General features: G+C 71.0%; 50 protein-coding genes (1 of these 50 only partly in view). 14 read left to right on the top strand and 36 right to left on the bottom strand.

The features are described 5' to 3' along the window. Positions 1–31: 31 nt before the first annotated feature. Both ACIP8Z_RS32770 and ACIP8Z_RS32775 read right to left on the bottom strand, forming a co-directional pair. Positions 32–580: a TetR/AcrR family transcriptional regulator gene (locus tag ACIP8Z_RS32770; protein ID WP_402089909.1), complete on the bottom strand. Its 549-nt coding sequence runs from the start codon at positions 578–580 to the stop codon at positions 32–34. Beyond that, positions 580–900, bottom strand: a complete 321-nt coding sequence (locus ACIP8Z_RS32775) for a DMT family transporter (RefSeq protein ID WP_402089911.1) — start codon at positions 898–900, stop codon at positions 580–582. Before ACIP8Z_RS32775 ends, ACIP8Z_RS32770 begins: the two co-directional genes overlap by 1 nt. Positions 901–963: 63 nt before the next feature. Between ACIP8Z_RS32775 and ACIP8Z_RS32780 the strand changes: the two genes are divergently transcribed. Beyond that, positions 964–2,049, top strand: a complete 1,086-nt coding sequence (locus tag ACIP8Z_RS32780) for an oxidoreductase (protein WP_402089913.1) — start codon at positions 964–966, stop codon at positions 2,047–2,049. Positions 2,050–2,118: 69 nt separating this feature from the next. Here ACIP8Z_RS32780 and ACIP8Z_RS32785 read toward each other — a convergent pair whose 3' ends face one another. The 8 genes from ACIP8Z_RS32785 to ACIP8Z_RS32820 all read right to left on the bottom strand — a co-directional run bounded on the left by ACIP8Z_RS32785 (position 2,119) and on the right by ACIP8Z_RS32820 (position 8,674). After that, positions 2,119–2,457: a metal-sulfur cluster assembly factor gene (locus ACIP8Z_RS32785; protein WP_266890539.1), complete on the bottom strand. Its 339-nt coding sequence runs from the start codon at positions 2,455–2,457 to the stop codon at positions 2,119–2,121. Next, complete coding sequence (sufU, locus tag ACIP8Z_RS32790; protein ID WP_402089915.1) at positions 2,454–2,918, bottom strand: Fe-S cluster assembly sulfur transfer protein SufU; 465 nt, start codon at positions 2,916–2,918, stop codon at positions 2,454–2,456. Before sufU ends, ACIP8Z_RS32785 begins: the two co-directional genes overlap by 4 nt. A 10-nt stretch (positions 2,919–2,928) precedes the next feature. Further along, positions 2,929–4,197, bottom strand: a complete 1,269-nt coding sequence (locus tag ACIP8Z_RS32795; protein ID WP_209494174.1) for a cysteine desulfurase — start codon at positions 4,195–4,197, stop codon at positions 2,929–2,931. Continuing rightward, entirely contained in the window at positions 4,194–4,961 is a 768-nt protein-coding gene (gene sufC, locus ACIP8Z_RS32800; RefSeq protein WP_024757174.1) for a Fe-S cluster assembly ATPase SufC, read from the bottom strand. The genes ACIP8Z_RS32795 and sufC overlap by 4 nt, the downstream gene beginning before the upstream one ends. Before the next feature lie 7 nt (positions 4,962–4,968). Next, positions 4,969–5,286 carry a bifunctional 3-phenylpropionate/cinnamic acid dioxygenase ferredoxin subunit gene (locus tag ACIP8Z_RS32805; RefSeq protein WP_030322524.1) on the bottom strand — a complete coding sequence of 106 codons (318 nt, stop codon included), beginning with the start codon at positions 5,284–5,286 and terminating at the stop codon, positions 4,969–4,971. Beyond that, complete coding sequence (sufD, locus tag ACIP8Z_RS32810; RefSeq protein WP_319308395.1) at positions 5,286–6,467, bottom strand: Fe-S cluster assembly protein SufD; 1,182 nt, start codon at positions 6,465–6,467, stop codon at positions 5,286–5,288. The genes ACIP8Z_RS32805 and sufD overlap by 1 nt, the downstream gene beginning before the upstream one ends. Before the next feature lie 69 nt (positions 6,468–6,536). After that, positions 6,537–7,952: a Fe-S cluster assembly protein SufB gene (gene sufB / locus ACIP8Z_RS32815; protein ID WP_030322521.1), complete on the bottom strand. Its 1,416-nt coding sequence runs from the start codon at positions 7,950–7,952 to the stop codon at positions 6,537–6,539. After that, positions 7,949–8,674, bottom strand: coding sequence for a helix-turn-helix transcriptional regulator (locus tag ACIP8Z_RS32820; RefSeq protein ID WP_402089918.1), 726 nt, complete (start codon positions 8,672–8,674; stop codon positions 7,949–7,951). Before ACIP8Z_RS32820 ends, sufB begins: the two co-directional genes overlap by 4 nt. A 264-nt stretch (positions 8,675–8,938) precedes the next feature. Between ACIP8Z_RS32820 and ACIP8Z_RS32825 the strand changes: the two genes are divergently transcribed. From ACIP8Z_RS32825 to ACIP8Z_RS32835, 3 genes are all read left to right on the top strand, one after another. After that, on the top strand, positions 8,939–9,874 hold the full coding sequence (locus ACIP8Z_RS32825) for an ABC transporter ATP-binding protein (protein WP_402089920.1): 936 nt from the start codon (positions 8,939–8,941) through the stop codon (positions 9,872–9,874). Beyond that, a complete protein-coding gene (locus tag ACIP8Z_RS32830) occupies positions 9,871–10,647 on the top strand; it encodes an ABC transporter permease (RefSeq protein ID WP_402089921.1) in 777 nt (258 codons plus the stop codon). Before ACIP8Z_RS32825 ends, ACIP8Z_RS32830 begins: the two co-directional genes overlap by 4 nt. A gap of 73 nt (positions 10,648–10,720) precedes the next feature. After that, positions 10,721–11,689: a heme A synthase gene (locus tag ACIP8Z_RS32835; RefSeq protein WP_402090058.1), complete on the top strand. Its 969-nt coding sequence runs from the start codon at positions 10,721–10,723 to the stop codon at positions 11,687–11,689. Positions 11,690–11,718: 29 nt separating this feature from the next. Here ACIP8Z_RS32835 and ACIP8Z_RS32840 read toward each other — a convergent pair whose 3' ends face one another. From ACIP8Z_RS32840 to ACIP8Z_RS32850, 3 genes are all read right to left on the bottom strand, one after another. Beyond that, positions 11,719–12,819 carry an amidohydrolase family protein gene (locus ACIP8Z_RS32840; RefSeq protein WP_402089923.1) on the bottom strand — a complete coding sequence of 367 codons (1,101 nt, stop codon included), beginning with the start codon at positions 12,817–12,819 and terminating at the stop codon, positions 11,719–11,721. A gap of 75 nt (positions 12,820–12,894) precedes the next feature. Continuing rightward, positions 12,895–13,215: a hypothetical protein gene (locus ACIP8Z_RS32845; protein ID WP_402089925.1), complete on the bottom strand. Its 321-nt coding sequence runs from the start codon at positions 13,213–13,215 to the stop codon at positions 12,895–12,897. A gap of 155 nt (positions 13,216–13,370) precedes the next feature. Continuing rightward, positions 13,371–14,318, bottom strand: a complete 948-nt coding sequence (locus tag ACIP8Z_RS32850; RefSeq protein WP_030322505.1) for a heme o synthase — start codon at positions 14,316–14,318, stop codon at positions 13,371–13,373. A 314-nt stretch (positions 14,319–14,632) separates the two neighbouring features. Between ACIP8Z_RS32850 and tkt the strand changes: the two genes are divergently transcribed. The 5 genes from tkt to pgl are packed head-to-tail and all read left to right on the top strand — an operon-like array spanning position 14,633 to position 21,247. After that, positions 14,633–16,720, top strand: a complete 2,088-nt coding sequence (gene tkt / locus ACIP8Z_RS32855; protein ID WP_402089927.1) for a transketolase — start codon at positions 14,633–14,635, stop codon at positions 16,718–16,720. Positions 16,721–16,756: 36 nt separating this feature from the next. Further along, on the top strand, positions 16,757–17,875 hold the full coding sequence (gene tal, locus ACIP8Z_RS32860) for a transaldolase (RefSeq protein ID WP_402089929.1): 1,119 nt from the start codon (positions 16,757–16,759) through the stop codon (positions 17,873–17,875). A 5-nt stretch (positions 17,876–17,880) separates the two neighbouring features. Beyond that, positions 17,881–19,413, top strand: coding sequence for a glucose-6-phosphate dehydrogenase (zwf, locus tag ACIP8Z_RS32865; protein WP_319308414.1), 1,533 nt, complete (start codon positions 17,881–17,883; stop codon positions 19,411–19,413). Further along, positions 19,410–20,468 (top strand): glucose-6-phosphate dehydrogenase assembly protein OpcA, encoded by a 1,059-nt coding sequence (gene opcA, locus ACIP8Z_RS32870; protein ID WP_402089931.1) that lies wholly within the window; start codon positions 19,410–19,412, stop codon positions 20,466–20,468. The genes zwf and opcA overlap by 4 nt, the downstream gene beginning before the upstream one ends. After that, entirely contained in the window at positions 20,465–21,247 is a 783-nt protein-coding gene (gene pgl / locus ACIP8Z_RS32875; RefSeq protein ID WP_402089933.1) for a 6-phosphogluconolactonase, read from the top strand. The genes opcA and pgl overlap by 4 nt, the downstream gene beginning before the upstream one ends. A gap of 22 nt (positions 21,248–21,269) precedes the next feature. Here the strand turns inward: pgl and ACIP8Z_RS32880 are convergent, their stop codons facing one another. The 14 genes from ACIP8Z_RS32880 to uvrC form a co-directional block, all read right to left on the bottom strand. Next, a complete protein-coding gene (locus ACIP8Z_RS32880; RefSeq protein WP_402089935.1) occupies positions 21,270–22,850 on the bottom strand; it encodes a PH domain-containing protein in 1,581 nt (526 codons plus the stop codon). Beyond that, entirely contained in the window at positions 22,847–23,347 is a 501-nt protein-coding gene (locus tag ACIP8Z_RS32885; protein ID WP_402089937.1) for a PH domain-containing protein, read from the bottom strand. The genes ACIP8Z_RS32880 and ACIP8Z_RS32885 overlap by 4 nt, the downstream gene beginning before the upstream one ends. A 4-nt stretch (positions 23,348–23,351) precedes the next feature. Continuing rightward, entirely contained in the window at positions 23,352–25,013 is a 1,662-nt protein-coding gene (gene pgi / locus ACIP8Z_RS32890) for a glucose-6-phosphate isomerase (protein ID WP_402089939.1), read from the bottom strand. Between the two features lie 47 nt (positions 25,014–25,060). Beyond that, the gene (locus ACIP8Z_RS32895; RefSeq protein ID WP_402089941.1) at positions 25,061–26,275 is read right to left on the bottom strand and encodes an MFS transporter; all 1,215 of its coding nucleotides are present in this window, start codon (positions 26,273–26,275) and stop codon (positions 25,061–25,063) included. 163 nt (positions 26,276–26,438) lie between these two features. Then, positions 26,439–26,774, bottom strand: a complete 336-nt coding sequence (locus ACIP8Z_RS32900; RefSeq protein ID WP_071891222.1) for an RNA polymerase-binding protein RbpA — start codon at positions 26,772–26,774, stop codon at positions 26,439–26,441. Between the two features lie 77 nt (positions 26,775–26,851). Then, complete coding sequence (gene secG / locus ACIP8Z_RS32905; RefSeq protein ID WP_017238647.1) at positions 26,852–27,082, bottom strand: preprotein translocase subunit SecG; 231 nt, start codon at positions 27,080–27,082, stop codon at positions 26,852–26,854. Positions 27,083–27,179: 97 nt separating this feature from the next. Next, entirely contained in the window at positions 27,180–27,959 is a 780-nt protein-coding gene (gene tpiA, locus ACIP8Z_RS32910) for a triose-phosphate isomerase (protein WP_402089943.1), read from the bottom strand. 7 nt (positions 27,960–27,966) lie between these two features. Further along, positions 27,967–29,178, bottom strand: a complete 1,212-nt coding sequence (locus tag ACIP8Z_RS32915) for a phosphoglycerate kinase (RefSeq protein WP_402089945.1) — start codon at positions 29,176–29,178, stop codon at positions 27,967–27,969. 104 nt (positions 29,179–29,282) lie between these two features. After that, positions 29,283–30,293, bottom strand: coding sequence for a type I glyceraldehyde-3-phosphate dehydrogenase (gap, locus tag ACIP8Z_RS32920; RefSeq protein ID WP_389027406.1), 1,011 nt, complete (start codon positions 30,291–30,293; stop codon positions 29,283–29,285). Positions 30,294–30,511: 218 nt separating this feature from the next. Continuing rightward, positions 30,512–33,463, bottom strand: a complete 2,952-nt coding sequence (locus ACIP8Z_RS32925) for a M14 family zinc carboxypeptidase (protein WP_402089947.1) — start codon at positions 33,461–33,463, stop codon at positions 30,512–30,514. A gap of 163 nt (positions 33,464–33,626) precedes the next feature. Then, entirely contained in the window at positions 33,627–34,616 is a 990-nt protein-coding gene (gene whiA / locus ACIP8Z_RS32930; RefSeq protein WP_148004599.1) for a DNA-binding protein WhiA, read from the bottom strand. After that, on the bottom strand, positions 34,607–35,632 hold the full coding sequence (yvcK, locus tag ACIP8Z_RS32935; RefSeq protein WP_318207181.1) for a uridine diphosphate-N-acetylglucosamine-binding protein YvcK: 1,026 nt from the start codon (positions 35,630–35,632) through the stop codon (positions 34,607–34,609). The genes whiA and yvcK overlap by 10 nt, the downstream gene beginning before the upstream one ends. Then, positions 35,629–36,624, bottom strand: a complete 996-nt coding sequence (rapZ, locus tag ACIP8Z_RS32940) for an RNase adapter RapZ (RefSeq protein WP_319308439.1) — start codon at positions 36,622–36,624, stop codon at positions 35,629–35,631. The genes yvcK and rapZ overlap by 4 nt, the downstream gene beginning before the upstream one ends. Continuing rightward, complete coding sequence (gene uvrC, locus ACIP8Z_RS32945) at positions 36,621–38,624, bottom strand: excinuclease ABC subunit UvrC (protein WP_402089950.1); 2,004 nt, start codon at positions 38,622–38,624, stop codon at positions 36,621–36,623. Before uvrC ends, rapZ begins: the two co-directional genes overlap by 4 nt. Positions 38,625–38,682: 58 nt before the next feature. On the opposite strand from uvrC, the gene ACIP8Z_RS32950 reads away from it, so the two are divergent. Then, complete coding sequence (locus ACIP8Z_RS32950; RefSeq protein WP_402089952.1) at positions 38,683–39,435, top strand: SDR family NAD(P)-dependent oxidoreductase; 753 nt, start codon at positions 38,683–38,685, stop codon at positions 39,433–39,435. Between the two features lie 333 nt (positions 39,436–39,768). On the opposite strand, the gene ACIP8Z_RS32955 is transcribed toward ACIP8Z_RS32950, so the two are convergent. Together ACIP8Z_RS32955 and ACIP8Z_RS32960 are read right to left on the bottom strand one after the other, a co-directional pair. Next, positions 39,769–40,545 (bottom strand): hypothetical protein, encoded by a 777-nt coding sequence (locus tag ACIP8Z_RS32955; protein ID WP_402089954.1) that lies wholly within the window; start codon positions 40,543–40,545, stop codon positions 39,769–39,771. 5 nt (positions 40,546–40,550) lie between these two features. Further along, positions 40,551–41,138 (bottom strand): papain-like cysteine protease family protein, encoded by a 588-nt coding sequence (locus ACIP8Z_RS32960; RefSeq protein ID WP_209494193.1) that lies wholly within the window; start codon positions 41,136–41,138, stop codon positions 40,551–40,553. 230 nt (positions 41,139–41,368) lie between these two features. Between ACIP8Z_RS32960 and ACIP8Z_RS32965 the strand changes: the two genes are divergently transcribed. Next, positions 41,369–42,298 (top strand): hypothetical protein, encoded by a 930-nt coding sequence (locus ACIP8Z_RS32965; protein WP_383868283.1) that lies wholly within the window; start codon positions 41,369–41,371, stop codon positions 42,296–42,298. Between the two features lie 86 nt (positions 42,299–42,384). On the opposite strand, the gene ACIP8Z_RS32970 is transcribed toward ACIP8Z_RS32965, so the two are convergent. Both ACIP8Z_RS32970 and uvrA read right to left on the bottom strand, forming a co-directional pair. Then, positions 42,385–42,822 (bottom strand): Rieske (2Fe-2S) protein, encoded by a 438-nt coding sequence (locus ACIP8Z_RS32970; protein ID WP_402089956.1) that lies wholly within the window; start codon positions 42,820–42,822, stop codon positions 42,385–42,387. Between the two features lie 136 nt (positions 42,823–42,958). Then, positions 42,959–46,033: an excinuclease ABC subunit UvrA gene (gene uvrA / locus ACIP8Z_RS32975; RefSeq protein ID WP_402089958.1), complete on the bottom strand. Its 3,075-nt coding sequence runs from the start codon at positions 46,031–46,033 to the stop codon at positions 42,959–42,961. Positions 46,034–46,244: 211 nt separating this feature from the next. Here uvrA and ACIP8Z_RS32980 point away from each other — a divergent pair, with 211 nt between their 5' ends. From ACIP8Z_RS32980 to ACIP8Z_RS32990, 3 genes are all read left to right on the top strand, one after another. Next, positions 46,245–46,928, top strand: coding sequence for a maleylpyruvate isomerase family mycothiol-dependent enzyme (locus tag ACIP8Z_RS32980; protein ID WP_402089960.1), 684 nt, complete (start codon positions 46,245–46,247; stop codon positions 46,926–46,928). Positions 46,929–46,972: 44 nt separating this feature from the next. Further along, positions 46,973–47,629 carry an MBL fold metallo-hydrolase gene (locus ACIP8Z_RS32985; RefSeq protein ID WP_402089962.1) on the top strand — a complete coding sequence of 219 codons (657 nt, stop codon included), beginning with the start codon at positions 46,973–46,975 and terminating at the stop codon, positions 47,627–47,629. A gap of 170 nt (positions 47,630–47,799) precedes the next feature. Continuing rightward, on the top strand, positions 47,800–49,101 hold the full coding sequence (locus ACIP8Z_RS32990) for an MFS transporter (RefSeq protein ID WP_402089964.1): 1,302 nt from the start codon (positions 47,800–47,802) through the stop codon (positions 49,099–49,101). A 76-nt stretch (positions 49,102–49,177) separates the two neighbouring features. On the opposite strand, the gene ACIP8Z_RS32995 is transcribed toward ACIP8Z_RS32990, so the two are convergent. The 5 genes from ACIP8Z_RS32995 to ACIP8Z_RS33015 form a co-directional block, all read right to left on the bottom strand. Continuing rightward, positions 49,178–50,194 carry a TerC family protein gene (locus ACIP8Z_RS32995; protein WP_402089966.1) on the bottom strand — a complete coding sequence of 339 codons (1,017 nt, stop codon included), beginning with the start codon at positions 50,192–50,194 and terminating at the stop codon, positions 49,178–49,180. Between the two features lie 258 nt (positions 50,195–50,452). Further along, the gene (locus tag ACIP8Z_RS33000; protein WP_402089968.1) at positions 50,453–52,396 is read right to left on the bottom strand and encodes a TerD family protein; all 1,944 of its coding nucleotides are present in this window, start codon (positions 52,394–52,396) and stop codon (positions 50,453–50,455) included. Positions 52,397–52,568: 172 nt separating this feature from the next. Further along, positions 52,569–53,147, bottom strand: a complete 579-nt coding sequence (locus tag ACIP8Z_RS33005) for a TerD family protein (protein ID WP_030325289.1) — start codon at positions 53,145–53,147, stop codon at positions 52,569–52,571. Positions 53,148–53,324: 177 nt separating this feature from the next. Beyond that, on the bottom strand, positions 53,325–55,454 hold the full coding sequence (uvrB, locus tag ACIP8Z_RS33010) for an excinuclease ABC subunit UvrB (protein WP_402089970.1): 2,130 nt from the start codon (positions 55,452–55,454) through the stop codon (positions 53,325–53,327). Between the two features lie 63 nt (positions 55,455–55,517). After that, on the bottom strand, positions 55,518–56,345 hold the 3' portion of the coding sequence (locus ACIP8Z_RS33015) for an MHYT domain-containing protein (protein WP_319308481.1). Its footprint extends 72 nt past the window's final position; 828 of the gene's 900 nt are visible here — the last part of the coding sequence; the start codon falls outside the window, past its right edge; the stop codon is at positions 55,518–55,520.

Raw genomic sequence — 56,345 nt, forward strand, 5'->3', positions numbered from 1 at the left:
GTACGGGTACGGATCTCGCTCCCGCTCCCGCTCACGCCGGGCGCAGCACCCGGGTCAGCATCACGCGCGCGTACTCCTCGTCGTACGGCTCGCCGGTGAGCAGGGACTGGAGGCTGATGCCGTCCACCAGGGCGACCAGGGCGCGTGCGGTGAGCGGGTCGGTGCGGTGGGAGAGGACGGAGACCACGGTCTCGGCCCACTCGGCGGCCACGGGGCGGAGCGCGGGGCGGCGCAGGGCGGCGAGGTAGAGCTCGTACTCCAGCTCCACCTGGGCGCGTTCGCCGCCGATCCACTCCCCCATCAAGCGGGCGAGCGCGGCGGCGAGGTCGGTGTCCGGCTCGTTGAGGACGGGGTGCTCGCGCAGCAGCCGCGCGAAGTCCTCATTGGCCTTGCGGAGGGCGGCGACGAGGAGTTCGTCGAGGGAGGCGAAGTGGTACGTGGTCGAGCCGAGCGGCACGTCCGCCTCGGCGGCCACGGTGCGGTGGCTGAGCCCGGCGATCCCGGACCGCCCGGCGACGCGGAGGGCCGCGTCGACGATCCGCTCGCGCCGTTCGGGGTCGTGGCGCCGTGCGCGGGCCATCAGTGGGCGCCTCCCAGGTTGAGGACGGCTACCCCGGCGATGATGAGGACGATCCCCGCGATCTTGGCGAGGCTGAGGGTCTCGCCGAGGAAGAGGAAGCCGATGGCGGCGACGGCGGCGGTGCCGACGCCGGACCAGATGGCGTACGCGGTGCCGACCTGGAGCGTCTTGAGCGCCTGCGCCAGGAGGGCGAAGGCGACCACGTAGCCCACGCCGGTGACGATCGTGGGCCAGAGCTTGCTGAAGCCCTCGCTGTACTTCATGGAGGTGGTGGCGAGTATCTCCGCCGCTATGGCGCCCGCGAGCAGTCCGTAACCCATGCGTACAAGCGTACACAACGATGTGTACGACCGTACACAACACCGCCCGATACGGTGTCCCGCATGACGATTCCCCCAGGGCCGCCGCCTCCCTACGGCTACGGCTATCCGCCGCCGCCCCCGCCGCCGAAGCCCGGTGTCATACCCCTGGCGCCGCTCACCTTCAGCACGATCCTGACCGGCGCCTTCGCGACCTTCGGCCGCTACTGGAAGCAGCTCCTCGGAGTGGCCTCGGTGATCTATCTCGGCGCGCTGCTGGTCGTCGCAGCGGCGATCGGCATCGCGTACGCGGTCGTCGGCGACATCCTCCCCGCCGTGTTCGACCTGCCCTCGGGCCAGGAGCCGCGGTGGGAGGACATCCGGCCGCTGCTCATCGCCTTCGCCTGCGTCTGGCTGGCCGCCATGATCGCGATGGTCTGCGCGAACGCCCTGGTGGCGGCGGCCTGCCCGGCCGTGGTCCAGGAGGCGGTACTCGGCCGCCCCACGACCTTCGCCGCGATCTGGCGCCGGGCCTGGGCCCGGACGCCGGCCGTGCTCGGCACCGTGTTCCTGACGAGCGCGGCCCTGGTGATCCCGATGCTCCTCTTCCTGGGCGGCTTCGTGGCGATGATGGTCGCCCTCCTCGCCGGGATCGCCGACGCGTCCACCGGAGCGGACTCCGGCGCCGAGGGCTCGGGGATCTCGTTCGTCCTCCCCCTGGTCCTGCTCCTGGTGGCGCTGGCGACGCTGCCGTTCGCCCTCTGGATCTGGGTGAAGTTCAGCCTGGCCCCGGCGGCGGCCGTGATGGAGGGCCAGGGCCCGGTCGCCTCGATGCGCCGCTCCTCGCACCTGGTCCGGGGTGACTGGTGGCGCATGTTCGGCTGTCTGCTCGCCGCCGGGATCATGGCCTCCGTCGTCGGCATGTTGATCCAGCAGGTCCTCTCCGTGCTGGCGACCCCGCTGGCGGCCATCGACTTCTCCGGCGAGGACTCCGCCGCCGTGGTGGCGTCCCTGATCGCGGTCTTCGCGTTCATCACCCTCGGCCAGCTGATCAGTCAGATGGTCGTCTCCGTCTTCCCGCCGCTGGTCAGCGCGCTGCTCTACGTCGACCAGCGGATCCGCAAGGAGAGCCTGGCACCCGATCTGGCCCGCGCGGCCGGACTCGCGTAGAACCCAGGAGCACGCGAAACGGCCGTGCCCCGAAGGGCACGGCCGTTCACCCGCGTACGCGAGGGTCGATCAGACGTTGAAGCCGAGCGCGCGCAGCTGCTCGCGACCGTCGTCCGTGATCTTGTCCGGGCCCCACGGGGGCATCCAGACCCAGTTGATCTTCAGTTCGCTGACGATGCCGTCCGTCGCGGACTTCGCCTGGTCCTCGATCACATCGGTCAGCGGACAGGCCGCCGACGTCAGGGTCATGTCCAGCGTCGCGATGTTCGAATCGTCGATGTGGATGCCGTAGATCAGGCCCAGGTTGACGACGTCGATGCCCAGCTCGGGGTCGACGACGTCGTACAGCGCCTCGCGGACTTCTTCCTCGGAGGCCGGCTTCATCGTGGCCTCGGCGTTCTCGGTCATGCCGACTTCCTCTCCGCCGCGTCGCCCAGGGCCTGGGCGGTCGCGTCCTTCCACGCCATCCAGCTGAGCAGCGCGCACTTCACACGGGCCGGGTACTTGGAGACTCCGGCGAACGCGACCGCGTCCTCCAGGATCTCCTCCATGGCGTCGTCGGGCTCGATCTGGCCCTTGGACTGCATCAGCTCCAGGAAGGTGCCCTGGATCTTCTGCGCCTCCGAGAGCTCCTTGCCGACGAGCAGCTCGTTGAGGACGGACGCCGAGGCCTGGCTGATGGAGCAGCCCTGGCCCTCGTACGACACGTCCTCGATCCGCGAGCCCTCGTACTTCACGCGGAGCGTGATCTCGTCGCCGCACGTCGGGTTGACGTGGTGCACCTCGGCGTCGCCGTCCCGAAGACCGCGCCCGTGCGGGTGCTTGTAGTGGTCCAGGATGACGTCCTGGTACATCGAATCCAGCTTCACGAGCCGTCCCCTAGCCGAAGAAGTTCCGTACGTGCTCCAGACCCGCGACCAGGGCGTCGACCTCGCCGGGGGTGGAGTACAGATAGAACGACGCCCGCGTGGTCGCAGGAATTCCGTACCGCAGGCAGACCGGCCGCGCGCAGTGGTGGCCGACCCGGACCGCGATGCCCTCTTCGTCGAGGACCTGGCCCACGTCGTGCGGGTGGATGTCGCCGAGCGTGAAGGAGATCGCCGCGCCGCGGTCCTCGGCCGTGGTGGGGCCGATGATCCGCAGGTCCGGAACCTCCTGGAGGCGCCGGACGGCGTACTCGGTGATCGCGTGCTCGTGGCGCGCGATGTTCTCCATGCCGATCGCCGAGAGGTAGTCCACGGCCGCGCCGAGGCCGACGGCCTGGGCGATCGGGGGCGTACCCGCCTCGAACTTGTGCGGGGCCGGCGCGTACGTCGAGGAGTGCATCGAGACGGTCTCGATCATCTCGCCGCCGCCCAGGAAGGGCGGCAGGTCCTCGAGCAGCTCCTGGCGGCCCCAGAGGACGCCGATGCCCGTCGGACCGCACATCTTGTGGCCGGTGAAGGCCACGAAGTCGGCCTGGAGCGCCTGCACGTCCAGGACCATGTGCGGGGCGGCCTGGGAGGCGTCGATGCAGACGAGCGCACCGACCTCCTGGGCGCGACGGATGATCGTCTCGACCGGGTTGACCGTGCCCAGCAGGTTCGAGACCAGCGTGAACGAGACGATCTTGGTCTTCTCGGTGATGACCTCTTCGATGTTCGAGAGGTCGAGACGGCCGTCGTCGGTGAGGCCGAACCACTTCAGCTTCGCGCCCGTGCGCTGCGAGAGCAGCTGCCACGGCACGATGTTGGAGTGGTGCTCCATCTCCGTGATGGCGATCTCGGTCTCGTGGTCCACGCGGTAGGGCTCGTCGGCCCAGCCCAGCATGTTGGCCACCAGGTTGAGCGACTCCGAGGCGTTCTTGGTGAAGATCACCTCGTCGCGGCTCGGCGCGTTGATGAAGGCCGCGACCTTGTCACGGGCGCCTTCGTACAGCGCCGTCGCCTCCTCGGCGACCGTGTAGACGCCGCGGTGGACGTTGGCGTTGTGACGCTCGTAGTACGTGTTGAGCGCGTCGAGGACCTGCCGCGGCTTCTGCGAGGTCGCCGCGGAGTCGAGGTACACGATCTTCTTGCCGTCGTGGACCACGCGATCCAGGAGCGGGAAGTCCTTGCGGATCGCCTCGGTGTCGAGGAGGCCGGAGAGCCCCTGATGGGCAGATGTCACGCGGATGCGCCACCCTTCGTGCTGTAGGCCTCGTAGCCCTCGTTCTCCAGCTTGTCGGCGAGCTCGGCGCCGCCGGACTCGACGATGCGGCCCTCGGAGAAGACGTGCACGAAGTCGGGCTTGATGTAGCGGAGGATCCGCGTGTAGTGCGTGATCAGCAGGGTGCCGACCTCACCGGTCTCGCGGACGCGGTTGACGCCCTCGGAGACCTGGCGCAGCGCGTCGACGTCCAGGCCGGAGTCGGTCTCGTCGAGGATCGCGATCTTCGGCTTGAGGAGCTCCAGCTGGAGGATCTCGTGGCGCTTCTTCTCACCGCCGGAGAAGCCCTCGTTGACGTTGCGCTCGGCGAAGGCCGGGTCCATCTGGAGCTGCTCCATCGCGGACTTGACCTCCTTCACCCAGGTGCGCAGCTTGGGGGCCTCGCCGCGGATCGCGGTGGCGGAGGTGCGCAGGAAGTTGGAGACCGAGACACCGGGGACCTCGACCGGGTACTGCATGGCCAGGAAGACGCCGGCGCGGGCGCGCTCGTCGACCGACATCTCCAGGACGTCCTCGCCGTCGAGGGTGACGGTGCCGCCGGTGACCGTGTACTTCGGGTGGCCGGCGAGCGAGTACGCCAGGGTCGACTTGCCGGAGCCGTTGGGGCCCATGACGGCGTGGGTCTCGCCCTGCTTGATGGTCAGGTCGACACCCTTGAGGATCTCGCGGGGGCCGTTCTCGGCCTCGACGGAGACGTGCAGGTTGCGGATTTCAAGCGTTGCCATGGGTGACTCAGGACTCCTGGGTGACGGAGACGAGCACATCGTCCCCTTCGATCTTTACGGGGTATACGGGGACGGGGCGCGTCGCGGGAAGGCCGGAGGGCTTGCCGGTGCGGAGGTCGAAGCTGGAGCCGTGCAGCCAGCACTCGATGGCACAGTCCTCGACCTCGCCCTCCGAGAGGGAGACGTTCGCGTGCGAGCAGATGTCGTTGATCGCGAACACCTCGCCCTCGGTGTGCACGACCGACACCGGCGTGCCGTCGACCTCGACCCGCTTCGGGGTGTCGGCCTCCAGCTCGCTCAGCGCGCAGACTCGGACGAAGGCCATCAGACGGAGGCCTCCAGCTCGGCCTCGATCTTGGCGAGGAGGCGCTCCTGGACGTCCGGCAGACCGATCTGCTGGACGAGCTCCGCGAAGAAGCCGCGGACGACGAGGCGACGGGCCTCGGCCTGCGGGATACCGCGGGACATCAGGTAGAAGAGCTGCTCGTCGTCGAAACGGCCGGTGGCCGAGGCGTGACCGGCGCCGGCGATCTCGCCGGTCTCGATCTCCAGGTTCGGTACGGAGTCGACCCGGGCGCCGTCCGTGAGGACCAGGTTCCGGTTGAGCTCGTACGTGTCCGTGCCCTCGGCCGCGGCCTGGATGAGCACGTCGCCGATCCAGACGGCGTGCGCGTCCTGGCCCTGCAGCGCGCCCTTGTAGGCCACGTTGGACTTGCAGTGCGGGGTGTTGTGGTCGACCAGGAGGCGGTGCTCCTGGTGCTGGCCGGCGTCGGTGAAGTACAGACCGAACAGCTCGGCCTCGCCGCCGGGCGCCGCGTACGAAACCCGCGGGTGGATGCGGACGACGTCGCCGCCGAAGGTGACGACGACCGACTTGAAGGAGGCGTCGCGGCCGACCAGCGCGTTGTGCTGGGCGACGTGGACGGCCTTCTCGTCCCAGTCCTGGACGGAGACGACGGTCAGCTTGGCGCCGTCGCCCAGGACGTAGTCGACGTTGGCGGCGAGCACCGCGTCGCCGGAGTGGTCGAGGACCACGACGGCCTCGGCGAAGGCGCCGAGCTCGATGACCTGGTGGCCGAAGGCGACGCCGCCCTGTCCGTGCACGCTGACGCGGATCGGCTCGGCGAGCACGGCCTCCTTGGCGACGGTGATGACCGAGGCCTTCTCGAAGGAGGAGTACGCCTGCGCGGCGACGCGGTCGACGGGCGTGCCGGCCTTGCCGAGGCGCTCGTCCTCACGGCCGACGGTCTCCACGGTGACGCCCTCGGGGGCCTCGATCTCGACCTTGACGCCCTCGCCGGAGGCGACGGCGGTGCCGTCGTGCAGGCCACGGAGGCGGGCGAGCGGGGTGAACCGCCACTCCTCCTCGCGGCCGTGCGGGACGGGGAAGTCCGCGACGTCGAAGGACGGGGGCGCGCTCATGCGCGTGGCGACGGTGGACTCGGCGGCCACCGCGATCGAGCCGGCGGTGGTGGAGCCCGCCGGGATGTTCTGAGCCTCAGCCATGGCTGTTGGGTTGCTCTCTTCCTGCGTACGTGAGAATCGGTCGCTGCGTGTGCGGTGGGCGGGTGGGGCTCAGCCCACCGAGCCCTCCATCTGCAGCTCGATCAGCCGGTTGAGCTCCAGGGCGTACTCCATCGGGAGTTCCTTGGCGATGGGCTCGACGAAGCCGCGGACGATCATCGCCATGGCCTCGAACTCGGTGAGGCCGCGGCTCATCAGGTAGAAGAGCTGGTCCTCGGAGACCTTGGAGACGGTGGCCTCGTGGCCCATGGAGACGTCGTCCTCGCGCACGTCCACGTAGGGGTACGTGTCCGAGCGGGAGATCGTGTCGACGAGCAGCGCGTCGCAGAGCACGTTGGACTTGGCGCCCGGGGCACCCTCGCCGATCTCGATGAGACCGCGGTAGGAGGTGCGGCCGCCGCCTCGCGCCACCGACTTGGAGACGATGTTGGAGGAGGTGTTCGGGGCCATGTGGACCATCTTGGCGCCGGCGTCCTGGTGCTGGCCCTCGCCCGCGAAGGCGATGGAGAGGGTCTCGCCCTTGGCGTGCTCGCCCATCAGGTAGACGGCCGGGTACTTCATGGTGACCTTGGAGCCGATGTTGCCGTCGACCCACTCCATGGTGGCGCCCTCGTAGGCGACGGCGCGCTTGGTCACCAGGTTGTAGACGTTGTTCGACCAGTTCTGGATGGTCGTGTAGCGGCAGCGGCCGCCCTTCTTCACGATGATCTCGACGACGGCGCTGTGCAGCGAGTCCGAGGAGTAGATCGGCGCGGTGCAGCCTTCGACGTAGTGGACGTAGGCGTCCTCGTCGACGATGATCAGCGTCCGCTCGAACTGGCCCATGTTCTCCGTGTTGATACGGAAGTAGGCCTGGAGCGGGATCTCGACGTGCACGCCCTTCGGCACGTAGATGAACGATCCGCCGGACCAGACGGCGGTGTTCAGGGAGGCGAACTTGTTGTCGCCGACCGGGATGATCGTGCCGAAGTACTCGCGGAAGAGTTCCTCGTGCTCCTTCAGCGCGGTGTCGGTGTCGACGAAGATGACGCCCTGCTCCTCCAGGTCCTCGCGGATCTGGTGGTAGACGACCTCGGACTCGTACTGGGCGGCGACACCGGCGACGAGGCGCTGCTTCTCCGCCTCGGGGATGCCGAGCTTGTCGTACGTGTTCTTGATGTCCTCCGGCAGGTCCTCCCAGGACTCGGCCTGCTTCTCGGTGGACCGCACGAAGTACTTGATGTTGTCGAAGTCGATGCCGGAGAGGTCGGAGCCCCAGGTCGGCATGGGCTTCTTGTCGAAGAGCCGCAGACCCTTGAGACGCAGCTTCAGCATCCACTCGGGCTCGTTCTTCTTCGAGGAGATGTCGCGGACGACGTCCTCGTTCAGACCGCGCTTGGCGGTGGCGCCGGCGGTGTCGGAGTCGGCCCAGCCGTACTCGTACCGACCCAGGCCCTCGAGCTCGGGGTGGCTGATCTCGGTGGTCATGCGGGGTTCCTCCCGGCCGTACTTGCGGATGCTGATTCGGTGGTCTGTGGGGTGCTGTGCGGGATGAACGTGGTGCAGACGCCGTCACCATGGGCGATGGTGGCCAGACGCTGGACGTGCGTTCCCAGGAGGCGGGAGAAGAATTCCGTCTCCGCCTCGCACAGCTGTGGATACTGCTCGGCGACGTGGGCGACCGGGCAGTGGTGCTGGCAGAGCTGCTCGCCGACCGGCGCGTTCCGCGCAGTGGCAGCGTACCCGTCGGCGGTCAGGGCCTTGGCAAGCGCCTCGGTCCGTCGCTCGGGCTCCACGGCCTCGACGGCTTCGCGGTAGGCGTCCGCCTGGGCCTCGATCCGGTCGCGGGCGAAGGCGGCGACGGCCGCTTCCCCGCCGGCGTTGCGCTCGATCCACTGGAGCGCCTCGACCGCGAGCGAGTCGTAGGACTGGTCGAAGGCGTCCCGGCCGCAGTCGGTGAGCGCGAAGACCTTCGCGGGGCGGCCGCGGGCGCGCGCCCCGTAGACGCGCTGCTCGCGCGCTTCCACGACGTTGTCGGCGACGAGCGAGTCGAGATGGCGGCGGACGGCGGCCTGGGTGAGGCGGAGTCGTCCGGCGAGATCGGCGACGGTCGACGGCCCGTGGTCCAGGATCGACCGCGCCACCCGGTTGCGCGTCGAACGCTCACGGGTCGCGAGTTCCTCCACCGGAGCCGCGCCAACGTTTTTCACAACGCCATTGTTGCGTAATTAATCTCGGACTGACAAGCCGCGCCGGACGCGGCGACGGTGCGGTGCGTCACTCAGGTAAGGCTTACCTGACCTGCGGAAATGATCATTCATAGGATGAATAAGAGGCCGGATCCGGCCGCCCGTGACCCCGTACGCGCAGGCCACGACGGGTGCCGCCGCCGTGAGGCGCGCGGGGAGGTCACGCGTCCGGGGACCCGGGCCCCGCGCCAGGAGGGCCCTCCGCCCCTCTCTAGACTTCCCGACATGCGAAACGAGTCCGTCGGGTCCGTCGTCCAGGTCCGGGGCCTGGTCAAGCGGTACGGCAACAAGACCGCCGTCGACGGCCTCGACCTCGACGTACGGGCCGGTACCGTGACCGCGGTCCTCGGCCCCAACGGGGCCGGCAAGACCACCACCATCGAGACCTGCGAGGGCTACCGGAAGCCCGACGCCGGCACCGTGCGCGTCCTCGGCCTCGACCCGGTCGCCGACGCGGCCGCCCTGCGCCCCCGGATCGGCGTCATGCTCCAGTCGGGCGGCGTCTACTCCGGCGCCCGCGCCGACGAGATGCTCCGCCACATGGCGAAACTGCACGCCCACCCACTGGACGTGGACGCGCTGATCGAACGCCTCGGCCTCGGCTCCTGCGGCCGCACCACCTACCGGCGCCTCTCCGGCGGCCAGCAGCAGCGCCTCGCGCTCGCCATGGCCGTCGTCGGCCGCCCCGAGCTCGTCTTCCTCGACGAGCCGACCGCCGGACTCGACCCGCAGGCCCGCCGCGCCACCTGGGACCTCGTGCGCGAGCTGCGCGCCGACGGGGTGACCGTGGTCCTCACCACCCACTTCATGCAGGAGGCGGAGGAACTCGCCGACGACGTCGCCATCGTCGACGCCGGCCGGGTCGCCGCCCAGGGCAGCCCCGAGCAGCTGTGCCGCGGCGGAGCCGAGAACACCCTCCGCTTCACCGGCCGCCCCGCGCTCGACCTGGGCTCGCTGCTCAAGGCGCTGCCCGACGGAACCTCAGCGGCGGAGCCGCTCCCGGGCACGTACCGGATCACCGGCACCGTCGACCCGCAGCTGCTGGCCACGGTCACCAGCTGGTGCGCCCAGCACGGCGTCATGCCCGACGGCATCTCCGTCGAGCGCCACACCCTCGAAGACGTCTTCCTCGAACTGACGGGCAAGGAACTGCGGTCATGAGCACCGGTACCTACTCCCCCGAGCCCGGCGCCGCCCCCGTCGGGCGGATGATCGCGGCGCAGACGGCCCTGGAGACCCGGATGCTGCTGCGCAACGGCGAGCAGCTGCTCCTCACGGTGATCATCCCGTCGCTGCTCCTGGTGCTCTTCTCCACCGTCGACATCATCGACGTCACCGGCACGGGCGCCGACAAGGCCGTCGACTTCCTCGCTCCGGGCATCCTCGCGCTCGCCGTCCTGTCGACCGCGTTCACAGGACAGGCCATCGCGACCGGTTTCGAGCGGCGGTACGGGGTGCTCAAGCGCCTCGGCGCCTCGCCGCTCCCCCGCTGGGCGCTGATGACCGCCAAGACGCTCTCCGTCCTGGTGACCGAGGTCCTCCAGATCGTCCTCCTGACCGGGATCGCCCTGGGCCTCGGCTGGTCCCCGCGGGGCAACCCCCTGTCGGTCCTCGTGCTCCTGGTCCTCGGCACGGCCGCCTTCTCCGGCCTCGGCCTGCTGATGGCGGGCACGCTGAAGGCGGAGGCCACCCTGGCCGCCGCCAACCTGGTCTTCCTGCTCCTCCTGGTGGGCGGCGGCGTCATCGTCCCGCTGGCGAAGTTCCCGGACGCGGCCCGTGCGGTCCTGGAGCTGCTCCCGATCTCGGCCCTCTCCGACGGCCTGCGCGCGGTCCTCCAGGACGGCGCGGCCCTGCCCTGGGGCGACGCGCTGACCCTCGCGGTCTGGGCCGTCCTCGGCCTCGGCGCGGCGGCGAGGTTCTTCCGCTGGGAGTAGCGGAAGGGTCCCAGAGGGTGACGTTTCCCGACAAGGCACCCCTCGTGAAAGCGTGCACAAGCCCCGGCCTACGATAGGGCCCGTGCTGACCCCCCTCGCCTCCATCGCCAGGCGCTGGACCCCGTCCCCCAGGACGCTCCGGCGCGCCGCGCTCTCCGCCGTCGTGATGAGCGTGCTCATCATCGTCACCGGTGGCGCGGTCCGGCTGACCGGTTCCGGTCTGGGCTGCGACACCTGGCCGAAGTGCACCGACGACAGCCTGATCGTGACGCCCGAGCAGGGCTACCGCGGCGCGATCGAGTTCGGCAACCGGATGCTGACCTACGTCCTGTCGGCCGCGGTCGGCTGGGCGATCATCGCCGCCCGGTCCACCAAGCCGTGGCGGCGCGGGCTGACCCGGCTCGCCTGGTCCCAGTTCTGGATCGTGATGAGCAACGCCGTCATCGGCGGCATCACGGTGTGGATGGGCCTCAACCCGTGGACGGTCGCCGGCCACTTCCTCGCCGCGAACGCGCTGCTCACCGTCGCCGTCATCACCTGGCACCGGACCGGCGAGGGCGACACCGCCGCCCGCCCGCGCGTGCCGCGCCCGGTCCGCAAGCTGTCCTGGGCGATCACCATCGCCTCGGGTCTGCTGATCGCGCTCGGTACGACGGTGACCGGCGCCGGCAAGCACGCCGGTGACAGCAGCGACGTGCCGCGCATGCCGTGGGACTGGACGGACGCCGCGCACCTCCACGCCATCGCCGCCTGGGTCGTCTGCGCCCTGGCGCTCGCCATGTGGCTGGTCCTGCGCATGGTGGACGCGCCGCTCGACACCCGGGCGCGCGCCCGCGACCTGCTGATCGTGCTGCTCGCGCAGGGCGTCATCGGCTACGTGCAGTACTTCACCGGGGTCCCCGAGCTCCTGGTGGCCGCCCATATGCTCGGCTCGTCCCTGATGTGGATCGCGGTCCTGCGCCTGGCCCTGAGCCTGCGCGAGCGCCCGCTGCCCACCGCCGACATCCCGGCCCAGGCCGACGCCCATCTGGCGACGGCCTGACCGCTCCGCCCGACCTGCGTCCGACGGGTCTACCGGCTCCCCGCGAGCCGGTAGACCCGTCGCGCGTTCCCGGCCGCGATCATCGTGGCGACGCGCTGCGCGTCCGTACGGGACCAGGCGCCGTCCATGACCCATTCGCCGAGCACCCGGGTGAGGGCGGTGCGGAAGACGTTCGCGGCGACCACATGGAGCTCGGGCAGGCCGTGGGCGCCGCTGGAGAACAGCAGCTTCCCGAACGGCGCCCGCTCCAGGACCTCGGCGAGGACCGCCGCCGCCCGCGCCCCGGTGTGCGCGAGGACGGGGCCCAGGTCGGCGTGGACGTGCGGGTGCACGGCGGTGAGGTGCGCGGCGGCACGGTGGTACGGGTACGAGTGGAGCAGCACCAGGTCGGTGCCGAGCCCCGCGGTGGCGGCGGCGAAACCGGCGAGCGAGGCAGGGTCCCGGTCCCCGGTGTGCAGCTGCAGGGGGCGCCCGGCGGTGACCGCGATCCAGAGCAGATGGCGCAGCAGGACGGGGTCGGTGAGCGGGCCGCCGGCCGGGCGTCCGGCGAGCCAGCGCCCCGCGGCCCCGCGTACCTCTCCGGGTCCCGGGGGTTCGGGCGTGTACGCGAGCCCTCGGCGTACCCCCGCCACGGAGGCGAAGGCCACGGCGTGGGCGGCGGCGCCGTGGACGGCCTCGGCGAGGTTGGCGAGGAAGGCCTCGACGGTCCCCGAGCTGTCGGCGACCTGTTCGGCGAGGGGTTCGAGGCGGACGATCTCATGGGCCTCGGCGGCCCCGGTGGCACCGAGCTCGGCCGGTCCCGTGAGGTCCTCGGGGACCCCGGTGTCGACGAGGTACGTGGCGATCCCGGAGGCCCGCAGCAGCCGGCGGCCCGCCTCGGCGGCGCCCAGTTCGCGGCGGCGCGCGAGATACCGGGCGGGTGGGCAGTGCGCTTCGAGACCGAGCAGCGGCGGGCACCACCGGCGTACGGCGAAACCGGTCTGGGTGTCGAAGAAGGTGGTGCCCGCGGCGGGCAGCGCACCGCTCCCGCCGAGCTGGGCTCCGAGGCGGGCCTCGAAGGTGCCGAGGCCGAGCTCCGTACGGAGCACCCCGTGGCAGTACTGGTCCACCAGGCTCGGCGTGTCGATCATCTCGGGGGGCTCCCTGCGTGGCCGTGTCGCTTCTCCACACGTCCTAACGGGTGAGCCCCGCGCGAAGTTGTTGCCTCAGCTGTTGGAGGGTCCGCCGATCTGGATACCGGCCATCCGGGTCCACTCGTACGGGCCGGTGGCGACCTTGGCGGCGAACTCGCCGTCGAACTCCTCGTGGAGGGTGAGGCCGGCCTTCTCGGCGGCCTGGCGCGCGATCTCGTACGTCGGCGCGACGAGGTCGCCCCAGCCGCCGTCGGTGCCGACGAGGACGATCCGGGTGCCCGCCTGGCCGATGTGCGCGAGGTGTCCCTCGGAGCCGCCGTGCTCCTTGGCGAAGGCCTTGATCTCCTTGGCGAGCCTGGCCGCCTTGCGCTCTTCCTGCTTCGTTTCTGCCATGAAAGGGATGCTACCGAGGGGTAGATCTACTGGCGACGGCCGGGTCACGTGGCCTATCCCACGTGACCCGGCCGCCGGCCGAGCAGATCATCTGAGCGGGGACATCGGTCGAGACGTCCCGGAAAGTCCCTCGTGCGGGTCCCCGCAGGGGGCCCCTATCGGAGGAACGGGTCCACCGCGACCGCCACGAAGAGCAGCGAGACATAGGTGATGGACCAGTGGAAGAGGCGCATCTCCTTGAGCTTCGCGCCGGTGGCGCCCGCCTTGGCGCGGTTGAGCAGCCCGTGCGCCTCCCAGAGCCACCAGCCGCCGGTGAGCAGGGCGACCGACAGATAGAACCAGCCGGTGTAGCCGAGCGGGGTGAGCAGCAGCGAGACGGCGACCATCACCCAGCTGTACGCGACGATCTGCTTGGCGACGACCTTGTTGGAGGCGAGGACCGGGAGCATCGGCACGCCGGCGCGGGCGTAGTCGTCCTTCACCTTCATCGACAGCGGCCAGTAGTGCGGCGGCGTCCAGAAGAAGATGACGGCGAAGAGGATGACCGCCGCCCAGGACATCGAGTTCGTGACGGCGGACCAGCCGATGAGGACCGGCAGGCAGCCGGCGATCCCGCCCCAGACGATGTTCTGCGTCGTCCGGCGCTTCAGGATCATCGTGTAGACCACGACGTAGAAGAGAAGCGCGCCGAGCGAGAGCGCGGCGGAGAGCCAGTTGACGAGCAGGCCGAACCAGAGCGTGGAGACCACGGCGAGGGTCAGGCCGAAGACCAGGCCCTCGCGCGGCGTCAGGACGCCGGTGACCAGCGGACGCTGGGAGGTCCGGTCCATGAGCGCGTCGATGTCGCGGTCGATGTACATGTTGAGCGCGTTGGCGCCGCCCGCGGACAGATAACCGCCGAAGCAGGTGGCGAGCACCAGCCACAGGTCGGGCACGCCCTGCTCGGCGAGGAACATCACCGGAACGGTGGTGATGAGCAGCAGCTCGATGATCCGCGGCTTGGTCAGCGCCACGTATGCCTTGACGCGGGCCCCGAACGGCCGATGGCCCCCCGGGCTGGGAGTCAAGACGACCCCTGCGGGTCGGGACTCGACGGCCGTCACGCACACCCCTGACAGAGAAATTCCCAGCAAGCTCCCCGGATGAAGGCGGGGTGAAGCTTGCGCGTACCACGCCACTGTAGACGTTGCCCAGACGCCGATCTTCGCGGGGGTGGGGTCGTGTTGAGGGGGTGTGTCCCAAGGCGTGGACGCCCTTCGGGAGGCGAACTCACACGGGCGGCGGCAGTCTTGCTGTGTCCGCTCATTTGAGGGGCATGCACACGAAAAGAGGGACGTTCCGGCGGGGGTAGGCTCGACAACGCCGGTACACCCTCAGTCACCGGCTTCAGACATGTGGAGAGGAGCCCTGACCCAGGGTGAGCACTAAGCCGACCACCACAGACCTCGAGTGGACCGAGTTGGACCAGCGGGCCGTCGACACCGCCCGCATCCTGGCGGCGGACGCCGTACAGAAGGTCGGCAACGGCCATCCCGGTACGGCGATGAGCCTGGCGCCCGCCGCGTACACCCTCTTCCAGAAGGTGATGCGGCACGACCCGGCCGACCCCGAGTGGGTCGGGCGCGACCGGTTCGTCCTCTCCGCGGGACACTCGTCCCTGACCCTCTACACCCAGCTGTACCTGGGTGGCTTCGGGCTCGAGCTGGACGACCTGAAGGCCTTCCGCACCTGGGGCTCGAAGACCCCCGGTCACCCGGAGTACGGTCACACCGCCGGGGTCGAGACCACCACGGGCCCGCTGGGCCAGGGTGTCGCCAACGCCGTGGGCATGGCGATGGCCGCCCGCTTCGAGCGCGGTCTGTTCGACCCGGAGGCCGCCACCGGCACCTCCCCGTTCGACCACCGCATCTACGCGATCGCCGGTGACGGCTGCCTGCAGGAGGGCATCTCCGCGGAGGCGTCCTCGCTGGCCGGCCACCAGAAGCTCGGCAACCTGATCCTGCTGTGGGACGACAACCACATCTCGATCGAGGGCGACACCGAGACGGCCGTGTCCGAGGACACGATGAAGCGGTACGAGGCGTACGGCTGGCACGTCCAGCGCGTCGAGCCGCAGGCCAACGGCGACCTGGACCCGGCCGCTCTCTACGCGGCCATCAAGGCCGCCGAGGCCGAGACCGAGCGTCCGTCGTTCATCGCGATGCGCTCGATCATCGCCTGGCCCGCCCCGAACGCGCAGAACACCGAGGCCGCGCACGGCTCGGCGCTCGGCGACGAGGAGATCGCGGCCACCAAGCGCGTCCTCGGCTTCGACCCGGAGAAGACCTTCGAGGTCTCCGACGAGGTCATCGCGCACACCCGTTCGCTGGGCGACCGCGGCCGTGAGGCCCGCGCCGCGTGGGAGAAGTCCCTCTCCGAGTGGCGTACGGCCAACCCGGAGCGCGCCGCCGAGTTCGACCGCATCCAGGCGAACGAGCTGCCGGCCGGCTGGGCGGAGAAGCTCCCGGTCTTCGAGCCGGGCAAGGGTGTCGCCACCCGTGCCGCCTCGGGCCAGGTCCTCAAGGCGCTCGGCGCGGTCATCCCGGAGCTGTGGGGCGGCTCGGCCGACCTCGCCGGCTCCAACAACACGACGATCGACAAGAACTCGTCGTTCCTGCCCGAGGGCAACCCGTTGCCGGAGGCCGACAAGTACGGCCGCACGATCCACTTCGGCATCCGCGAGCACTCCATGGCCGCGGAGATGAACGGCATCGCGCTGCACGGCAACACGCGCATCTACGGCGGCACCTTCCTGGTGTTCTCCGACTACATGCGCAACGCCGTCCGCCTGTCGGCCCTGATGCACCTCCCCGTCACGTACGTCTGGACCCACGACTCGATCGGTCTGGGCGAGGACGGCCCGACGCACCAGCCGGTGGAGCACCTGGCCTCGCTGCGCGCGATCCCGGGTCTCAACGTGGTCCGTCCGGCCGACGCCAACGAGACGGCCATCGCCTGGCGCGAGATCATGCAGCGCCACACGAAGGTCTTCGGCAAGGGCGCCCCGCACGGTCTGGCGCTGACCCGCCAGGGTGTGCCGACGTACGCGCCGAACGAGGACACGGTCAAGGGCGGCTACGTGCTGTTCGAGGCCGACGGCGGCGATGCGGAGGTCGTGCTGATCGGCACGGGCTCCGAGGTGCACCTGGCCGTCGAGGCCCGTGAGCAGCTCCAGGCCGCCGGTGTCCCGACCCGTGTGGTCTCGATGCCGTCCGTGGAGTGGTTCGAGGAGCAGGACCAGGCGTACAAGGACTCCGTCCTGCCGCCGTCGGTCAAGGCCCGTGTCGCGGTCGAGGCCGGTATCGGTCTCACCTGGCACCGCTACGTCGGCGACGCCGGCCGGATCGTCTCCCTGGAGCACTTCGGTGCGTCGGCGGACGCGAAGGTCCTGTTCCGCGAGTTCGGTTTCACGCCGGAGGCCATCGTCGCCGCCGCCCGGGAATCGATCGACGCCGCCGCGCGCTGATCCGCATACGTACGACTTAATGGAGATGGAATTCTCATGACAGACGCTCTCAAGCGCCTCTCCGACGAAGGCGTCGCGATCTGGCTGGACGACCTCTCGCGCAAGCGGATCACGTCCGGCAACCTGGCCGAGCTCATCGACCAGAGCCATGTGGTCGGTGTGACCACGAACCCGTCGATCTTCCAGAAGGCCATCTCGCACGGTGACGGTTACGAGCAGCAGCTCGCCGACCTCGCCGCCCGCAAGGTGACCGTCGACGAGGCCATCCGGATGATCACGACGGCGGACGTCCGCGACGCCGCCGACATCCTGCGTCCGGTCTTCGAGGCGACCCAGGGCCAGGACGGCCGGGTCTCCATCGAGGTCGACCCCCGTCTCGCCCACGAGACGACCGCCACCATCGCCGAGGCCAAGCAGCTGGCCTGGCTGGTGGACCGTCCCAACACGCTCATCAAGATTCCGGCCACCAAGGCGGGTCTGCCGGCGATCACCGAGGTCATCGGCCTCGGCATCAGCGTCAACGTGACGCTGATCTTCTCCCTCGAGCGCTACCGCGCGGTCATGGACGCCTACCTGGCGGGCCTGGAGAAGGCCCGCGAGCGCGGCCTCGACCTCTCCAAGATCCACTCGGTGGCCTCCTTCTTCGTGTCCCGGGTGGACTCGGAGATCGACAAGCGCCTGGACGGCATCGGCACCGACGAGGCCAAGGCCCTCAAGGGCAAGGCCGCGCTGGCCAACGCGCGTCTGGCGTACGAGGCGTTCGAGGAGGTCTTCTCCTCGGAGCGCTGGTCCGCCCTCGACAAGGCACAGGCCAACAAGCAGCGTCCGCTGTGGGCCTCGACCGGCGTCAAGGACCCGGCGTACAAGGACACCCTCTACGTCGTGGACCTGGTCGCCCCGGGCACGGTCAACACCATGCCGGAGGCCACCCTGGAGGCCACCGCCGACCACGGCGTGGTCGACGGTGACACCGTGCGCGGCACCTACGACCAGTCGCGTGCCGAGCTCGCGGCCGTCGAGAAGCTGGGCATCGCCTACGACGACGTCGTCCAGCTCCTGGAGGACGAGGGCGTCGAGAAGTTCGAGGCGTCCTGGAACGACCTTCTCAAGTCCACCGAGGCGGAGCTCTCGCGCCTCGCACCTTCGGAGGCGTAAGCACTTTGAGCGCAGTCCACGGAGCCAACCCGCTCCGTGACGCCGCAGACCGACGGCTCCCGCGCATCGCGGGGCCGTCGGGTCTGGTGATCTTCGGCGTCACGGGCGATTTGTCCCGTAAGAAGCTGATGCCTGCCGTCTACGACCTGGCCAACCGCGGCCTGCTGCCGCCGGGCTTCTCGCTCATCGGCTTCGCCCGCCGGGAGTGGCAGGACGAGGACTTCGCGCAGGAGGTCCACGACGCCGTCGAGCAGCACGCGCGCACGCCGTTCCGCGAGGAGGTGTGGCAGCAGCTGATCCAGGGGATGCGTTTCGTCCAGGGCGACTTCGACGACGACGACGCGTTCGAGCAGCTGAAGGACACCATCGAGGAGCTGGACAAGGCGCAGGGCACGGGCGGCAACTTCGCCTTCTACCTGTCGGTCCCGCCGAAGTTCTTCCCCAAGGTCGTCCAGCAGCTCAAGAAGCACGGGCTCGCCGACCAGAAGGACGGCTCCTGGCGCCGCGCGGTCATCGAGAAGCCCTTCGGCCACGACCTGGTCTCCGCCAAGGAGCTCAACGAGGTCGTCCACGAGGTCTTCCCGCCCAACGAGGTCTTCCGGATCGACCACTACCTCGGCAAGGAGACCGTCCAGAACATCCTGGCGCTCCGCTTCGCCAACACCCTCTTCGAGCCGATCTGGAACCGGTCGTACGTCGACCACGTGCAGATCACCATGGCCGAGGACATCGGCATCGGCGGCCGCGCCGGCTACTACGACGGCATCGGCGCCGCCCGTGACGTCATCCAGAACCACCTGCTCCAGCTGCTCGCGCTGACCGCGATGGAGGAGCCCGCCTCCTTCGACGCCGACGCGCTGGCCGCCGAGAAGACCAAGGTCCTCGGCGCGGTGAAGCTGCCCAAGGACCTGGGCAAGTCCACGGTCCGCGGCCAGTACGCCGCCGGGTGGCAGGGCGGCGCGAAGGCCGTCGGCTACCTGGAGGAGGACGGCATCGACCCCCAGTCGAAGACCGACACCTTCGCCGCCATCAAGCTGGAGATCGACAACCGCCGCTGGGCGGGCGTCCCCTTCTACCTGCGCACCGGCAAGCGGCTCGGCCGCCGCGTCACCGAGATCGCGGTCGTCTTCCAGCGCGCCCCGCACTCCCCCTTCGACTCCACCGCGACCGAGGAACTCGGCCGCAACGCCATCGTCATCCGGGTCCAGCCGGACGAGGGCGTGACGGTGCGGTTCGGCTCCAAGGTGCCCGGCACCCAGATGGAGATCCGGGACGTGTCGATGGACTTCGCCTACGGCGAGTCCTTCACGGAGTCCAGCCCCGAGGCGTACGAGCGGCTCATCCTCGACGTCCTGCTCGGCGACTCCAACCTCTTCCCGCGCGTCGAGGAGGTCGAGCTGTCCTGGAAGATCCTCGACCCGATCGAGCAGTTCTGGGACAAGCACGGCAAGCCCGCGCAGTACCAGTCCGGCACCTGGGGTCCGGTCGAGGCGGACGAGATGCTCGCACGAGACGGACGGAGCTGGCGCCGGCCATGAAGACCGACCTGACGGACACCACGTCCTCCAAGATCAACAAGGCGCTGGTGCTCGGGCGGCGGGCGATCGGCACGCCGGCCGTCGGCATGGTGCTCACCCTCGTCATCGTCACCGACGAGGAGAACGCCTACGACGCGCTGAAGGCCGCGAACGAGGCGTCCCGCGAGCACCCCTCGCGGACCCTCGTCGTCATCAAGCGGGTCTCGCGCTCCCCGCGGGACCGTTCCAAGGCACGGCTCGACGCCGAGGTCCGCCTCGGCGCCGACGCCAGCACCGGTGAGACGGTGGTCCTCCGGCTGTACGGCGAGGTCGGCGACCACGCCCAGTCGGTGGTGCTGCCGCTGCTCCTCCCGGACGCCCCCGTCGTCGTCTGGTGGCCGGTGAACGCGCCGACCGACCCGGCGAAGGATCCGCTGGGCGCCCTCGCCCAGCGCCGGGTGACCGACACGTACGCCGCCGAGCAGCCCATCCACGAGCTGACCGCGCGCGCGGACGCGTACACCCCGGGCGACACGGACCTCGCGTGGACCCGCATCACCCCGTGGCGTTCGATGCTCGCCGCCGCGCTCGACCAGGTCGTGTGCGAGGTGACCTCCGCCGAGGTCGAGGGCGAGGAGTTCAACCCGAGCGTCGAGCTGCTCGCCATGTGGCTGGCGGAGCGGCTGAAGATCCCGGTGCGCCGCTCGAAGTCGTCCGGTCCCGGTCTCACCTCCGTACGGATGGAGACCAGCTCAGGACCGATCGTCCTCGACCGGCCGGACGGGTCGCTCGCCACGCTCTCCATCCAGGGGCAGCCCGACCGTGCGGTGGCGCTCAAGCGCCGCGACACGGCCGAGCTGATCGCGGAGGAGCTGCGCCGGCTGGACCCGGACGACACCTACGCGACGTCGCTCAAGTTCGGCCTGGAGCGGCTCGACGAGGAGGCGGCCGTCACCGCCCCCGAGATCGTCGTCGAGACGGTCGTGGAGACCGTCGTGGAGTCGGCCGCCCCGGCCACCCCGGCCGCCAAGCCGGCCGCGAAGAAGGCCCCGGCCAAGAAGGCGGCGGCCAAGTGAGCGCGCCCCAGCTGGTCGTCCACCGCGACAAGGAGCTGATGGCCGAGGCCGCGGCGGCCCGGCTGATCACGAAGATCGTGGACGCCCAGGCCGCCCGCGGCTCCGCCTCGGTGGTGCTCACCGGCGGACGCAACGGCAACGGCCTGCTGGCGGCGCTCGGTTCGGCGCCCGCGCGGGACGCGGTCGACTGGTCGCGGCTCGACCTGTGGTGGGGCGACGAGCGTTTCCTGCCCGAGGGCGACCCCGAGCGGAACGTCACCCAGGCCCGGGAGGCGCTGCTCGACCGGGTGCCGCTCGACCCGGCGCGGGTGCACGCCATGCCGGCCTCGGACGGCCCGTACGGCTCCGACGTCGACGCGGCCGCGGCCGCGTACGCGGAGGAGCTGGCCGCCGCCGCGGGTCCCGGTGACCACGGCGGGGTGCCGACCTTCGACGTCCTGATGCTGGGCGTCGGCCCGGACACCCATGTGGCCTCGCTCTTCCCGGAGCTGCCCGCGGTCCGCGAGACCGAGCGGACCGTCGTCGGTGTGCACGGCGCGCCCAAGCCGCCGCCGGTACGGGTCTCGCTGACCCTTCCGGCGATCCGGTCGGCGAAGGAGGTCTGGCTGCTCGCGGCCGGTGAGGACAAGGCGAAGGCGGCGGCGATCGCGCTGTCGGGCGCGGGCGAGGTGCAGGCCCCGGCGGCGGGCGCCTACGGCCGCTCGCGCACGCTGTGGCTGCTGGACACGGCGGCGGCCTCGGAGCTTCCGCGGAGTCTGTACCCGCCGGCGTCCGCCTGACGCAACGCCTCGGAGGCCCGGTTCACCCCTCGGTGGACCGGGCCTCCCGCGTGTCTCGCGCCGGTACGGGTTCGAGGAAGGGCACGAGCAGGTCCGGTACGGCCCCGGCGGCGAAGGTGAGGCCCTGGCTCCGGCCGACGTCGAGGATGTCGTACGCGCCCGCTCCGGCCGCCGTGGTGGCGGTGAGGGTCAGTACGCCGGCCCGCCGCTGGAAGTACGACTGCTTGACGGTCCAGCCGATGACGCCGGAGCGCTGGAGGGCGACCGTGGCCCGCCGGACCGTACCCGAGCGGGTCACCAGGTAGGCGCCGCTGACGCCGTGCCCGAGAGCGCGGTAGGCGTCGAGGGCGAACAGCACCGCGACCGGGCCGAGGACGACCGCGCAGCCGGCCGCCACGTACAGCAGGACCGGGGTGAGGAGCAGCCCGAGGAGGACGAGGACCGCCACGGGCACCAGGACGCTCCCCAGCGCCCAGCGCACCCTCCGGGTGCGGGCGGCCCGGGGGTGGGCGGCGAGGGGCGCCCCGGTGGGCGACTCCGGCTCGCGCAGCACCTGGGCGGCGACCCGGTCGGCCACCGCCCGCTCCGCGGCCGGCAGCAGGTTCTTGAGGTCGGCGTGCTTGTCGTCGTCGTCCTGGACGAGCCCGGTGGCGACGGCGTCGACACGCGCCGCGCCGAACACGCGGACGCCGAGCGGCTCGACCAGCTCGATGCCGCGCAGCCTGCGCTCCTCTATGGAGACCGAGCGGGCGGTGAAGAGCCCGCGGGAGACCCGCAGAGTGCCGCCTGGCTCGCGCTCCAGACGGTAGTTCCACCACATCTCGACCCAGAGACCGAGGGCGCCGACGGCACCGGCGACGGTGGCGAGGAGCACCAGGACGAGGATCATCCAGGGGATGGAGACGTCCTGGAACCGGTCCCCTATCCAGTCGATGACCTCCCCCTGGGCGCCGAACCACTCACTGACCTGCATGACCGCTCCGGCCGCCGCGCCGCCGAGGGCGGGCGCGAGGAAGGAGACGGGGGCGTAGCGGATCCAGCGCGGGTCGAGCGTCGCGAGAGAGGGGTCGTGGTCCGGGGCCTCGGGGCCGGCCGCGGGGCGGGCGAGCAGCTCGTGGCGCAGCCGCTCCCCCTCGGCCCGGGTGACCAGGTCGAGTTCGAGCGTGGAGTCGCCGCCGCCGGTGTGCTCGCCGGTGCCGATCCGGACCTTGACGAGGCCGAGGGAGCGCTGGAGCGGGTTGGCGGTGAGGTCGGCGCTGCGGACGCGCTCACGGGCGAGCGAGCGGCGCTGGACGACGAGGAGCCCGGTGTGGAGCTCCACCCTTTCGGCGCCGATCCGGTAGCGCGTCCGGCGGAGCCGGACGGTCTCCGCGACGATGTCGGCGAGCAGGGCGAGGGTGACGCCCGCGGCGACCCAGGCGACCGCCTGCCACAGCGGGTGCGGCCCGGCGAGCGCGAAGGTGACGGGCAGCGCGGCGCCGGCGAGGACGCCGCCGAAGAGGACGACCCGGACGAGGACGGTACGGGGATCGAGGCGCAGCCAGACCCTCTCCTGGTTCCCGCGGGCGGCGGCTCCCGTCATCGTGTCCGGTGCCTCGTTCATGTGGCGTCCCCGGGGGTGGCCTGGGTGATGACGGTCAGCCGCTCGGCCAGCTCGGCGGCCAGCTCGTGGTCGAGGCCCTCGATCCGGATCGCGCCCTTGGAGGAGGCCGTGGTCACCGTCACGGTGGCGAGCCGGAAGCCCTGTTCCAGCGGGCCGCGCGAGGTGTCGACGGTCTGGATCCGGGACATCGGCGCGATCCGCCACTCCTGCCAGAGGGCCCCCGTGCGGACGTAGACGGCGTCCTCGGTGACCTCCCAGCGGTGCACCCGGAACCACCAGGCGGGGAAGAACGCGGTGCAGATGAGGCCCAGGACCGCCACGGCTCCGGCCGAGACCAGCAGCCAGAACCGGGCGGGCCCGATGAGGGCGCCGAGGACGCCGAGGACCACGACCGGTACGGCGGTGGTCGCCAGGAGCCGGCTCCGCCACCAGGCGACGGCCCGCTCGTCCACGGCGTTCCTGGGCGGCCGCAGCCGCACCGCGTTCTCCCCCGTCATGGCCCTACCGTCCGCGCAGCGTGCGGTAGGCGGACACGAGTCCCGCGGTGGAGCTGTCGAGGTGCTCGCCGCCCTCGCCCTTCGTCAGGACCGGCTCGATCCGCTTGGCGAGGACCTTGCCGAGCTCGACGCCCCACTGGTCGAAGGAGTCGATGTTCCAGATGGCGCCCTGGACGAAGACCTTGTGCTCGTACAGCGCGATGAGCTGGCCGAGGACGGACGGGGTGAGCGCGTCGGCGAGGATCGTGGTGGTGGGGTGGTTCCCCTGGAAGGTCTTGTGCGGGACGAGCTCCTCGGGGACGCCCTCCGCCCGTACCTCGTCGGGGGTCTTGCCGAAGGCCAGGGCCTGCGTCTGGGCGAAGAAGTTGGCCATGAGCAGGTCGTGCTGGGCGACGAGGCCCGGCAGCAGGTCGTCGACCGGCCGCGCGAAGCCGATGAAGTCGGCCGGGATGACCTTGGTGCCCTGGTGGATCAACTGGTAGTAGGCGTGCTGCCCGTTGGTGCCGGGGGTGCCCCAGACGACCGGCCCGGTCTGCCAGTCGACCCGGTTGCCCTCGCGGTCCACCGACTTGCCGTTGGACTCCATGTCGAGCTGCTGGAGGTAGGCGGTGAACTTGGAGAGGTAGTGCGAGTACGGCAGGACGGCGTGCGACTGGGCGTCGAAGAAGGCGCCGTACCAGACCCCGAGGAGGCCGAGGAGCAGCGGCGCGTTCTCCTCGGGCGGAGCCGTACGGAAGTGCTCGTCGACGAGGTGGAAGCCGTCGAGCATCTCGCGGAAGCGCTCCGGGCCGATGGCGATCATCAGGGAGAGGCCGATGGCGGAGTCGAAGGAGTAGCGGCCGCCGACCCAGTCCCAGAACTCGAACATGTTCGCGGTGTCGATGCCGAACTCCTCGACCTTCTCGGCGTTGGTCGAGAGGGCCACGAAGTGCTTGGCGACGGCGTCCTGGCCGGCCCGCAGACCGGTGAGGAGCCAGTTCCGCGCGGAGGTGGCGTTGGTGATCGTCTCGATGGTGGTGAAGGTCTTCGAGGCGACGATGAACAGCGTCTCGGCCGGGTCGAGGTCGCGGACGGCCTCGTGGAGGTCGGCGCCGTCGACGTTGGAGACGAAACGGACCGTCAGGTCCCGCTGGGTGTAGGAGCGCAGGACCTCGTAGGCCATGGCGGGTCCGAGGTCGGAGCCGCCGATGCCGATGTTGACGATGTTCTTGATCGGCTTGCCGGTGTGGCCGGTCCACTCGCCCGCGCGGACCTTGTCGGAGAACGCGCCCATCTTGTCGAGGACGGCGTGGACGCCGGGGACGACGTTCTCACCGTCGACCTCGATCACGGCCCCGCGGGGGGCGCGGAGCGCGGTGTGGAGGACCGCGCGGTCCTCGGTGGTGTTGATCTTCTCGCCGCGGAACATGGCGTCACGGAGCTCGGCGACGCCGGTGACGGCCGCCAGTTCGCGCAGCAGGGTCAGCGTCTCGTCGGTGACGAGGTGCTTGGAGTAGTCCAGGTAGAGGTCGCCGACGCGCAGGGCGTAGCCGGTGCCACGCTCCGCGTCGGCGGCGAACAGGTCGCGCATCCGGGTCTCGCCCAGCTGCTCACGGTGCTTGCCGAGGGCCGCCCACTCGGGCAGCCGGTTGAGCCTGGTGCGGCCTTCGTTCTTCATCTCGGACATCGCCCACTTCTTCTCGTACTGCTTGTCTGCCCCGCTGCCTCTCCAACCTAATTGATCAGGGGGGCGAGTGACGCGACGGCGAGCGCGAACAGCGCCGCCGCGAGCGGAGCGGGGGTGAGCGGTCCCCAGCCGGCGGCCGCCGCGCCGCCCAGCACGGCCCCGAGCGGGGCGCCCGCCACGGCGAGGGTGCGGAAGGCGGCGGCGATGCGGCCGAGCATGCCCTCGGGGGCGCGCTCCTGCATGAGGGTCGTCTGCTGGACGTTCCACACGGTCCCCATGAAGCCGAACACGGCCATGGCCCCGACCGACACCGCGAGGACGGGCACCGTCCCCAACAGCACCAGGCAGCCGGTCTGGACGGTCCCGGCGAGGAACACCGCGCGGATCCGTCCGGTCCGTTCGGCGATCCGGCGGGCCAGGAACCCGCCGGCGACACCGCCGACCGCGAAGGCGGTGACGGTGGCCGCGTATCCCGCGTTCCCGGCGTGGAGACCGTCGGTGACCAGGACGACGAGGGTGGCGATGAGGGCGCCCATGCCGATGTTGCAGAGGATGGTGGCCGTGCAGAGCCGGCGCAGGGAGCGGTCCGCGCGCAGGACGGCGAGCCCCTCCGCCGTCTCGGCCCGGAGGGTGGATCCGGCGGGGCGGGGCGGCCGCTCGGGCGCGCCGGTCCGCAGGGAGGCGATGAGCAGCGCGGCCAGGACGTAGGTGGCGGCGTCCGCGGCGTACGGCACGGCGGGTCCGGCGAGGAGCAGGGCGGGCACCAGGGGCGCGGCGAGGAGCCCGCCCGCGAGCTGCTGACCGGTCATCAGGCGGGCGTTGGCCCCGGCCAGGGTCTCGGCGGGCACGAGGGAGGGGAGCAGCGCGGTGGCGGCGTTGTCGAAGAGGGTCTGCAGGGTGGTGAGCGCGAGGGCGAGGGCGAGGAGCAGGGCGATGCCGGCGTGTCCGAGGGCGACGGCGACGGCGAACCCGGCCATGAGCGCGCCGCGTACGAGGTCGACGGCCCACATGGCCCGTCGCTGGTCGACGCGGTCGGCGACGGCCCCGCCGAGCAGCCCGAAGAGCAGCCAGGGCAGATAGCCGCAGGCGGTGACGGAGGCGATGAGGAGGGGGTCGTCGGTGAGCGAGGCGGCGAGCAGCGGCATCGCGGCGGTGCGCAGGGAGTCGCCGAAGCGGGAGACGACCGCGGCCGTCCACAGCCTGCCGAAGCCGCCCCGCCAGGCGGGCACGGCCTTGCCGCCCGCTGTCGCCGTCGTCGTCATGGTGGTACACCCCGTCCGCCCGCCGGATCCGGAGACCCCTGCACGACCGACGCTAAGGGGCACCACTGACAACGGGCCGTTGCGCGTGCGGAGACGCCGAACGGGCCTTGTCCGCGAACCGAGTTCGCGGGCAAGGCCCGTTCGTCACATCGTCACACCGCGTTCAGATCTCGCCGCGCAGCTTGGCGAGCGCCTCGGCGAGAATCGCCTCGCCGTCCGCGTCGCTGCGCCGCTCACGCACATAGGCGAGGTGGGTCTTGTACGGCTCCGTGCGCGGCGGGTCCGGCGGGTTGTCCCGGTCCTGACCGGCCGGGAAGCCGCACCGTGGGCAGTCCCAGGTCTCGGGGATCGCCGCGTCGCTGGCGAAGCTCGGCTGCGTCTCGTGCCCGTTCGAGCACCAGAAGGAGATGCGGGCGCGCGGCGCCGATTCGCCCCGCTCGGCCTCGCCCATCGGCCCCGCCCCGACCCGGCTTCCCCGGATCGCGTTGCCACTTGCCACGGTCGTAACTCCCTGCGTGATGGTGCTCGAAGATGCCCCAGTCTACGTAAGGCCCAACGCGCGTCCAGTGTTCGGAGTTACCCGTCCAACTTCATCAGCAGACCGAGTACCACAATGCAGGCGAACCAGAGCAGACCGACCACGACGGTGATGCGGTCCAGGTTGCGCTCGGCGACCGAGGAGCCACCGACGGAGGACTGCATTCCGCCTCCGAACATGTCGGAGAGGCCGCCACCCTTGCCCTTGTGCATCAGCACGAGCAGCATCAGCAGCCCGCTGAAGACGATGAGGGCGATCGAGAACCCCATAACCACGGCTGGACCAACTTCCTCGGACTTATACGGACGGGGGCCGGGCACCTGCCCGACCCCCGCAAGGGTACGACGTAACTCCGCTACCGCATACTCACTGGTCGCGGAAGCGGACGATCTTGACGAACTCGTCGGCGTCCAGGGCCGCGCCGCCCACCAGGGCGCCGTCGACGTCCGGCTGCGCCATGATCGCGCCGACGTTGCCGGCCTTGACCGAGCCGCCGTACTGGATGCGGACCTTGTCGGCCAGCTCCTGCGAGTACAGCTCCGCGAGGCGGCCGCGGATCGCCCCACAGACCTCCTGGGCGTCGTCGGGGGTGGCGACCTCGCCGGTGCCGATGGCCCACACCGGCTCGTACGCGATCACGATGGTCTCGGCCTGCTCGGCCGGGACGTCCTTCAGACCGCCGTCGAGCTGGGCGAGGGTGTACTCGACCTGGTTGCCGGCCTTTCGGACGTCCAGGCCCTCGCCGACGCAGAGGATCGGGGTGATGCCGTGCTTGAAGGCGGCCTTCACCTTGGCGTTGCAGACCTCGTCGTTCTCGGCGTGGTACTGCCGGCGCTCGGAGTGGCCGACGGCCACGTAGGCGCACTTCAGCTTGGACAGCATCAGGCCCGAGATCTCGCCGGTGTAGGCACCGGAGTCGTGCGCCGAGATGTCCTGGGCGCCGTACTTGATCTTGAGCTTGTCGCCGTCGACCAGGGTCTGTACGGACCGCAGGTCGGTGAAGGGAACCAGGACCGCGACCTCACAGGCGTCGTAGTCCTTGTCGGTCAGGGCGAAGGCGAGCTTCTGGACGTGGGCGATGGCCTCGAGGTGGTTGAGGTTCATCTTCCAGTTGCCCGCCATCAGCGGGGTGCGGGTGCTGCTCATGAAAGGGTCAGTCCTCCAGTGCGGCGAGGCCGGGAAGCGTCTTGCCCTCGAGGTATTCGAGGGAGGCGCCGCCGCCGGTCGAAATGTGGCCGAATGCCTTCTCGTCGAAGCCCAGGATGCGGACGGCGGCGGCGGAGTCGCCACCACCGACGACCGTGAAGGCCGGGGAGTCGACGAGCGCCTGGGCGACGGCCTTGGTGCCCTCGGCGTAGTCGGGGTGCTCGAAGACGCCCATCGGACCGTTCCAGAAGACGGTGCCGGCGTCGGCGAGCTTCGAGGCGTAGAGCTTACGGGTCTCCGGACCGATGTCCAGGCCCTCCTCGTCCGCCGGGATGGCGTCCGCGGCGACCGTGGTCGGGTTGGCCGGAGCCTTGGTCTTCAGGTCCGGGAACTCGGACGAGACCAGGACGTCGACGGGGAGGACGAACTCCACCCCGCGCTCCTTGGCGCGCTTCAGGTAGTCCAGGACCGCCGGGATCTGGTCCTCCTGGAGCAGCGAGATGCCGACCTCGTGGCCCTGGGCCTTGAGGAAGGTGTACGCCATGCCGCCGCCGATGAGGATGCGGTCGGCCTTCTCCAGGAGGTGGTCGATCACGCCGAGCTTGTCGGAGACCTTGGCACCGCCGAGCGCGACCACGTAGGGCCGCCGGACGTCGTCCGTGAGCTTCCTCAGGACGCCGACCTCGGTGGCGATGAGGTAGCCCGCGGCGTGCGGCAGGCGCGCCGGGAGGTCGAAGACCGAGGCGTGCTTGCGGTGCACGGCGCCGAAGCCGTCGCCGACGTAGACGTCGGCGAGGGCGGCGAGCTGGTCCGCGAACGCGCCGCGCTCGGCGTCGTCCTTGGAGGTCTCGCCGGCGTTGAAGCGGAGGTTCTCGATCACGGCGACCCCGCCGTCGGCGAGGCCCGCGACGGTGGCGGTGGCGGACTCGCCGACCGTGTCCGTCGCGAAGGCCACCTCGGCGCCGAGGAGCTCGCCGAGCCGCGCCGCGGCCGGGGCGAGCGAGAACGCCGGGTCCGGGGCGCCCTTCGGGCGGCCCAGGTGCGAGGCGACCACGACGCGGGCACCCGCGTCGGCGAGCGCCTTGACCGTGGGCACGACGGCGCGGATGCGGCCGTCGTCGGTGATGGTGGTGCCGTCGAGCGGCACGTTGAGATCGGCGCGGACGAACACCCGCTTGCCGGAGACGCCTTCGGCGAGAAGCTCGTCGATCGTCTTCATCTGTCACAGACTCCTTGGTACGCGGTGGAGCACACAAACAGGGCTCGCACAGCGCGGCGTTGCGCTGCCCGAGCCCTGCTCACATCGAAAGCCTGCCCTGAAGTCTAGAGCTGGCCGCCGACGAAGACGGTGAGGTCGACGAGACGGTTGGAGTAGCCCCACTCGTTGTCGTACCAGCCCAGGATCTTGACCGTGCTGCCTTCCTGGACCATGGTCAGGGAGGCGTCGAAGGTGCAGGACGCCGGGTCGCCCACGATGTCCGAGGACACGATCTGGTCCTCGGTGTAGTACAGGATGCCCTTGAGGTCGCCGTCGTCGGCGGCCTTCTTGAACGCGGCGTTGACCTCGTCCTTGGTGACCTCGCGGTCGAGCGTCACGACCAGGTCGGTCGCGGAACCGGTCGGGACCGGGACGCGCATGGCGATGCCGTCGAGCTTGCCCTTGAGCTGCGGGAGGACCAGGGCGGTGGCCTTGGCGGCGCCCGTCGTGGTCGGGATGATGTTCTCCGCGGCGGCGCGGGCGCGGCGCAGGTCCTTGTGCGGGAAGTCCAGGATGCGCTGGTCGTTCGTGTACGCGTGGACCGTGGTCATCAGGCCCTTGACGATGCCGAAGTTCTCGTCGAGAACCTTCGCCATCGGCGCGACACAGTTGGTGGTGCAGGACGCGTTCGAGATGACGTTGTGCTGCGCCGGGTCGTACTTGTCCTGGTTGACGCCCATCACGATGGTGATGTCCTCGTCGGTGGCCGGAGCCGAGATGAGGACCTTCTTGGCGCCGCCGGCGATGTGCTTCTCGGCGTCGGCCTTCTTGGTGAAGATGCCGGTCGACTCGATGACGATGTCGACGCCGAGCTCGCCCCAGGGGATGTCGGCCGGGTTGCGCTCGGAGAGCACCTTGATGGTGCGGCCGTCGACGGTGATGGTGTCGGCGGTGTGGGTCACCTCGGCCTTGAGGCGGCCCAGGATGGTGTCGTACTTCAGCAGGTGTGCCGTGGTCGCGGTGTCACCCAGGTCGTTGACAGCCACGATCTCGATGTCAGCACCCTGCTCAAGGAGCGCGCGGAAGTAGTTCCGGCCGATGCGGCCAAAGCCGTTGATGCCTACGCGGATCGTCACGAACCGATCTCCTCGTTAGGTACGCCGGTGTGCTCGACGCCGGCGAGATTTTTGTTTTTTGGGATGTCCCCGACCGCTTACGACCCTACCCCCACAGGACCCCCGTAGTGACATCGTGCGCATCCGTACGAGCCCGGAAAGTGAGGGAGAACGGCCGACGGCCCGTACCTACCAACGGGTACGGGCCGTCGTGGGACCTTTGTCCCCACTACTCTCCGTCAGCGGCGGAGGACCCCGAGGGCGCGGCCGACGAGCCGGGCCCGCTCGCTCGCGCCGGGCACCTGCTCCAGGCCGTAGCCGAGGAGGACGGTGTCACGCGTGGTGACCGCGGCCTGGGAGTGGAAGAGCGCCGCGGAGCGTGCCCAGTCGGAGCCGTTGCCGGGGCTGCCGGCGGGCGCGCCCGGTACGGTCCACGCGCCGAGGGCGGTCTCGAAGCCCTCCGCCTCGGTGGTGGTCCCGGTGACGAGGCGGGTGTCGTCGACGAAGGCGCCCATCTCTCCCGTGCCGGGGTCGGAGATGTAGGAGATCGAGAGCTCGACCTGCTTGCCGGCCCAGGCGCTCAGGTCGACGGAGGCCTGCCGCCATCCGTTGGAGGGGCCGGTGAAGGCGTTCCAGGAGCCGGTGGTGCCGGTGGTGGCGCAGCCGTCCTCGCCGACGGTGAGGTAGTGGGCGAGGAAGGGGTGGCCGCGGACGTAGTAGCCCTCTCCGCAGTCGGCGGGGGCCTCGGTGGAGGTGCCGCCGTTGCGGTCGGGCAGGGTGGTCCAGTCGTCCTGGCCGACGGTGTGGGCCTCGACGACGAGGTTGTCGTAGCCGGGCTCGGTGTCGTAGCTGACCTGGAAGTCCAGGCGCGGTGCCACCGCGGCGGGGACGCCGGTGAGGTCGACGGTCCTGCTGAGCCGGGCCCAGGTGTCGTCGGCGTGCTTGACGGCCGCGAAGGTCGCGCCCTCGGCGGGCTCGAAGGGCATCCGGATGCCCGGGTAGGAGCCGGCGGAGGCGCTGCTCGCGAACTGCGGGAACTCCTTCGGCTTCAGGGTGTCCGAGGTGACGGTGTACGCGCCCGCGTTGTCCAGCGGGTTGTCGGCGGAGGCGCCGAGGCCCGCGCCGATGCCCTTGAACGCGCCGCTGCCGGCGAAGGCGGGCGGGTTCTTGAGGCCGGCCCGGTGGTAGGCGCCGAGGTAGTACTGGGCGAAGTCGTTGGTCTCGGCCAGGCCGACCTGGGTGAGTCCGCCGGACTTCTCGCCGGTGTTGATCAGCTTGCCGCCCTCGTTGAGGTAGGCGCGGACGGCGAGCTGGGTGGCTCCGGAGGGCCGCTCGGCGCCGGTGTACCAGACGACGGTACGGAAGTGGGAGAGCACGCCGAGCGCGTCCGGGGTGCCCTGGGTGGCGACGTCCCAGACGACGGCCTTGCGGCCGTTGTCGGCGAGCGCCCTCACATAGGCGGCGGTGTGCTTCGCGGCGGTGGTGCCGCCCTCGTCGGCGAGGACGAGGACGTCGCCGCGGGGCCGCTCGGCCACCGTGTAGGTGAAGGGGGCGGAGGCGGTGGCCCGGCCCTCCCGGGTGCGGGCGGTGAACCAGACCTCGACGGAGTCGCCGGGCCGCGCGTCCTCGACCTCGGCGCGGTACTCGTCGAAGTAGAGGTTGTCCTCGCCACCGTAGGTCTCGCCGCCCTTCCAGGCGTCGAGCTCCTCGCTGTGGGTGCGGCCGCCGTTGATCCGGTACTTCAGGGTCTTGCCGCGCAGCGACTTGCGCGCGGTGACCGCGACCTCCTGCTCCTCGCCGCGGGCGTAGGAGGTGGTGAAGGTCTTCGGCGTGAAGTCGGGGGCGTCGATGCCGACCGGGGAGACGGGCCGGTCCGGGTGGGCGGCGGTCTCGGCGACGGCGAGCGCGAAGGGGACGTTCTTGGCGAACTCGGCCTGGATCAGCTTCTCGTCGTCCGGGAAGGTGAAGACGGAGGCGCAGTCGGCCGGGTTCCAGGCGTCGTTCGGGTCGACCCGGGAGGCGGTGGCACAGGTCGACATCTCGGGGGTGAACATCTGCATGCCGTTGACGTTGGCGGCGTGTCCGTCCGCCTCGCCGTTGGTGATGTACAGCTCCGAGGAGACCTGCGGCCGGTAGCCGGGCACGGCGGAGTTCTGCGGCGTGCCGGCGAGGGCCTTGAGGGCCACGTCGTCGGGGGTGTCGGTGGCGACCTGCCAGCCCACGCCGTACAGCAGGAGCTGGGCGGCCGAGTGGTAGTTGATGCCGTACGTGAAGCCGATGCGCTTCTGGAAGGCGTCGAGGGCCTTGGTCTCGGGCTCCGACATGGGGCCCTTGCCGCGGAAGGTCTCGTCGGCCGGGTCGGGCGAGGAGCCCTCGTTGTCGTAGCCCCACTTGTAGGCGAAGTTGCGGTTCAGGTCGACGCCGTCGCCGGAGGTGATCCGGCCGTCGCCGTCGTTGTCGCGGAGGTTCTTGCGCCACTGCCGGTTGGCGGGGTCGGCGTGCGTGTGGTCGTAGCCGTCCGGGTTGGCGGAGAGCACGAACCACAGCTCGGTGGAGTCGACGATCCGGGTGATCCGCTCGTCCTTGCCGTACCCGTCGAGGTAGTGGTGCATCAGCCGCCGGGTCATCTCGGGGGTGATCCACTCGCGCGCGTGCTGGTTGGACATGTAGAGCATGGCGGGCTTGGAGCCGTCCTTGACCCGCGGGGCGCCCTTGCTGATCTTGAGGGCGAGGATGTCCTGGCCCTTGAGGGTCTTGCCGATGGAGACGACCTTGGTGATGCCGGGGTTCGCCCGGGAGGTGTCCAGGATCTCCTGCTTGAGGCCGTTCGGGCCTCCGTACGGGCGGAAGACACCGTCACCCGCGGCGGCCACCCGCTTCTCGGCGGAGTCGGTCAGGTTGTGCTCGGCGAGTTCGACGCCCTGGCCGCGCAGCTGCCCGGCCTGCCGGCCGGTGAGGAAGAGCTCGACCGTCGCGGAGCCCTTCGCGGGCACCCGCTCGGTCAGTTCATGGGCGTCGGCGCCGGCTTCCAGGAGCAGCGGAACCTGCTCCTTGGTGACCTCGGCGCGCCATACGGAGAGGCCGTCACCGCCGTCCCGGTCGTTCGGCTGCGCTCCGGCGACGGGTGCCGCCGCCACGCCCGCGATCAGCAGTGAAGCCGCGGCGAGGATCGATCTCGCTCTGCGTCTCATGAGCCCCCCTTGCTGTTGTCTGTCACGAAGGTGAACAGACGCCAGGCTCATGGGCGCCCATGGGCCTGTCAAGGGTGCCTCGCGGGCGGACGAAAAAGCTGCCGGTGCCTCAGAAAGGCACCGGCAGCCCGGAGTTCGGAATTCCGTACGACGGGGGATCCGGTCAGCCGACCAGGCTGTCGTCCAGCTCCTCGGACAGATTGGACTCGGTCCCGGGAATGCCCAGGTCCTGCGCCCGCTTGTCGGCCATCGCGAGCAGCCGGCGGATCCGGCCGGCCACCGCGTCCTTCGTCAGCGGCGGGTCGGCGAGCGCGCCCAGCTCCTCCAGGGAGGCCTGCTTGTGCTCCATGCGGAGCCGGCCGGCCGCCGCGAGGTGCTCGGGCACCTCCTCGCCGAGGATCTCCAGGGCGCGCTGCACCCGGGCCCCGGCGGCGACCGCCGCGCGGGCCGAGCGGCGCAGGTTCGCGTCGTCGAAGTTGGCCAGGCGGTTGGCGGTGGCGCGCACCTCGCGCCGCATCCGCCGCTCCTCCCAGGCGAGCACCGACTCGTGCGCGCCGAGCCGGGTCAGCAGCGCGCCGATCGCGTCGCCGTCGCGGACGACGACCCGGTCCACTCCCCGTACCTCACGGGCCTTCGCCGCGATGGAGAGCCGGCGCGCCGCGCCGACCAGGGCGAGCGCCGCCTCCGGACCCGGGCAGGTCACCTCCAGGGAGGAGGACCGGCCGGGCTCGGTCAGCGAACCGTGCGCGAGGAACGCGCCCCGCCAGGCAGCCTCCGCGTCACAGGTCGCCCCGGAGACCACCTGCGGGGGGAGACCCCGGATGGGGCGGCCCCGGCCGTCCACGAGACCCGTCTGCCGGGCCAGCTGGTCGCCTCCGGCCACCACCCGCACCACGAAGCGCGAGCCGCGCCGCAGCCCGCCGGGGGCCATCACGATCAGTTCCGAGCTGTGCCCGAAGATCTCCAGGATGTCCCGCTTGAGCCGGCGCGCCGCCATCGCGGTGTCCAGCTCCGCCTCGATCACGATGCGGCCGCTCACCAGGTGCAGCCCGCCCGCGAACCGCAGGATCGACGAGACCTCTGCCTTCCTGCAGCAGGTCCGGGTGACGGGAAGCCGGGAGATCTCGTCCTTCACCGCTGCCGTCATCGCCATGGGCCGATCCTTCCATGCATCCGAAAAATACGGTCGTACGCGGCGGCCAACAGCTCCGGGTCATGCTTCGCGGAGCCGTCGGGCCCGGCCACCGGCGCCAGCTCGACCGCGGCACCGAGCCGCTTGGCGGCATCGGCGAGGGACTCGCGGTCGGGCACGGCGGCCTCGTCGGCCAGCACCACGTCCAGGGCGAGTTTAGGGGCGTGTCGTCCCAAAACCTCCAAATGACGCTGCGGGGAGAAGCCCTCGGTTTCTCCGGGCTGCGGCGCGAGGTTCAGCGAGAGCACCTTCCGGGCCTTCGTCTCGGCCAGCGCGTCGAGCAGCTCGGGCACGAGCAGGTGCGGGATCACCGAGGAGAACCAGGAGCCGGGACCGAGCACCACCCAGTCCGCGTCCAGGACCGCCTCGACCGCCTCGGGCACCGCCGGCGGGTCGTTCGGCACGAGGTGCACGGACTGCACCTCACCCGGCGTGAGCGCCACCGTCGCCTGCCCGCACACGGTGTCCACGTCGTCCGGACGCTCCGGGTCGTGGCCCCTGACCAGGGCCTGGAGCTCCAGGGGTACGGCGGACATGGGCAGCACCCGGCCCTGGGCGCCGAGCAGCCGGCCGACCAGGTCGAGGGCCTGCACGGGGTCGCCGAGCTGTTCCCAGAGGGCGACGATCAGCAGATTGCCGACGGCGTGGCCGTTGATCTCGCCCTTGGACTGGAAGCGGTGCTGGATGACCCGGGCCCAGGTCTGGCCCCAGTCGTCGTCGCCGCAGAGCGCGGCGAGCGCCTTGCGGAGGTCGCCCGGGGGCAGCACGCCCAGCTCCTCCCGGAGCCGGCCGCTGGAACCACCGTCGTCGGCGACGGTGACGACGGCGGTGAGGTCGCCGGTGATCCGGCGGAGGGCGGCGAGGGACGCGGAGAGGCCCATCCCGCCGCCCAGCGCGACCACCTTCGGCTGGGCGCCGCGCCTGCGGAGCGTACGCCGCACCGAGAGGGTGGAGGCACGTCGACGGTACGGCTTCACTCGCGCCCCATGTCCCGGTGCACGACGACGGTCTCGACCCCTTCGGCGGCGATCCGCGCGGCGAGCCGCTCGGCGGTGGCCACGGAGCGGTGCTTGCCGCCCGTGCAGCCCACGGCGATGGTCACGTACCGCTTGCCCTCGCGGCGGTAGCCCGCGGCGATCAGCTGGAGCAGCTCGGTGTAGCGGTCGAGGAACTCCTTGGCGCCGGGCTGGTTGTAGACGTAGTTCGACACCTCCTCGTTGAGGCCGGTGAAGGGACGCAGCTCGGGGACCCAGTGCGGGTTCGGCAGGAAGCGCATGTCGACGACGAGGTCGGCGTCGACCGGCAGGCCGTACTTGAACCCGAAGGACATGACGGTGGCCCGCAGCTCGGGCTCCTCGTCGCCGGCGAACTGGGCGTCCATCTTGGCGCGCAGCTCGTGGACGTTGAGGCTGGAGGTGTCGATCACCAGGTCGGCGTCGCCGCGCAGCTCGCGCAGCAGGTCGCGCTCGGCGGCGATGCCGTCGGTGATCCGGCCGTCGCCCTGGAGCGGGTGCGGCCTGCGGACCGACTCGAAGCGCCGGACCAGGGCGTCGTCGGACGACTCCAGGAAGACGATCCGGCGGGTCACCTGCTTGGCGTCCAGGTCGGCGAGGGACTCCCTGAGGTTGTCGAAGAACTGCCGGCCGCGGACGTCCACGACGACGGCGATCCGGGCGACGTTGCCCTGGGAGCGGGCGCCGAGCTCCACCATGGTGGGGATCAGCGCGGGCGGCAGGTTGTCCACGACGAACCAGCCGAGGTCCTCCAGACACTTCGCCGCGGTGGACCGGCCGGCTCCTGACATGCCGGAGATGATCACCAGCTCGGGAATGGCCGCCTCGGCGCCGTTGTCGCCGGGGGTCTCCTTCGTGCCCGTACTCACGTGTCCTGCTCCGTCTTCTCGGTCGTGCTGGTCTTGCGGTTCGTTCCGGTCCTGCGGTTCGTTCCGGTCCTGCTCGTGCGCGGTCATGCCGTGCCGCCCCCGTCGTCTTCCATGATCTCTCCTGTCGCCGTGTTCACGGCGGGTGCGGCCGGGGCCGCCTGTGCGAGGGCCACGACGACCGCCTCCGCGGTCTTCCGGCCCATGCCGGGGACCTCGCAGATCTGCTCGATTGTCGCCTGCCGGAGCCGCTTCACCGAGCCGAAATGCTTGATCAACGCCTGTTTCCGGGTGTCGCCGAGGCCGGGCACCGCGTCGAGAGGGCTGGTCCGAATACGTTTCGCACGCTTGGACCGCTGGTAGCGGATGGCGAAGTCGTGAGCCGTGTCACGTACCCGCTGAAGGAGATACAGGCCCTCGCTGGAGCGGGGCAGCACCACCGGGTCGTCGTCGCCGGGCAGCCACACCTCCTCAAGCCGCTTGGCGAGCCCGCACACCGCGATGTCGGAGATCCCGAGCTCGTCGAGGGCGCGGCGGGCCGCGGCGACCTGCGGCTGCCCGCCGTCGACCACGACGAGCTGCGGCGGGTACGCGAACCGCTTGGGCCGCCCCGCCTCGTCCGGGTCCTCGACGACGCCCTCGGGGTCCCACTCGCCCGTCTTCTCCTTCTCCAGGAGATAGCGGCGGAAGCGCCGGCTGATCACCTCGTGCATGGACCGGACGTCGTCCTGCCCCTCGCCGTGCCAGACCTGTGTGTCTCCGACACGGCCCTTGATCTGGAAGCGGCGGTACTCGCTCTTGCGGGGCAGCCCGTCCTCGAACACCACCATCGAGGCCACCACGTCGTCGCCCTGGAGGTGCGAGATGTCGAAGCACTCGATCCGCAGCGGCGCCGAGTCCAGGTCAAGGGCCTCGGCGATCTCCTCCAGGGCCCGGGAGCGGGTGGTCAGGTCGCTGGCGCGCTTCGTCTTGTGCAGGACGAGCGCCTGCTGGGCGTTGCGCGCGACGGTCTCCATCAGGTCCTTCTTGTCGCCGCGCTGCGGGATCCGCAGCGAGACGTTGGACCCGCGGCGGCCCGACAGCCAGGCGGTGACGGCCCCGGTGTCCTCGGGCAGCGCGGGGACCAGGACCTCCTTGGGCACCGCGTCCCCGCTCTCCTCGCCGTACAGCTGCTGGATCGCGTGCTCGACGAGCCCGGCCGTGTCGACGGCCTCGACCTTGTCGGTGACCCAGCCGCGCTGGCCGCGGACGCGTCCGCCGCGCACGTGGAAGATCTGCACGGCGGCCTCCAGCTCGTCCTCCGCGAGCGCGATCAGGTCGGCGTCGGTGGCGTCGGCGAGCACGACCGCGCTCTTCTCCATGGCCCGGCGCAGCGCCTCTATGTCGTCACGGAGCCGGGCGGCCTTCTCGTACTCCATGTCCTCGGCCGCGAGCATCATCTGCTTCTCGAGACGGCGGATGTACGTACCCGTACGGCCGGCCATGAAGTCGCTGAACTCCTCGGCCAGTTCGCGGTGCTCCTCCGGGGTGACCCGGCCGACGCAGGGGGCCGAGCACTTGCCGATGTACCCGAGGAGACAGGGGCGGCCGGCCGACGCGGCGTTGCGGAAGACGCCCGCGGAGCAGGTGCGCACCGGGAAGACCCGCAGCATCAGGTCGACGGTCTCGCGGATCGCCCACGCGTGCGCGTACGGCCCGAAGTAGCGCACGCCCTTCTTCTTGTGGCCGCGCAGGACCTGGACGCGCGGGAACTCCTCGTTCATCGTCACGGCGAGGTACGGGTAGCTCTTGTCGTCCCGGTACTTGACGTTGAACCGGGGGTCGTACTCCTTGATCCAGGAGTACTCCAGCTGGAGCGCCTCGACCTCGGTCGACACGACGGTCCACTCCACGGACGCCGCGGTGGTCACCATGGTGGCCGTCCGCGGGTGCAGGCTCGTGATCGGCTGGAAGTAGTTGGCCAGCCGCTGCCGGAGGGACTTCGCCTTCCCCACGTAGATCACCCGGCGGTGCTCGTCGCGGAACTTGTAGACCCCCGGGGAGTCGGGGATCTGACCCGGCTTGGGGCGGTAGCTGGAGGGGTCTGCCATGCTCCCCACCCTACTGGCGGGCACCGACACTCCGGCCTCCCGCGCTCGTTGGCGATACATGGCGAATCAGGTGGCGGGACGGCTGGCGGACCGGGTCTGCGTGATCACGGGTGCGGCGAGCGGAATCGGACGGGCGACGGCGGAACGCTTCCTCCGGGAGGGCGCGCGGGTGATCGCCGCCGACCTCGACGGGGACCGGCTGGCGACGCTGGAGGGGGTGGTCCCGGTGACCGGGGACGTGTCCCGGGAGGAGGACGCCCGACGCATGATCGCCACGGCGGTGGACCGCTTCGGACGGCTGGACGTCCTGGTGGCGAACGCGGGCGTGATCCCGCTGCTCTCCGTCACGGAGGCGGAGGGCTCGGACTTCGACCGGGTGATGGCGGTGGACGGCCGCGGCATGTTCCTGACCTGCAAGTACGCGATCGAGGCGATGCTCGTCACGGGCGGCGGGTCCATCGTCTGCACGTCGTCGATCTCGGGCGTCGCCGGCCAGGCCCGGCAGGCGGTCTACGGCCCGGCGAAGTTCGTCGCCACCGGCCTGACCAAGCACCTGGCGGTGGAGTGGGCGGAACACGGGATCCGGGTGAACGCGGTGGCCCCGGGCACGATCGAGACGGAGCGGGTGGCGGCGGCGCGGGTGGAACCGGGCGGGCCGGAGTACCTGGCGGAGGTGGCGCGCGGCCACCCGATGGGCCGCTTCGGGACGCCGGAGGAGGTGGCGTCGGCGATCGTGTTCCTGGCGTCGGAGGAGGCGTCCTTCATCACGGGCGCGATCCTCCCGGTGGACGGCGGCTACTTGGCCCGCTGAGCCCGCGCCCGACTGCGGCCCCGCTTGCGCGCGCCGCCCGCCCCGCGCCCGACTGTCGCCCCGCGCCCGCGCGGACCCGCACCGTGCCGCCGGTGCGGGCTGCGCCGCGCCACCCGCCCCGTGTGGGCGGGCGGGCGTGGGCACCGCCCGGCGGGACGGTGGCCCGCAACGCACCAGGGTGGGTACCGCCCCGGCGGGACGGTGGCCCGCAACGCACCAGGGTGGGGACCGCCCCGGCGGAACGGTGGCCCGCAACGGGCGAGGGTGGGGACCGCCCCGCCTGGACGGGGACCGCCCCGGCGGGGCCTGCGCCCCGGACCGGGGCGGAGAGGGTCAGGGCTCCCGGGTGGTGGCTCGGCGGCGCCGGATCGCCGCCGCCGAGATCAGCAGCAGCGCCAGCCCGGCCCCGGCCCCCGCCGTAGCCGACGCGACCGTCACCGCCGGGCCCCCGGAGCCCTCCGCAACCGGCGCGGCCGCCCGCGGCCCGCCATAACCCCCGGCCGTGCCCTTCTTCGCGTAAGCCGAGCCCGGGAGCTTGTCCCCGTACGCGCGGACCACCCGCTCCCGGTAGGCCGCCAGGCTCGTCCCGTTCCGGCCGACCGCCCGCACCGCGTCCTCGTCCAGCGGCAGCACCTTCGCCCCCTTCTGGACGTACCACGCGTCGATCTGCGGCTCGCGGAACACCAGGCCGCCGCCGCCCAGCTCCGCGTACCGGATCTCGTCGTCGCCGGTGGCGATGTTGACGACCTGCCACCCGCCCGCCCGCTCGACCGTCCACAGCGAGGCCTTCTGGCCGTCCGAGGACACGGCCCGGCTGGCCCGGAACTCGACCCGGGCGACGGGCGCCCCCGGCTTCCCGGCGACGAAGTCCGGGGAGAGGATCCGTACCGGCACCGATCCGCCCTCGACGCGCGGCGCGGCCGCCGAGCGGGCGACGGCGCCGTCCCGGGCGAAGAACCGGGACAGGGTGTCCAGGGTCCCCGGCGCGGAGGCTGCCTGTTCGGGGGTGGGTGCGGGCGGCAGGGTCTCGGCCGCGTCCGCCGGAAGCGCGCCGAGCAGGACGAGCGCGGCGGCGGTGAGGAGCCCCGCACCCGTGGCACGTGCGTTCATCGTCGTCACGCCCCTATCCGGTAGAGCGAGTGGGTCCAGGAGAAGGAGTTGTTGTCGACGTACCAGGCGTGCGAGGCCCAGTTGTAGCGGTCGCTGGAGGGCCAGGGATCGCCCCAGTAGACCCAGCTGTTCGCGTCGTCGTAGCCGTAGATCACGTGCATGTGGCCGCCGCCGCTCGACCACTGGATACGGGTCTCGACGGGCCGGTCGGCGTTGATCTCGGTCTGGACGGTGGAGTAGCGCAGCCAGCCGGTCACGTAGGAGCCGGGGTTGATGCCGGCCCAGCTCAGTCCGGTCTGGACGTTGCCGAGGGTGGCCTGGTTGTTGGGGCAGTCGTAGCCCTGCTGACGGTTGAAGGCGGCGTTGCAGAACTGGTTCTGGCTGTAGTTCCGGCCGAACCAGGTGGCGATGGTGTTGCCGCCGGCCGCCCAGCACCAGTTGGTCTTCTGCTGGGCCTGCATGGTGATGTTCAGCCGCTTGGAGCCGAGGGCGGCGACGTCCTCGCCGGCGGGCGCGGCGGACGCCGAGGTGGTGGGGACGAGGAAGAGGGCGGCTGCGGCGAGTGCCGCGAGGTTCAGCTTTCTTCTGCGCATCGCGTTCCTCCCTGGGGCGGGGGGTGTGGGGAGTGGGGGAGCGCGTCCGGACGCTGGTCAGGAGCATCGGCCGTTGTCCGGATCCGGTCAACACGCTTCAATGCGGGGTGACATCGGTCTGTGAACGGTGTGACCCGGGTGTGAACGGACGCCCTCGGCCCACCTGCCCGCCCACCCCACGCGGCGCCACGGTCCGCTCCCCCACCGTGAACGTTCACTGAGGAGTCCTCGTGAGCCACACCGAGGCCGATCTGGTCCAGCTCCTGCACACCGGCCCCTTCCACCTGGCGCTGCGCACCGCGCTGGCCGTCCGCGGGCTGCCGCTCCAGCGGGTCCAGCACCATCTCGCGCACCGGGGCGTCAAGGTCGGGGTGACGAGTCTGAGCTACTGGCAGCAGGGCGCCCGCCGCCCCCAGCGGCCGGAGTCCCTGAAGGCGGTCCGCGCGCTGGAGGAGGTGCTCCAGCTGCCGGGGAACTCGCTGCTTCGGCTGCTCACGGAGGACGCGTCGGCGCGGTCCGAGGTGGAGCGCCCGGCGGCCCGTTCGTACCGCTCGCTCGTGGAGGCGTCCGGCTCCGTGGAGGAGCTTCTCGCGGGCCTGGAGTCGCCGACGGACGGCGGGCTGCACACGGTGGGGCACCACGAGCGGGTACGGATCGGGGCGGGGCGGGAGCTGGTGGGGCGCGAGTCGCAGCAGGTCGTACGGGCGCACCGGGACGGCGTGGACCGCTACCTGGCCATCCACCACGGGGACCCGGGCTGCGACCCGTCACGGGTGACGGTGCGGGCGGCGGAGAACTGCCGGACGGGGCGGGTGCGGTGGGACGCGGGGACGGGGGTGCTGGTCGCGGAGCTGCTCTTCGACACGCGGCTGCGCGCCGGGGACACGTACCTCTTCTCGTACGGCTTCGAGGACGGTACGGCGGGACCGAGCGGGGAGTACGTGCGCGGGTTCAGCTTCGCGGGCGGGCAGTACGTGCTGCAGGTGCGCTTCGACGAGGCGGCGCTGCCGGTGCGGTGCCGGCGGTTCGCGCAGGCGTCGACGGGTGCGCCGCGCGGTGGCCGTGCGGAGCTGACCGTGAGCGGGCGGCACCGCACGGTGCACGTGGTGGAGCAGGGCGTACGTCCGGGGATCCTGGGGATCGACTGGGACTGGACCTGACGGGCGCGGGACCCCTACGGGCGCGGGACCCGACGGGCGCGCGGTTGTCAGGTCCGGGCCTTCGGCGCGCGGACGGAGGACCCGGCTCAGGCCTTGGGCGCGGACTCCGGGCCCGCGATCAGCGTGCCGTTCTCGACCCGGACCGGGACGGCCGGGAGCGGGACGGTGGCCGGGCCCTTGAGCGCCTTGCCGGTCGTCACGTCGAAGCGGCTGCCGTGGCAGGGGCAGTTGCCCTCGTTGTTCTCGATCTTGTCGAGGACGCAGCCGGCGTGGGTGCACTGGGCGCTGAACGCCTTGTACTCGCCCTTGGCCGGGCAGCTCACCACGACCTTCTGCTCGCGGTAGAGCTTGGCGCCGCCGACGGGGATCTCGTCCGGCGCGCCGAGGGCGACCGGGGCGGTCGGGGTCGGGACCCCGGCGTGGCCGAGCTTGGACTCGGTGGAGCAGGCGGCGACTCCCAGCCCGGCGGCACCGGCGAGAGCGGCGCCCTTCAGTACGGTGCGGCGGCTGGACTGGCCGGACATGGGCGCTCCACGGTGGATCGGGGCAAGGCGTGACCGAACCGACGATACCGGCGGTGGTCCGGGCGCCGACGGCCGGGCCCGGGGGTCCGTCCCGGGACGGAGCAGGGCCCCCGAGGAGGGGGCCCTGCCGGGAACGTCAGGCCTTGCGGGCCCGCGTCGTCGCCTTCTTCGCGGCGGCCTTGGTGGCGGTCGCCTTCGTGGCCGTCTTCTTCGCGGCCGTCTTGGTCGCAGCCGCCGTCTTGGTCGCGGCCGTCTTGGTCGCGGCAGCCGTCTTCGTCGCCGCGGCCTTCTTGGCGGGCGCCTTCTTCGCCGCCGTCTTCCTGGTCCCCCGGGCCGCCGGGACGGTCACCCCGGCGTCGCTGACCCGGTCCGCGCCGAGGATCTCGCGGAGGAACTTGCCGGTGTGGCTCGCCGGAACCGAGGCGACCTCCTCCGGCGTGCCCTCGGCGACGACCAGGCCGCCGCCGTTGCCGCCCTCGGGGCCCATGTCGATGAGCCAGTCGGCGGTCTTGATGACATCGAGGTTGTGCTCGATGACGATCACCGAGTTGCCCTTGTCGACCAGACCGGACAGGACCTTGATCAGCTTCGAGATGTCCTCGAAGTGCAGACCGGTGGTCGGCTCGTCCAGGACGTAGACCGTGCGGCCCGTGGAGCGCTTCTGGAGCTCGGAGGCGAGCTTCACGCGCTGCGCCTCGCCGCCCGACAGCGTCGGTGCGGACTGGCCGAGCCGGACGTACCCGAGGCCGACCTCGTTGAGCGTGCGCAGGTGGCGCGCGATGGTCGGGACGGCCTCGAAGAAGTCCAGGGCCTCCTCGATCGGCATGTTCAGGACTTCGGCGATGGACTTGCCCTTGTAGTGGACCTCCAGGGTCTCCCGGTTGTACCGGTCGCCGTGGCAGACCTCGCACGGGACGTAGACGTCCGGGAGGAAGTTCATCTCGATCTTGATCGTGCCGTCGCCGGAGCAGTTCTCGCAGCGGCCGCCCTTGACGTTGAAGGAGAACCGGCCGGGCAGGTAGCCCCGGACCTTGGCCTCCATCGTCTCGGCGAAGAGCTTGCGGACGTGGTCGAAGACGCCGGTGTACGTCGCCGGGTTCGACCGCGGCGTGCGGCCGATCGGGGACTGGTCGACGTGCACGACCTTGTCGACGAGGTCGTCGCCGTCCACGCGCGTGTGCCGGCCGGGCACCGACTTGGCGCCGTTCAGCTCGCGCGCGAGGTGGGTGTAGAGGATGTCGTTGACCAGGGTCGACTTGCCGGAGCCTGAGACGCCGGTGACGGCGGTGAGGACGCCCAGCGGGAAGGACACGTCGATGTCCTGCAGGTTGTTCTCGCGAGCCCCGTGCACGGTGAGCCGGCGGCCGGGGTCGACCGGGCGGCGGATGTCCGGGGTGGGGATCTCCCGGCGGCCGGACAGGTACTGCCCGGTCATCGACTCCTCGTTGCCGAGGAGCTCCTTCAAGGTGCCGGAGTGGACGACCTTGCCGCCGTGCTCACCGGCGCCGGGGCCGATGTCGACGATCCAGTCGGCGACCTTGATGGTGTCCTCGTCGTGCTCGACGACGATGAGCGTGTTGCCCATGTCCCGGAGCCGTACGAGGGTCTCGATGAGCCGGTGGTTGTCGCGCTGGTGCAGGCCGATGGACGGCTCGTCGAGCACGTACAGCACGCCGACCAGGCCGGAGCCGATCTGGGTGGCGAGCCGGATGCGCTGGGCCTCGCCGCCGGAGAGGGTGCCCGCGGCGCGGTTGAGCGAGAGGTAGTCGAGGCCGACGTCGACGAGGAAGCGCAGCCGCTCGTTGACCTCCTTGAGGACCCGCTCGGCGATCTTCTTGTCCCGCGCGTTCAGCGTGAGGCGGGAGAGGAACTCGGCGCAGTCGCTGATCGACATCGCGGAGACCTCGGCGATGGACTTCTCCATCACCGTGACCGCGAGGACGATCGGCTTGAGGCGGGTGCCCTCACAGGTGGGGCACGGCACCTCGCGCATGTAGCCCTCGAAGCGCTCGCGGCTGGAGTCGCTCTCGGCCTCGGTGTGGCGCCGCTTGACGAAGGAGACGGCACCTTCGAAGGCCGGGGTCGTGTACGCCCGCTCCCTGCCGTACCGGTTGCGGTAGCGCACCTCGACCTGGGTCTTGTGGCCGTACATCAGGGCCTTCTTGGCACGCTGCGGCAGTCCCGCGTACGGGATGTCCGTGCGGAAGCCGAGTGCCTGCGAGAGACCGCCGATGAGCCGGCCGAAGTACTCCTTGGTGTGGCCGTGCGACCAGGGGTGGATCGCGCCCTCGTCGAGGGACTTGTCCTCGTCGGGAACGATCAGCTCCGGGTCGACCTCCATGCGGGTGCCGATGCCGGTGCAGTCGGGGCAGGCGCCGAACGGCGAGTTGAAGGAGAAGGAGCGCGGCTCCAGCTCCTCGAAGGACAGGTCGTCGTAGGGGCAGTAGAGGTGCTCCGAGTACATCCGCTCGCGCTCGGGGTCGTCCTCGGCGAGGTCGACGAAGTCGAGCACGACCATGCCGCCGGAGAGTCCGAGCGCGGTCTCGACGGAGTCGGTGAGGCGGCGCTTGGCGCTGTCCTTCACGGTGAGGCGGTCGACGACCACCTCGATCGTGTGCTTCTCCTGCTTCTTCAGCGTCGGCGGTTCGCTCAGCTGTACGGTCACGCCGTCGACGCGGGCACGGCTGTAGCCCTTGGTCTGGAGGTCGGCGAAGAGATCGACGAACTCGCCCTTGCGCTCGCGCACGAGCGGGGAGAGCACCTGGAAGCGGCTGCCCTCGGGGAGTTCGAGGACCCTGTCGACGATGGCCTGCGGCGACTGGCGGGAGATCGGCCGGTGGCACTCGGGACAGTGCGGCTTGCCGATGCGGGCGAAGAGCAGGCGGAGGTAGTCGTAGACCTCGGTGATGGTGCCGACCGTCGAGCGCGGGTTGCGCGAGGTCGACTTCTGGTCGATGGAGACCGCGGGCGACAGACCTTCGATGAAGTCGACGTCCGGCTTGTCCATCTGGCCGAGGAACTGCCGGGCGTACGAGGAGAGCGACTCGACGTAGCGGCGCTGCCCCTCGGCGAAGATCGTGTCGAACGCGAGGGAGGACTTGCCCGATCCCGAGAGCCCGGTGAAGACGATCAGGGAGTCACGCGGGAGGTCGAGCGAGACGTTCTTGAGGTTGTGCTCACGAGCGCCACGGACGATGAGACGGTCGGTCACGCCGGTCCGCACCTTTCTTCAGAGAGCGGATGCTGCAGAGGGATGCCACGGAGAGATGCCGCAGAGAGCTGATGTGCCTGAAACACCCAACGCTTCAAGGATGCCGGATGCTTCCTTCGAGCTTATAGCACGCACATTCGATTTCCGGACTCCCGGAGACCTCTTCACCCGAACGAGTGGTGACACCCCTGCTGGCACTAGGGTCGGCGCCATGATCGACCACGAAAGCGACCTCGCTCACGTCCACGAAGCGACCGAAAGGCTGCTGACGGCGGCCGCCTCCCTGGACAACGCGGCGACCGCCGAGCCGTCACGGCTGCCCGGCTGGACCCGTGGCCATGTGCTCGCCCACGTCGCCCGGAACGCCGACGCCCTGGTGAACGTCCTCCGGGGCCTCCCCATGTACCCCGACGCCGCGACCCGCGACGCCGACATCGAGCGCGACTCCGGCCGCCCCCTCGACGTCCAGCTCGCCGACCTGCGCGAGACCGCCGACCGCTTCCGGGCCGTGGGCGCCGAGCCCGCCGACTGGAGCCGGACGGTCGAGCTCCGCAACGGCGTCCTGGACAGCGCCTCCCGGATCCCCTTCCGCCGCTGGGTGGAGGTCGACCTGCACCACGTCGACCTGGGCATCGGCTACGAGCTGGAGGACCTGCCCGAGGAGTTCGTGCACCGCGAGATCGACTTCCTCGCCGACCGCTTCGCCGGCCTGGACACCGTGCCGGCGACGACCCTCCGGGCCGACGGCGGCCGGACGTGGAGGACCGGCGGCACGACGGGCGGCGTCGCCGTCACGGGCAGCCCCGTCGAGATCCTCGGCTGGCTCGCCGGGCGCCGCGACGGCGCAGCCCTGGGGACCGAGGGCGGCCCCCTGCCGAAGCTCCCCCCGTTGTAGCGCTCGCGGCCCCTTCCGCCGGTGGGCGGGACTAGTCTGAGCGCATGACGTACAGCGGAGTGGTGAAGGTCGGCGGAGCGGCGGACGTGCACGAGCTGACGGACCTGATGATCTCGAAGGTCGCGGTCGGCCCGATGGACAACAACGCGTACCTGCTGCGCTGCCGGGCCACCGGCGAGCAGCTGCTGATCGACGCGGCCAACGACGCGGACACCCTCCTCACGCTGATCGGTGACGACGGCATCACGTCCGTCGTCACCACCCACCGGCACGGGGACCACTGGCAGGCGCTCGCCGAGGTGGTGGCCGCGACCGGCGCCGTGACGTACGCGGGCGCGTACGACGCGGAGGGCATCCCGGTGGCGACCGACGTGCCCGTCGAGGACGGCGACACGATCCGGGTGGGGCGGGTCGAGCTGACCGCGCGCCGCCTGGTCGGGCACACCCCGGGCTCGATCGCCCTCGTCTACGACGACCCGCACGGCCACCCGCACGTCTTCACCGGCGACTGCCTCTTCCCCGGCGGGGTGGGCAACACCTGGAAGGACCCGGAGGCCTTCGCGAGCCTGATCCACGACGTGGAGACCAAGCTCTTCGCGGTCCTCCCGGACGAGTCCTGGATCTACCCGGGCCACGGCAAGGACACCACGCTCGGTGACGAGCGCCCCTCGCTCACGGTGTGGCGCGAGCGCGGCTGGTAGCCCCTCGGGGGAGCCTTCGGAGACGGAGAGCGCGCGGCTGAGCAGCCACGCGCTCCCGCACGCCCCCGTAACCCGGATGGCGGCGGGGTAGTTGGCGCGACATGCGCCTCAGTAACGCTCCGTCGCCACCCCCTCCCCCGGTTCCGCCCGTCCCGACCGCCGCACCCTCGATGGGCAGGCTCGCCGCCGCCTCGCTCGTCGGCACCGCCATCGAGTTCTTCGACTTCTTCGTCTACGGGACCGCCGCCGCCCTCGTCCTGGGGCCGCTCTTCTTCCCGACCTTCTCCCCGCTCGCCGGGACACTGGCCGCCTTCGGCACCTTCGCCGTCGGCTTCGTGTCCCGGCCGCTCGGCTCGGTCCTCTTCGGCCACGTCGGCGACCGGTACGGACGGCGCCCGGTCCTCTTCGCCTCGCTGCTCATGACCGGCTGCGCCACGGTCGCGGTCGGCTGCGTCCCCACGTACGGCGCGATCGGCATCACCGCGCCCGTGCTGCTGCTCGTCCTGCGCTTCCTCCAGGGTCTGGGCCTCGGCGGCGAGTGGGGCGGGGCCGTCCTGCTCACCGCCGAGCACGCCCCCGAGAACCGGCGCGCGCTCTGGTCGAGCTTCCCGCAGATCGGCCCGTCGATCGGCTTCCTGCTGGCGAACGGGGTGATGCTGGCGCTCTCGGCCGGCCTGAGCGACGCGGAGTTCCGCTCCTGGGGCTGGCGGGTGCCGTTCTGGGCGGCGGGCGTGCTCGCGGCGGTCGGGCTGCTGCTGCGCTCCTCGCTCGCGGAGACCCCTCAGTTCGAGAAGCTGTCCGCGGCCGGGCGGACCGCGGGCGCCCCGCTGGCCGAGGTCGCCCGTGACCACTGGCGGCTCGTGCTGCTGACCGCCGGGGCGCTCGCCATCGGCTACGCCACCTTCTACACGGTCTCGACCTGGGCGCTGGCCTACGGCACCGAGCGGCTCGGGGTGAGCGGCACGGTGATGCTGAGCTGTGTCATGGCGGCGGTCGCGATCAAGGGTGCGGTCACGCCGTTCGTCGCGATCCTCGCCGACCGCTGGGGCCGTCGGCCGCTGTGCCTGGCGGGGTGCGCGGCCTCCGCTCTGTGGATGTTCCCGATGGTGGCCCTGCTGCACACGGCGCGCCCGTTCCTGATGTTCCTCGGGTTCCTGGGTGCGCTGCTCGCCTTCATCACGATGTTCGCGGTGGTGGCCGCGTACCTCCCGGAGCTGTACGAGCCCCGCGTCCGCTGCACCGGTGCCGCCGTCGGCTACAACCTCGCCGGCGTCCTGGGCGGCGCCCTCACCCCGATCGTCGCCACCACGCTCTCCGACGGGGGCTCCGGCCCGCCCTGGGGCGTCGCGGCCTATCTGACCGTGGTCGCCCTCGTCAGCCTCGGCTGTTTCGCGCTCCTCCCCGAGACCCTGCCGGCCAAGGTGAAGGCCGAGGCCGGGCATCGGGCGGAGCCCGAGCCCGCCTCCGCCTGAGGGCGGAGAGACGGCGACGGCCGGCCGGGGACTCCCCGGCCGGCCGTCGCCGTCCTCATGCCCGGTGTCGGGCGGGTCAGGCGCCGACGCTGTCCTTCTTGGCACCGTCGATGCCGTCGGCGTCGGTCACGCCCTCGGCCGCGGCCCGCTCCGCCTGCCGCTTCGAGGCGATCAGGCTGGTGATCGTGGTGATGACCAGGACACCGCCGATGAAGGCGAGCGAGAACGGGATGCTGATCTCCGGGACGTGCACCCCGGACTCGTGCAGGGCGTGCAGCACGAGCTTGACGCCGATGAAGCCGAGGATCACCGACAGGCCGTAGCTCAGGTGGACCAGCTTCTTCAGCAGGCCGCCGATCAGGAAGTACAGCTGTCGCAGACCCATGAGGGCGAAGGCGTTGGCCGTGAAGACGATGTACGGGTCCTGGGTGAGGCCGAAGATCGCCGGGATGGAGTCGAGGGCGAAGAGGATGTCGGTGGTGCCGATGGCCAGCATGACGACCATCAGCGGGGTCATGATCCGCTTGCCGTTGTTCCGGATGAAGAGCTTGGTGCCGTGGTAGCGGTCGGCGACGCCGAACCTCTTCTCGGCCATCTTGAGAAGGCGGTTCTCCTCCCAGTCCTCCTCGTCCTCGTCCGCGCGCGCCTCCTGGATGAGCTTCCAGGCGGTGTAGATCAGGAACGCGCCGAAGATGTAGAAGACCCAGGAGAAGCTCGCGATGATCGCGGCGCCCGCGGCGATGAAGATCGTGCGGAGCACCAGGGCGATCACCACACCCACGAGCAGCACGCGCTGCTGGAGGTGCGAGGGGACCGCGAACTTCGCCATGATCAGGACGAAGACGAAGAGGTTGTCGACACTGAGCGACTTCTCGGTGATGTAGCCGGCGAAGAACTCTCCGGACGCCTGGCTGTTGCCGAAGAACAGCAGGCCGAGACCGAAGAGTCCGGCCAGCACGACCCAGACGATCGTCCAGATTCCGGCTTCCTTGACCGACACGTCATGGGGCTTGCGCCCGATGAAGAAGTCGGCAGCGATCAGGGCGGCGAGACCGAGAATGGTCACTACCCACAGGGTGGTTGAAACGTCCACTGCGCCTCCGGCGTCGTACGGCTACTGATCAGCGTCGTCGCTGCCGGAGGTCTCTTCCACCCGGGCGACGAGCGGTCGCCACCGGGCCGACGCCCCGGGATCGGATCATGGATGATCCGTCCGTATTGACGGGTACGCCGCGCATGGGGAGTACTCCCCTCCGCACGAAGAAGACTACCCGAAAACCCAAGAGAAGGTAAAGGGAAGGGTAAAGGGCCACCAAGAGGCCAGGTCAGAGCTGTCGGGCCGTCAGGACTCTCAGGGCCGCTTTCCGTGGCGGGCCGCCGCCACCTGTCCCAGGACCTGACGGAGCACCCCGCTGCCCGGCGGGAGCATCGGCGGCTCGTACGACCAGGCGTGGCCGACCCACGGATCGGCGAGGTGGTCGTCGGGGACGGGGGTGAGCCGGAGCAGCGAGCGCCACAGCGGGTCGAGCAGCGGCCCGTACGCGGACGCGTCCTCCCGGTCCGCCACCATCAGCAGATGGACGCCGACCGACGGGCCCTCGTCGGCGAGGTACCGGAGGCGGGTGACCGCCCGGTCGTCGAAGCCGTGCGGGAAGTCGTGCACGAGCAGCAGCTGCCGGGCCGCGTCCAGACCCGGCGGCAGGGCGTCGGAGGCTCCCGCCCGCACCGCCATCTGCAGCAGGTCGACCCGCTCGGTCAGCTGCTCCAGGACCGCCGAGACCCCGGCCGCGCCCCGGGCCGGCGGGGCCGCGAGGACGCCCGTCTCCACGAGGGGCGCGAGCGCGGCCGTGCCCGCACCGGCGGGGTCGACGACATGGAGGGTGAACGCGCCCGCCGGGTGCGCCGCGAGCAGCCGGGCCGCGTGCGCGACCGCGCAGTCCAGGGCCAGCCGGCGCAGCTCGACCTCGTCGAGGAGACCGGCGGCCTCGGAGTGCCCCCGGCCGCTGTCCACCCAGAGCCCCCGCTCCAGCGGCAGCCGGACGAGCATGGGGATCCGCAGATCCGTCCGCTCGGGGAGGTGGAGGTCGCCGAGACGGACGGCCATCGGCTCCTCGGCCGGGACGCGATAGGCCTGCCAGACGGGGTTCTCCCAGCGGGCGAAGGCGACGGGCAGAGCGGGCTCGACGACCTCGGACTCGGCCACGAGCTGGGCGAGGTCCCGGTCCAGGACCTCCTGCGCCCGCGCCACCAGCTCGTCGTGCCGGGCGCGGGCGGCGGCCCGCGCGGCGTCGTTGGCGCCGTCGGCGCGGGCACGGTAGTCGGAGAGCGTCTGGTCGAGCTCCCGGTCGAGCCGGTTCTCGGCGAACTCGCAGGCGCTGCGGTAGGCGGCGGCGGTCCGTGCCAGGTCCTCGAACATGCCCCACACCTGGTTGTACAGGCGCTCGTCCATGGACCAGCCCGCCGCGTCACCGGCGACCGGCGTGGGCGGGCCCTGCCGGGGGTCGGACTCGGGCGCGGCTGCGGGGCCGGGTGCCGGGGCTCCCTGGCGGCGGGGGTGCGCGTAGTTGACCGGACCACCGCTCGTCGCCGGGGTGGGCGTGTCCGTGCCGGTGCCCGACGGCGGTGTCGGCGGCGGGCTCGCCGGGCCGGCCGGAGCGGTCGGGGCCGGGTCCGTCACCGGTGCCGTGTGGCGTACGCGCTCCGCCTCGGGAACGTGCTGGGCCGGAGCGGCGACCGGGGCGGGCCCCGGCGCGACGGTCTCCAGGATCGTCGCGGCCAGATCGGCGGGGCGCTCCAGACCCTGGTCGCCGAGGAGGGCGGCGAGCCCGCCCTCGTACCCCTGGCCCACGGCGCGGACCTTCCAGGCACCCTGGCGGCGGTACAGCTCCAGGGCGACGACGGCGGACTCGCTGTCGAGTCCGGTGATCGTGAAGGTGGCGATCTCGGCGCCGTCGGCGCCGGCGACGGCGACGAACGGGGCGGCCACCGTCCCGAAGCGGGCGGCTCCCCCGGCGCGCGGCCCGGGCAGCGCGAGGAGCACCGAGACCCGGTGGACGGCGCCGGCGACGGCGTCCAGATCCACGGCGAGGCGGTGGTCGGCGGCGGCCTGTCCGGGGACGTCGACCCCGGGCAGGGAGGGCGCTCCGGGGTGGGCGATCCACTCCACGCCGGGGACCCTGCCCTGCTCGTCGCCGAGGGTGGCGCCGGCGAGGACAGGGTGACCGGCCGACACCCGGATCTCCAGTCGGGTGTCGGGCAGGGGGTGGTTCTGCCCCCGGACCAGCTCGGCCGTCATCGACTCTGTCCCCTCGGGTGTGCGGCGTTCTCTGCGTTCTCGGTGTTCTGGGCGTTCTTGGCGTTCTCGGCGTCGTGGCGTTCTCGGCGCGACGGCAGGTGCGGTTCATGCGGGACAGCTCCCGGGGGCCTGCTGCCTCCGGGAGCTGTGGGTGGGTGCCGTGCGGTCCTGTCTACAGGTGCGGCAGGATCGCCGGCATCAGGTCCTGGAAGGTGCGGCCGTTGGCCGGGTTGCCCAGGGCGGTCATCTGCCAGCCGGAGCCGACCCGGTGCACCTTCGCCATGATCTGCGCGGTGTAGTTGCCGCCGCCGTCGAGGGTGTAGCGCGCGAGCTCCTGGCCGTTCGTCTCGTCGACGATGCGGCAGAACGCGTTCTGCACCTCCTGGAACGTCTGGCCGGTGAAGGAGTTCACCGTGAAGACGATCTGGTCGATGTGGACCGGGACCCGCTGGAGGTCGACGAGGATCGCCTCGTCGTCCCCGCCCTGGCCCGCGCCGCCGACCAGGTTGTCGCCGGTGTGCTTGACCGAGCCGTCGTCGCTGACCAGGTGACGGAAGAAGACCACGTCGACCGGCTGCTTGTCAGCGAAGAGGACGGCCGAGGCGTCCAGGTCGATCTCCTGGGTGCGCTTGCCGAAGAGGCCGCGGCGCGGCGCGGCCTGCCAGCCGAGGCCCATCCGCACCTGGCTGAGGCTGCCCCCACCCTGCTTCTCCAGGCTGATGGCCTGACCCTTGGTCATGTTGACCGACACGCGTTTGCCCCTCTCGTTAGCGTTCCCCGCGCCCGCTGTTCCGGTGCGTGCGGTTGTCGAGCACATTACGCAGCACCACTGACAGCGCGGAGGTGCGGTCCGGTTTTGTGTCGGTCTTGCAACACACCGGACCGCGCGCCGGACCGCGCACCGGGTCCCCCACCGGACCGCGTCCGGTCAGGCGAGTCCCGCCTCCTTCATCTGGCGCAACTCCTTCTTCAGCTCTCCCACTTCGTCACGGAGGCGGGCGGCCACCTCGAACTGCAGCTCGGCGGCGGCGGCACGCATCCGGTCGGTCATCTCCTCGATGATCGCGGCCAGTTCGGTGGCGGGCCGGTCCCCGAGTTCGACCGTCGAACCGGCCTTGCCCTTGCCCTTGACGCCGTGCGCGGCGAGCGAGGGGACGGGGGCCTTGGCACCCTTGCCCTCCTTGCCCTGGCGGTAGCCGCTGCCGAGGAGTTCCTCGGTGTCGATCTCCTCGCGCGCGATGGTCGCGACGATGTCGTTGATCTTCTTGCGGAGCGGCTGCGGGTCGATGCCGTGCTCCGTGTTGTACGCGATCTGCTTCTCGCGGCGCCGGTTGGTCTCGTCGATGGCCTGCTCCATCGCCGGGGTGATCCGGTCCGCGTACATGTGGACCTGGCCCGAGACGTTGCGCGCGGCGCGGCCGATCGTCTGGATCAGGGAGGTCCCGGAGCGCAGGAAGCCCTGCTTGTCGGCGTCGAGGATGGCGACGAGGGACACCTCGGGGAGGTCGAGGCCCTCGCGGAGGAGATTGATGCCGACGAGGACGTCGTACTCACCGGCGCGCAGTTCGCGCAGCAGCTCGATCCGGCGCAGGGTGTCGACGTCGCTGTGCAGGTAGCGCACCTGGATGCCGAGCTCCAGGAAGTAGTCGGTGAGGTCCTCGGCCATCTTCTTGGTGAGGGTGGTGACGAGGACGCGCTCGTCTCGCTCGGTGCGCAGTCGGATCTCGTGGACCAGGTCGTCGATCTGTCCCTCGGTGGGCTTGACGACGACCTCGGGGTCGACGAGCCCGGTGGGGCGGATGATCTGCTCGACGAAGCCGTCGCCGCGCGAGAGTTCGTACGTGCCGGGGGTCGCGGAGAGGTAGACGGTCTGGCCGATGCGCTCCTGGAACTCCTCCCACTTCAGCGGGCGGTTGTCGAGGGCGGACGGGAGCCGGAAGCCGTGGTCGACCAGGGTCCGCTTGCGGGAGGCGTCGCCCTCGTACATGGCGCCGATCTGCGGCACGGTCACGTGCGACTCGTCGATGACGAGCAGGAAGTCCTCGGGGAAGTAGTCGATGAGGGTGTTGGGCGCGGAGCCGGGGTCCCGGCCGTCGAAGTGCATCGAGTAGTTCTCGATGCCGGAGCAGGATCCGATCTGGCGCATCATCTCCAGGTCGTACGTGGTCCGCATGCGCAGGCGCTGGGACTCCAGGTGCTTGCCCTGCTTGTCGAGCTCGGCGAGGCGGCCCTCCAGCTCGCGCTCGATGTCGTTGACCGCGCGCTCCATGCGCTCGGGGCCGGCGACGTAGTGGCTGGCGGGGAACACGTACAGCTCGCGGTCCTCGCTGATGACCTCGCCGGTGAGCGGGTGGAGGGTGGAGAGGGCCTCGATCTCGTCGCCGAACATCTCGATGCGGACGGCGAGCTCCTCGTAGACCGGGAAGATCTCGATGGTGTCGCCGCGGACGCGGAAGGTGCCGCGGGTGAACGCCAGGTCGTTCCGCGTGTACTGGATGTCGACGAAGCGGCGGAGGAGCTGGTCGCGGTCGAGCTCCTCGCCGACCTTGAGCGGGACCATCCGGTCCACGTACTCCTGGGGCGTGCCGAGGCCGTAGATGCAGGAGACGGAGGCGACCACGATGACGTCCCTGCGGGTGAGCAGGGAGTTCGTCGCGGAGTGGCGGAGCCGCTCCACCTCCTCGTTGATGGAGGAGTCCTTCTCGATGTACGTGTCCGACTGCGGCACGTACGCCTCGGGCTGGTAGTAGTCGTAGTACGAGACGAAGTACTCGACCGCGTTGTTCGGCAGGAGCTCGCGGAACTCGTTCGCCAGCTGGGCGGCCAGGGTCTTGTTCGGCGCCATCACCAGGGTGGGGCGCTGGAGCTTCTCGATCATCCACGCGGTGGTGGCGGACTTTCCGGTGCCGGTGGCACCGAGGAGCACGACGTCCTTCTCGCCCGCGCGGATACGCCGCTCCAGGTCGGCGATGGCCGCGGGCTGGTCGCCGCTGGGCTGGTACTCACTGACGACCTCGAAAGGCGCCACCGAACGTTCGATCTTGGAAACGGGCCGCATGCAACCACCGTACGACCCGGCACTGACACTCGGGTGGTGATCGGCTCGGCGGCGGCCCTCCCGTCACCAGTCCTGGGAGCGGTGGCCGCCCCGCGGGACGCTCCTGCGGGCCCCGCGCCCGGCGGGTCGGGCCGTCCAGTTGGCGGGCTCGCCGTAGGACGGTACGTGGCGCGGGGCGGGCACGCCGGGGCGGTGCGGGGTGCGGGCGGCGGGGCCCTGCCAGTCCGGGTCGCCCATGACGAGCAGCGGGTCGAACATGACGACGACGGCGGCGAGGATGAGGAAGACCGCCGGGCCGATCAGCATCGGCAGCAGCAGCGAGGTGGCGGTGTCGCCGGTGCCCTTGACGGGCTCCGCGCCGTGCAGGTGGACGCTGACCGCCGACATGGCGGTGTAGTGCATACCACTGACGGCGACGCCCATCACCAGGCTCGCACCGAGACTGGCCAGAAATCCATGTACGGAGACGGCCGCCCAGAGGGCCGTCGTGGCCGCCACGACGGCGATGACCACGGACATCGCGACGGTGAGCGTGTCGTACTCGATACGCCCCTGGAGACGCATCCCGGCCATGCCCAGGTAGTGCATGGTGGCCACGCCGAGGCCGGTGATGGTGCCGCCGGTGACCAGGGTGAGGGCGGTCGCCCCGCGGTATCCGACGATGAAGATCCCGATGCCGACCATCAGGACGGCGACGCCCAGGCTGGCGAAGGTGATGGGCAGGTCGTAGTGGATGGGCGCCTGCTGGACCGAGAAGCCCATCATGGCGATGAAGTGCATGGTCCAGATGCCGGTGCCGATCGACGTGGCGCCGAGGGCGAGCCAGCCCGCCTTGAAGCTGTCGCGGTGGCGGAGCGATCTCGTGGTGCAGCGGAGGCCGAGGGCGCCGCC

Origin of the sequence: Streptomyces sp. NPDC088553, assembly GCF_044752965.1 — a bacterium.
In the GTDB taxonomy this organism is placed as follows: domain Bacteria; phylum Actinomycetota; class Actinomycetes; order Streptomycetales; family Streptomycetaceae; genus Streptomyces.

Bases quoted from the DNA above. Each gene is read 5' to 3' on its own strand.
- ACIP8Z_RS32770 (WP_402089909.1), bottom strand. From the start codon at position 580: ATGGCCCGCGCACGGCGCCACGACCCCGAACGGCGCGAGCGGATCGTC.
- ACIP8Z_RS32775 (WP_402089911.1), bottom strand. From the start codon at position 900: ATGGGTTACGGACTGCTCGCGGGCGCCATAGCGGCGGAGATACTCGCC.
- ACIP8Z_RS32780 (WP_402089913.1), top strand. From the start codon at position 964: ATGACGATTCCCCCAGGGCCGCCGCCTCCCTACGGCTACGGCTATCCG.
- ACIP8Z_RS32785 (WP_266890539.1), bottom strand. From the start codon at position 2,457: ATGACCGAGAACGCCGAGGCCACGATGAAGCCGGCCTCCGAGGAAGAA.
- sufC (WP_024757174.1), bottom strand. From the start codon at position 4,961: ATGGCAACGCTTGAAATCCGCAACCTGCACGTCTCCGTCGAGGCCGAG.
- ACIP8Z_RS32805 (WP_030322524.1), bottom strand. From the start codon at position 5,286: ATGGCCTTCGTCCGAGTCTGCGCGCTGAGCGAGCTGGAGGCCGACACC.
- sufD (WP_319308395.1), bottom strand. From the start codon at position 6,467: ATGGCTGAGGCTCAGAACATCCCGGCGGGCTCCACCACCGCCGGCTCG.
- sufB (WP_030322521.1), bottom strand. From the start codon at position 7,952: ATGACCACCGAGATCAGCCACCCCGAGCTCGAGGGCCTGGGTCGGTAC.
- ACIP8Z_RS32825 (WP_402089920.1), top strand. From the start codon at position 8,939: ATGCGAAACGAGTCCGTCGGGTCCGTCGTCCAGGTCCGGGGCCTGGTC.
- ACIP8Z_RS32830 (WP_402089921.1), top strand. From the start codon at position 9,871: ATGAGCACCGGTACCTACTCCCCCGAGCCCGGCGCCGCCCCCGTCGGG.
- ACIP8Z_RS32840 (WP_402089923.1), bottom strand. From the start codon at position 12,819: ATGATCGACACGCCGAGCCTGGTGGACCAGTACTGCCACGGGGTGCTC.
- ACIP8Z_RS32845 (WP_402089925.1), bottom strand. From the start codon at position 13,215: ATGGCAGAAACGAAGCAGGAAGAGCGCAAGGCGGCCAGGCTCGCCAAG.
- tal (WP_402089929.1), top strand. From the start codon at position 16,757: ATGACAGACGCTCTCAAGCGCCTCTCCGACGAAGGCGTCGCGATCTGG.
- opcA (WP_402089931.1), top strand. From the start codon at position 19,410: ATGAAGACCGACCTGACGGACACCACGTCCTCCAAGATCAACAAGGCG.
- ACIP8Z_RS32880 (WP_402089935.1), bottom strand. From the start codon at position 22,850: ATGAACGAGGCACCGGACACGATGACGGGAGCCGCCGCCCGCGGGAAC.
- ACIP8Z_RS32885 (WP_402089937.1), bottom strand. From the start codon at position 23,347: ATGACGGGGGAGAACGCGGTGCGGCTGCGGCCGCCCAGGAACGCCGTG.
- pgi (WP_402089939.1), bottom strand. From the start codon at position 25,013: ATGTCCGAGATGAAGAACGAAGGCCGCACCAGGCTCAACCGGCTGCCC.
- ACIP8Z_RS32895 (WP_402089941.1), bottom strand. From the start codon at position 26,275: ATGACGACGACGGCGACAGCGGGCGGCAAGGCCGTGCCCGCCTGGCGG.
- secG (WP_017238647.1), bottom strand. From the start codon at position 27,082: ATGGGGTTCTCGATCGCCCTCATCGTCTTCAGCGGGCTGCTGATGCTG.
- tpiA (WP_402089943.1), bottom strand. From the start codon at position 27,959: ATGAGCAGCACCCGCACCCCGCTGATGGCGGGCAACTGGAAGATGAAC.
- ACIP8Z_RS32915 (WP_402089945.1), bottom strand. From the start codon at position 29,178: ATGAAGACGATCGACGAGCTTCTCGCCGAAGGCGTCTCCGGCAAGCGG.
- ACIP8Z_RS32925 (WP_402089947.1), bottom strand. From the start codon at position 33,463: ATGAGACGCAGAGCGAGATCGATCCTCGCCGCGGCTTCACTGCTGATC.
- whiA (WP_148004599.1), bottom strand. From the start codon at position 34,616: ATGGCGATGACGGCAGCGGTGAAGGACGAGATCTCCCGGCTTCCCGTC.
- rapZ (WP_319308439.1), bottom strand. From the start codon at position 36,624: ATGACCGCGCACGAGCAGGACCGGAACGAACCGCAGGACCGGAACGAA.
- uvrC (WP_402089950.1), bottom strand. From the start codon at position 38,624: ATGGCAGACCCCTCCAGCTACCGCCCCAAGCCGGGTCAGATCCCCGAC.
- ACIP8Z_RS32950 (WP_402089952.1), top strand. From the start codon at position 38,683: ATGGCGAATCAGGTGGCGGGACGGCTGGCGGACCGGGTCTGCGTGATC.
- ACIP8Z_RS32955 (WP_402089954.1), bottom strand. From the start codon at position 40,545: ATGAACGCACGTGCCACGGGTGCGGGGCTCCTCACCGCCGCCGCGCTC.
- ACIP8Z_RS32960 (WP_209494193.1), bottom strand. From the start codon at position 41,138: ATGCGCAGAAGAAAGCTGAACCTCGCGGCACTCGCCGCAGCCGCCCTC.
- ACIP8Z_RS32970 (WP_402089956.1), bottom strand. From the start codon at position 42,822: ATGTCCGGCCAGTCCAGCCGCCGCACCGTACTGAAGGGCGCCGCTCTC.
- ACIP8Z_RS32980 (WP_402089960.1), top strand. From the start codon at position 46,245: ATGATCGACCACGAAAGCGACCTCGCTCACGTCCACGAAGCGACCGAA.
- ACIP8Z_RS32985 (WP_402089962.1), top strand. From the start codon at position 46,973: ATGACGTACAGCGGAGTGGTGAAGGTCGGCGGAGCGGCGGACGTGCAC.
- ACIP8Z_RS32990 (WP_402089964.1), top strand. From the start codon at position 47,800: ATGGGCAGGCTCGCCGCCGCCTCGCTCGTCGGCACCGCCATCGAGTTC.
- ACIP8Z_RS33000 (WP_402089968.1), bottom strand. From the start codon at position 52,396: ATGACGGCCGAGCTGGTCCGGGGGCAGAACCACCCCCTGCCCGACACC.
- uvrB (WP_402089970.1), bottom strand. From the start codon at position 55,454: ATGCGGCCCGTTTCCAAGATCGAACGTTCGGTGGCGCCTTTCGAGGTC.